Here is a 57,671-nt window from a genome sequence, read left to right as displayed (position 1 = left end):
CTGAGAACAGCACGCGCGCGATCTCGATCAGCTGTTGAACGCCGATCGGGAGATCGCCGAGCCGGCTCATCGGGTCGGCGTCGATGCCGAGCTTCTTGAGCTGCTCGGCCGCCTCGCGCGCCATGCGTCGCCACTGCACGATGCCGAGCGCATTGGTCGGCTGATTGCCGAGAAACACGTTCTCGGCCACGGTGAGATCAGGCGCGACGCTGAGCTCCTGATGCACCATGGCGATGCCGGCCGCGCGCGCGTCGCGGACGGAATTGAAATGGACCTCGCGACCGTCGAGCAGGAAGCGGCCGGAGAAACCGGTATGCACGCCGGCGATGATCTTCATCAGCGTGCTCTTGCCGGCGCCGTTCTCCCCGACGAGACCATGGATCTCGCCGGGTCGAAGGGTGAAGTCGACGCCGCGCAACGCGGTGACGCCGCCGAACGACTTGGTGATGTCCTGCAACTGCAGAAGTGGTGGGCGGCTGTCCAGCATGGGAAGAGACTTCAGATCAGGAAGTGATCCTCCATCCATTGCATGCCCGGCGCATTGGCCTTGGTCACGACCGGGCCGTCGGTGATCACATGTTTCGGAATGCCCTGGCCACTCTTCTCGCCCGCGGTCACCGCCGCGACGCCGGCCACGATCGCGCCGCCATGGATGCGGCAGGACGGATTGCGGACGGTTGCGAACATGCGGCCGTCGCTGACGGCCTGGATCGCGGGCGGCATGGCGTCGACGCCGCCGATCAGGATGTTGGTGCGGTTGCGCGCCTTCATGATGTTGTAGGCGGCGAGCGCCATGTCGTCATTGTGGAAGAAGGCCGCGTCGATCTGCGGATACTTCGTGAGATAGGTCTCCCACAGGCGCGCCGCTTTCGACACGTCCCAGTCGGCCGGCTGAGTGTCGAGCACCTCGATGTTCGGGAACTGCTTGATCACCGAGTTGAAGCCCTTGGCGCGGCCCTGCGAACCGGTGTGGCCGAGCGCGCCCTGGGTCATGATGATCTTGCCCTTGCCGCCCATCGCATTCGCGAGCGCCTGGGTGACGGATGCGCCCATGAACTCGTTGTCGGGTGCGAGGAAGGAGTGGACGTTGATCTGATCGAGCGGCGCGATCAGCGTGTCCATGTCGATGACGGGGATGCCGGCGTCGATCATCTTCTGCACCGGCTGCGTCAGCGTGCCGATGCCGAACGCCTGGATGGCGACGAAGTCCCACTTCTGCGAGGCCATGTTGTCGATCGCGGCGCGCTGCTTCACCGCATCGAGCTGGCCGTCGAACCAGGTCACCTCGACGTTGAGCAGCTTGCCCCACCATTCGGCGGCCTGCTTGCCTTGCGCGCACCACGTCGCCTGCAGACCTGCATTGGAGAACGCCGCCTTCAGCGGCTTCTCGGAGCGGCCCATCTCGGCGGCGAGCGCCGGGTTGATGCCGAAGCCGGCGAGCAATGCCGCCGCAGAGCCCGCGGCGGTCGCCGCCTGGAGAATATCGCGCCTGTTCTTGAATGACTTTTTGGACGTTTCGTCAGTGCCGGACATGCCGTGCTCCCTGTCCCATTGTTGTCTGGCGTCGTCATTGATCGCGCCGCCAAGAGCTGCACTGTTTCACAACCCCAGAGAACACGCTACAGCCGGATGTTGTGCGCTGCATCCAACTGATGTCGCGGCGCACGCGTTGTCAGAAAACGGTGATGCGTCCATGCTACGCGGCGCATGACATCGTCTTGCGCCATGCATTTGTTGGAGACGCGGTTTTGGCAACGACGCGCATTGCTGTGATCGGCGACATCCATCACGGACAGGACACACCAACGAAGCGCGGCGCGATGGCGCTGCCGCTGCTGGAGCGATTTGTCGCACAGGTCAACGACGCGCGCGTCGATGCGGTGATCGATCTCGGCGACCGAATCTCGGATGAGGATCCCGAACGAGACCGCCTGCTCCAGAGCGACGTCGCGATGGGCTTCGCGAGCCTTGCGGTGGCACACCATCACCTCAGCGGCAATCATGATGTCGCATGTCTCACGCTTGCCGACAATGAAGCGATTTTCGATCTCCCCAGCGGGTCGCGTTCACTCCCCATCGGCGACATCCGATGCGTGTTCTGGCAGCCCGATGTCCGTCTCACCCGCGCGCGCGGGCTGCATCTGTCCGACGGCGATCTCGACGGCCTCGAGGCCTTGCTCGGCGAGGATGAGCGGCCGACCTTGCTCGTGAGCCACGTGCCGCTGTCGGGGCACGCGCAGACCGGCAACTATTACTTCGAGGCCAATCCCGGGCATGCGACCTATGCCGACGTCGGCGAGATCCGGAAGGTCATCGCCGGCGCGCCCTGTCCGATCGTCGCGCTCGCCGGTCATGTACACTGGAATACGCTGACCACGGTCGACGGCACGCCGCACATCACGCTTCAATCATTGACCGAGACCTTCATCTCCGGCGAGCCGGCCGAGTCGTTCGGCGTGCTGGAGGTCGAGGCCGATGAACTGCGCTGGGTGGTGCGGGGCAGAGAGCCGGTGTCTCTCATGCTGCCATGGCGGAGAACCAAATCGCACTGGCGCGCGCCCTTGCCGTCATTCGCGACGAGCTGACGCAGAGCCGCGGCGGACCACGTTCAGGCAGCGTTCATGAGGAGAGGCATAGTCTCTGGACAGATGATCTGCCGGCTCAAAAAAATAGAGCAGGGCAGCGGGCCCTGCTCGGAAATTGTGTCGACCCTTTGATATCCCGCAAGTTCAGATTTGATCTTGTTAAGCGGGGTGACGCTGCTTTTTGCGCGCCAGGGCTCCTCCCGAGACTTGGACCACCAGACTTCCGCAAGCGTTAGCCTGAGGCCCGAATTCGTAGACGATCTTTTTGCGTTTGTCATCCTTTTCGGCAACGATTGTTCAAATTTCGCGCATTCCATGAAATGATCGATAAGTGCCTGCAATTGGCGGGTTTTATTTTCGTTTTTTCCCTCACTAGGTGCTAAAATACCTCGTAATCTGGCGGCCCGAAAGCGGACGCGGCGTTGTTCTTAATCAACGACCGCCGTCCGAATGTCCCGGACTGTGCCCATCCTGTCCTCGACTCGGGGGCAGGGCTGGGGCACAAGATCCCGGTTCAATTGGCGGGCATCCATGCGGCAGCGGCTGCAAGCGTTTTTTCCGATCGTGCTGATCGCACTGATGGTGCAGATCCTGGCGCCGATCGGGTTTGCCTGGGCCACGGCCGCGAACGCATCCGATCCGCTGCGCGGTGTCGAGATCTGCCACAGCCGAGCGGGTTCCCAGCCGGCCGACAATGAACCCTCCGGCAAGCTTGGCCATTCGGCGTGTGCGCTCTGCTGCACGGTGCAGCCGGTCGTGTTCGAGGGGCCGGCGCCCATCCGCGCCGATCTTCCCCAGCGTGAAGCGCGGGTCGTCGTGTGGCGGTCAATGGCTGCGGATATCCGGGCCGCCCTGGCGTCGTCCTCTGCGCGCGCAAGAGCGCCTCCTGCGGCATGACGGCCTGGCCGCTCCGCGGCCGAAGAGATTCCTCTCCACTCCGAATCGCAAAGACGCTGTCTCTCTGTTCGTCCGGCCCCGGTCCGTACGGATATGGGTCCATGTGTCGTACCAGCGTATTTGCGGCAACTTTCATCGAAGGATCACCGTCATGACTCTGCTTGGACGTTCCCTGTTTGCATTTGCTCTTCTCCTGATCGGCTCGCCCGCCAGCTTCGCCGCGGACATCAAGGCCGGTGACCTCGTCATCAGCCAGCCCTGGAGCCGGGCCACGCCGGGCGGGGCCAAGACCGGCGCGGGCTATCTGACGATCGCAAACAAGGGCACGGCGCCGGATCGCCTCGTCGCCGTGTCCGGCGAGGTCGCCGGCCGCATCGAGGTACACGAAATGGCCGTGAACAACGGCGTCATGACGATGCGTCCGCTCGAGAACGGGCTCACGATCGAGCCGGGCAAGACCGTGGCCCTGGCGCCGGGCGGCTATCATCTGATGCTGATGGATCTCAAGAGCCCGCTGAAGCAGGGCGACAAGCTGCCGGTGACGCTGGAGTTCGAGAAGGCCGGGAAGGTGGCGGTGACGATCGAGGTTCAGGCGGTCGGCGCGAAGGGGCCGGGCGGCGAGGGCGGCGGCAGCATGATGAAGCAGCACGATCATTCCGGGATGAAGATGTAGCGTCCTGGACCAGGGGCTTTTCATGGACCGACGGGTCTTCAACCAGGCGCTGCTGGCGGGATCGCTCAGCGGCCTGCTGCTGCCCGGCGCACATGCCGAACCGGGACAGCGATTGCCCGGCAGGCCGGTCATCGGCCTGCTGGTCTATCCGGGCATGATCCTGCTCGATCTCACCGGTCCTCTGACCGTCTTCAACATCATGCAGGCCGACATCAGGCTGATCGGCGCATCCATGGCGCCGGTCGCGACCGACGTCGGGATCGCCGTCAGCCCGAGTCACAGCTTCGAGACCGCGACAGCCGATCTCGACGTTCTGTTCGTGCCGGGCGGGCTGAAGGGCACCGTCGACGGCATGAACGATCCGCGGACCGTCGACTTCGTCGCGAAGCGCGGCGAGACCGCGCGCTTTGTCACCAGCGTCTGCACGGGGGCGCTGCTTCTGGGCGCGGCTGGCCTGCTCAAAGGCTACAAGGCAACCTCGCATTGGTACGTCCGCGACCTGCTGCCCTTGATGGGCGCAACCATGGTGGCCGACCGCGTCGTGTCGGATCGCAACCGCATCACGGCGGGCGGCGTCACCGCGGGCATCGATTTCGGGCTCGCGCTGGCTGCGCAACTCACCAGCGAGGAGAACGCCAAGCGCATTCAGCTTCTGATCGAATATGATCCGCAGCCGCCGTTTGCGGCCGGATCACCCGAGCGAGCCGGTGTGGAGGCGGCCAATGCCGTGCTGACGCAGCGCGGCCCGCTGATCCGGCAGGCCGAGCAGGCGGCGCGCGCGGCCGGATCGAGGCTCGGCGTCCGATGAGTCCAGGTCGCGCGATCCCTTCTTATCCTCGCACGCGCAATGGCCGTGACAATTGCGGTGCGCGGCGTGGCTGGATCGCGCGCCTGCTGCCAATCGCCTTGCTGGCGCTGATCATTCAAGTGCTGGCGCCGGTGGCAGCTTCGACCATCGCGGCTGCCGCGGCCTCAACCCTCGATCCGTTCGACGGCGCCGCGATCTGCCATGCCGAAGTGGACGCCGCCCCGTCCAATCGCGAGACCGACCGCACGGCCTGCGGCCTCGATTGCGTCATGTGCTGCGTGCTCCACGCCGCCGTCGCCCTCGATCTGCCGCCTGTTGCCGCCAACACGGCCCCGCTGCGCGGATGGGCGCGGATCGCCTGGATTGGGCGCGAACTCACCCTCATCCATCTTCCCTCTCGCTCACAAACGCAGCCGCGCGGACCTCCCGTCCTCTCCTGACCAAGCAAATCATCACCGTCGCGACAAGCGCTTGCGCCGGTCTGCAAACTGATCAGGAAGACCGGCCGTCGAGCCGGCATTGGGGAAGTCTCACATGTTTCGTCGTCATGCCCTCGGTGGCGTGAGCGTGGTCGCCTTGCAGCTCGTGCTGTTGCCGCCGGCCACCGTCGCGTCCGCCCAGTCCGTGAGGGAATTGCCATCCGTCACCGTCGATGCCCCGCGTCCTGCGGCGCCTCGCGCCGCGCGCAAGCCGGCGGCGCAGCCCATTTCGGTCAGCGCCCGCGCGCCGAAGCCGGTGGCGTCGGCCGCCAACATCTCCGGCCAGGGGCAGGCCGCGTCGGGCCGGCTCGCCGGAGCAAGCGCCGCCCGTGACCAGCTCAGCCAGTCGCCGTCCGGCCAGACGGCAACCACCATCGACCGCAGCCGCTTCGACGACCGGCCTGCCTTCTCGGTCGGCGACATCCTGCGCGAAAGCCCCGGCGTGTCGGTCAAGCAGGGCAACGGCCCGCGCGATCTCGGCATCTCCATCCGCGGCTCCAATGCGCGCAACGGCTTCGGCATCCGCAACATCGTGCTGTTCGAGGACGGCTTCCCGGTCACCCAGCCGGACGGCCTGTCGCGCAGCGATCTGATCGATCCGCACGCCTATGGCGCGGTCGACGTCATCAGAGGACCGTCCTCGGCGCTGTACGGCAACTACGCGACCGGCGGCGCGATCAATTTCCGCACCCGCCCCGGCGGCAGCATCGACGGCGCGGAGATCGGTAGCGAGGGCGGCAGCTTCGGCTATCTCAGCAACTATCTCGCCTTCGGCAAAAAGGTCGGCAATTTCGAGGGATCGCTGTTCACCAGCGATGTCCGCGGCGACGGCTATCTCGGCAACAGCTGGTTCAACACCCAGACGGTCAATTTCCTGGGCACGGTGAAGGTGACGCCGGACGATCGGTTCACGGTGAAGATCATCAACAACGATCTCACGACGCGGCTGCCGGTCCGATACACGCTGAGCAATTACTATCTCAATCCATATCAGCAGGGCTGCACCAACGGGAAGTCGTTTGCCGCCGGCTGCCAGACCGTCGGCCTCAACAAAAACGGATTCAATACGCTGGGTGGCGTCGACACGGAAACCGCGCTGCAGGCCGGCCTCGGCCGCAACGACCGCCGCACCATCGTCGGCGGTCGCTGGGAGCATGACTTCGACAATAATACGACATGGCGCAACCAATTCGTGTTCGACGATCGCAACATCAGCCAGCCCACGGGATCCACTAGCGCGATCGGCGACTATCCCTCCTATAACTACATGAGCGACATCACCAGGCGCGGTGAGATCTTCGGCCTGGAATCGACCGCCTTCTTCGGTGCCTTCTACAATACGCTCACGGCGTCGGGGGATACGCGCTTCGTGGTGCCCGGCGGCAACGCGGCGCTCGGACGTCTTTCGGGCAACACGTGGAGCGAAACCACCAATTATGGCTTCCGGGCGCGCGAAGAGCTCAAGCTGACGGCTGCCCTGACTGCGGTGGCCGGACTCGGCTGGGAGCGCACGCATCTGCGCGGGGTGAACACGGCGTATAGCTACAACGCGACGGGCATTGCGACGACATCAATCACCACCGCGGACCGCCAGTTCGACAATCTCGCTCCAGAGCTGGCGCTGCTCTACAAGGTGAACAGCGACTGGCTGCTGCGCGCGCGCGTCGCGACCGGCTATGGGACGCCGCAGGCGTCGAACCTGTTCGTTCTGCCGACCGGCGCCTTCGGCAACAACACCCAGCTGAAATCGCAGACCAATCTCGGCTACGATGTCGGCTTCGACTGGACGCCGAACCGGACGGTGACAGTCAGTGCGACCGGCTTCTACGAGTTCTTCCGCAACGAGATCGTCACCCAGGCCGTTACGGGTCCGCTCAACTCGTCCTACACGTTCAACGCGCCGCGTTCGGAGCATCGCGGCGTCGAGCTGGCGGCGGACTGGAGATTTCTGCCGGGCTGGCGGTTCACAGCCGCCTACACCTACCTCGATCAAGTCTACACCGACTACACGGAGAACCTCGCCAGCGGATCGACGCTTTTCAGCTTCAACCGCGCCGGCAACAAGATCCCTGGCATCTCGCCGAACGAGCTGACGGCGCGGCTGGGCTACGATCACGACAGCGGCAGACTGGCCGGGCTCGGTGGTTTCGTCGAGGTCCAATGGAAGGACTCTTTCTATATGGACAACGGCAACCTGCAGAAGGCGCCCGGCTACGAGCTCGTCAACCTGAACGTTCACTACAAGACGGAGCTGGCTTCGGAGACGTTCAAGTCGCTGAACGTCTTCTTCGAAGTCCGTAACGTGTTCGACCGCACCTACATCGCTTCAGCAAACAACCTGCAGAATGCGATGAAATCCGGCGTACAGGACGTGGCGACCACCGGGACGATCTACGCCGGCTCGCCCCGCGCGTTCCTGGCCGGCATGAAGGTGGCATTCCGATGAGGACCAGCATGACAGCAACGGTACGGCTCAAGAGTGCTCTGCTCGGAGTAGCGATAGGTCTGCTTTGCGCGCCGATCGCCCAAGCCCAGATGGCGCATCAGCACGGCTCGGACGCGGCCTGCGAAGGCACCGAGCTTCGTTGCGCCACCAAGGTCACGCCGTACTTCGCCGCTGACGGCAAGCTCTGGCTGGCCTGGATGGCCGGTGGGCGGGTGTCGGTCGCAAGCTCGAGTGATGAGGGCCGCACGCTGTCCGCGGCGGTGCCGGTCAACGACCAGCCGCTCAATCTCGACTGGGGACCGGATGCCCGCCCGAAGCTGGTGGTCGACGGCAAGGGCGGGATCGCGGTGGCGTTCTCGATCTTCCGCGACCAGGCGTTCAACGGCCAGGTGCTCACCACGCGCTCTGACGATGGCGGCCAGAGCTTCGCGGCCGTCCGTCCGGTCACGGCGAGCAATGAAAGCCAGCGTTTCGAGGCGCTGGCGCTCGACCAGGATGGGACCGTCTTCGTGGCCTGGCTCGACAAGCGCAACCGCGTGCCGGCGAAGGCTGCGGGGCGTGCTTACGAAGGGGCCGCGTTGTTCTTCGCCTCGTCGCGCGATGGCGGCGCCACCTATGCCGAGGCGACGATGGCCCAGGACAACACCTGCGAATGCTGCCGGCTGGGCCTCGCGTTCGCGGGGCCCGGACGTCCGGTCGTGATCTTCCGCAACATCTTCGAGGGCAGCGTCCGCGATCATGCGGTGGTGACCTTCAAGGACCTCGCCACGCCCGGCGACGTCTATCGGGTCAGTACCGACGATTGGCAGATCAAGGCCTGCCCGCATCAGGGGCCGACCCTGACGGTCGCGCCCAGCGGCGCCTACCATGTCGCCTGGTTCACCAGCGGCAAGGTCCGCAAGGGCCTGTTCTATGCGCATTCGCGCGACGGCGGCCGGACCTTCTCCGAGCCGATGCCGATCGGCCGCCCCGACCGCAACCCCACGCGGCCCTATCTGCTTGCGACTTCAGAGATGACAACTTTGGTGTGGAAGGAGTTCGACGGCGAGCGGACCACGGTCATGGTGATGCAGTCGCACGACGATGGCGAAACCTGGTCGAAGCCGCGCGCCCTCGCCAGCACCGACAATGCGTCGGACCATCCGCTGCTTGTGTCGAAAGGCGGCAAGGTGTTTCTGTCCTGGATGACCAAGGCGGATGGCTATCGGCTGCAGGCGATCGGAGACGAGTCATGAAGCGCGCCATGTTGGGCTTGGCCATTGCGGGACTTCTCGCCCTGACCGCGTCGAGCACCGCGGCGCCGCCGTCGCTCAAGCCGTTCGAGCGCGGCTCCTGGCGCGAGGTGCTGCGGTCCCATGCGGGACGGCCGACCTTGATCCATTTCTGGGGCGTGACCTGCGGCCCCTGCAAGATCGAGCTGCCGCAACTCGGCAAGTTCATGGCGGATCATCCTGAGATCGACGTCGTCACCGTGAGCGCCGACCTCGTGCCGAATCTTGATGCCGCGACCCAGGCCATGCTGGACAAGGCGGGTCTTGCCGGAGCCGAGAACTTCATCTTCAACGACGGCTATGCCGAGCGTCTCAGGTTCGAGATCGATCCGTCCTGGCAGGGCGAGATTCCCCGCACCATTCTGGTCTCCCGCGACGGCGCGATGTCGACGATCGAAGGCAGCGCCGAGATCAGTGATCTCGACAAATGGTGGTCGGAGCAGGGACGCCCGCGATAGGGTGGCGCCGCGTGGCGGCTCGGGCTGGCCGCGCGGGCGCGGCCGGTTCGCAACGAGGCGCCTGTGCTGGTTCATCCTCCACGTGAGCGAGGGCAGTAAAATGATCGGGAATACGGAGGCTTAGCCGCCTTTTTTCAATCCCAGTCTTGTGTTTTGCCGCCTGATCCGGTTTGACTGCGCCAGCCCGAACCGAATCTCGAAGGCCTCGCCCCATGCGTTTGTCGCGGTTTTTCCTGCCAATCTTGAAAGAAAATCCGAAGGAAGCCGAGATCGTCTCGCACCGGCTGATGCTGCGCGCCGGCATGCTGCGGCAGGAGGCCGCCGGCATCTACGCCTGGCTGCCGCTGGGCTTCAAGGTGCTGAAGAAGATCGAGCAGATCGTGCGCGAGGAGCAGAACCGGGCCGGCGCGCTCGAGTTGCTGATGCCGACCCTCCAGCTCGCCGATCTCTGGCGCGAGAGCGGCCGCTACGACGCCTATGGTCCGGAGATGCTGCGTATCAGCGACCGCCACAAGCGCGAGCTGCTGTACGGGCCGACCAACGAGGAAATGATCACGGAAATCTTCCGTGCCTATGTGAAGTCCTACCGTAACCTGCCGCTCAACCTCTATCATATTCAATGGAAATTCCGCGACGAGCAGCGTCCGCGCTTCGGCGTGATGCGTGGCCGCGAATTCCTGATGAAGGACGCCTATTCGTTCGACCTCGACGAGGCCGGCGCGCGGCGCGCCTACAACAAGATGTTCGTCGCTTATCTGCGCACATTCGCGCGGATGGGCCTGAAGGGCATCCCGATGCGCGCCGAGACCGGCCCGATCGGCGGCGATCTCAGCCACGAGTTTATCGTGCTGGCGGAGACCGGCGAGTCCGGCGTCTATTGCGATCGCAACGTTCTCGATCTTCCGATCCCGCCGGCCTCGGTCGATTACGACGGCGACCTCACGCCGATCATCAAGGAATGGACCTCGCTCTACGCGGCGACCGAGGACGTGCATGATCACGCCCGCTTCGAGAGCGAGGTGCCGGAAGAGCGCCGCGTTCACACCCGCGGCATCGAGGTTGGCCAGATCTTCTACTTCGGCACCAAATATTCCGAGCCGATGAAGGCCCTGGTTGCCGGTCCCGATGGCGCCGAGGTCACCATTCATGGCGGTTCCTATGGCGTCGGCGTGTCGCGTCTGGCTGGCGCGATCATCGAGGCCTGCCATGACGATGCCGGCATCAAATGGCCGGAAGAGGTTGCGCCGTTCCGCGCGGTCATCCTGAACCTGAAGCAGGGTGGCTCCGACACCGATGCGGCCTGCGAGCAGCTCTATCGCGATCTCCTCGCCAAGGGCGTGGACGTGCTCTACGACGACACGGAGCAGCGCGCCGGCGGCAAATTCGCCACCGCCGATCTCATCGGCATCCCCTGGCAGATCATGGTCGGACCCAAGAGCCTCGCCGAGGGCAAGGTCGAGGTGAAGACCCGCAGCGACGGCGCGCGCCAGATGATGTCGCCCGCCGACGTCGTGGCGCGTCTCGGCGGCGGAACTCAGCCGGCCTGAGGCGGGCGTTCGATCATCGGATTATCCACCGGGGGTAGCCCCTTCCTTCCGGCCAATCCGGCCACAATCGGCCCGAATCATGGGATGATCGCGCAATGGATAACGCCATGACCGAACCCGTGCAGACCGCGCCCTTCGCCCCCTTCGAGTGGATGCTGTCGGGACGCTATCTGCGTGCGCGGCGCCGGGAAGGGTTCATTTCGGTGATCGCGGGGTTCTCGTTCCTCGGCATCATGCTCGGCGTCGCGACGCTGATCATCGTGATGGCGGTCATGAACGGCTTCCGAAAGGAGCTGCTCGACAAGATCCTCGGCCTCAATGGCCATCTGCTGGTGCAACCGCTGGAATCGCCGCTGACGGACTGGAAGGACGTCTCCGAGCGCATCGCGCAGGTGCAGGGGATCCGGCTTGCCGCGCCGGTCGTCGACGGCCAGGGCCTCGGCTCCTCCCCGTTCAACGCCTCCGGCGTGTTCATCCGCGGCATCCGCTCGCAGGACCTAACGAACCTGACGTCGATCGCCAAAAACATCAAGCAGGGCTCCTTGGAAGGGTTTGACGAGGGGCAGGGGGTGGCGATCGGCCGGCGTCTCGCCGACCAGCTCTCGCTGCATGCCGGTGACAGCATCACGCTGGTCGCCCCGAAAGGCGCGGTGACGCCGATGGGCACCACGCCGCGGATCAAGCCCTACAAGGTCGCGGCCGTGTTCGAGATCGGTATGTCCGAATACGATTCGAGTTTCGTGTTCATGCCGCTGGCCGAAGCGCAGGCCTATTTCAACCGCAACAACGACGTCACAGCGATCGAGATCTTCACCAGCAATCCCGACAAGGTCGAGCAGTTCCGAAAGACGGTGACCGAGGCGGCCGGGCGTCCGATCTTCCTGGTCGACTGGCGCCAGCGCAACTCGACCTTCTTCAACGCGCTCCAGGTCGAGCGCAATGTGATGTTCCTGATCCTTACCTTGATCGTGCTGGTTGCCGCTCTCAACATCATCTCCGGGCTGATCATGCTGGTGAAGGACAAGGGCCAGGATATCGCGGTCCTCCGGACCATGGGCGCCTCGCAGGGCGCGATCATGCGCATATTCCTGATCACGGGCGCCGCGATCGGCGTGGTCGGCACGCTCACCGGGTTCGTCGTCGGATTGCTGATCTCCGCCAACATCGAGTCGATCAGGCAGTTCCTGTCCTGGCTCACGAGCACCGATCTTTTTCCTCAGGAACTCTATTTCCTTTCAAAGCTGCCGGCCGAGATCGATGCGGGTGAGACCGCGGCTGTTCTCATCATGGCCCTGACCCTGTCCTTTCTGGCGACGCTCTACCCAAGCTGGCGCGCGGCCCGATTAGACCCGGTCGAAGCGCTGCGCTACGAGTGAGGCGCTGATGGACGAGCAGGGGGCGGAGGATGTACCGGTCGTTTATCTCCATGAGATCAAACGACGGTACATGCAGGGCGAGCAGCAGCTGACCATTCTGGACGGCGCAAAGCTCGCCTTATGGGCGGGACAGTCGGTGGCGCTGGTGGCGCCGTCGGGTTCGGGTAAGTCGACATTGCTGCACATCGCGGGTCTCCTCGAGAGCCCGGACGAAGGCGAGGTCTATGTCGGCGGCGTGCCGACCTCACAACTGATCGACATCGAGCGCACCCAAATGCGCCGCACGGATATCGGCTTCGTCTATCAGTCGCATCGCCTGCTGCCGGAATTCACGGCACTGGAGAACGTGATGCTGCCGCAGATGATCCGCGGCCTGAAGCGTTCGGAGACGGTGAAGCGCGCCACCGAGATTTTGGCCTATCTTGGGCTCGGCGAGCGCATCAAGCATCGTCCAGCCGAGCTGTCGGGTGGCGAGCAGCAGCGCGTGGCGATCGCGCGCGCCGTCGCCAATGCGCCGCGTGCGCTGCTGGCGGACGAGCCGACCGGCAATCTTGATCCCGAGACCGCCGATCATGTCTTTCACGCGCTGATGCAGCTCGTGAAGGCGACGCGGGTCGCGATGCTGATCGCGACCCACAACATGGAGCTGGCCGGCCGCATGGACCGGCGCGTCTCCATCGTCGGCGGTAAGGTCGTCGAGCTCGATTGAGACTCGTCGCCGTCAGGGCGTGATCACCGTCATCTTGAACGGCTGGCTGTGCTTGGCGGCATGGGCGACCGCCTCGTTGGCGTGATCGAGAGCGAAGCAGGTCGGCTCGAATTGCGCGAGGTCGAGCAGGCCCGATCTGATCAGCCCCACCATCTTCACGGTTGCGCTCGGCGGGTACATCCAGACGCCGTGGATCGTGACGCAGTTGCGCATGATCCAGGGATAGGGCAGGTCGAGACCGGGACCGCCGAGCATCCCGACGCCGCCCATCAATGCGACGCGTCCATACGGCCGCACGGTCATGATGGCAGATCGCACGACGTCGGTCGTGACCGACGGCGGCATGATGTCGAGCACGCAGTCGATCGGGAACGGTGCGGCGCGCGTCATGCGGACGGTGTCCTCGTTCGCGTCGCCCGTGAGCTTCACCGGATGGACGCGCGGGCCGAACCGGCGCCGTAACTCCGCGAGCATCGCCTCGTTGCGGCCGGGCGTCACCACGGCAGCTGCGCCCATGGCGAGCGCCACCGCAACCGCGGCGCTGCCGAACCGTCCGGTGGCGCCGCTCACCAGCACGGTCTCGCCGGGCTGCAGATAGGCCGCGAGGAAGCCGCCATAGGGCACCAGCAGCGTGCCGAGCGCGCACCAGCGCGCGGCGTCGCCCGGGGCGATGCCGCCGATCGGCTTGGCGTTTTCCGTCGGGATGCGCATGCGCTCGGCGAACGAGCCGTGCCGGAAATGCTGCTGCAGCTTCAAGCCACCCGGTCCGCGCGCGCTCAGGCCCTGCAAGGTGATATCGGGCGCGACGGCGTCGTCGCGCGAGCGCACGGTCGGATCGCAGTAGACCCAGTCGCCGATCGCAAGATGCGTCGCGTCGGGACCAAGCGCGCGGACCCGCCCGATGCCGCCTGTTCCAGGGATGACGGGCAGCTCCAGCAGGTACTTCCGTTCGCCACTGAAAACTTCGTTCGCATAGGACAGCACGCTCGCTGCGGCGATGTCGACGATGACTTCGCCCGTGCCGAGCACGGGGTCTTCCACCTGCTCGATCGCGAGCGGTGATCCAAAACGGTTCAGCACGGCGGCTTTCATGATCGTCTCCATTGGCAGTGGCGGCGATGTACGGTGGCGCTCTATGCTGCGCGCGAGAAGGCCTGGTATTATCCTAGGATTGTCTGCACCCAGTGTGCACGACCGGCTCGCAGGAGAGACTACGATGACGGATCCGCGCCACGCCGAGCTCGGAAACTTCCTGCGCTCCCGGCGCGAGAAGCTCGCGCCCGAAGCGCTCGGGCTCGCGGCCGGACGACGGCGGCGCACGGCCGGGCTGCGCCGGGAGGAAGTGGCGGAGCTCGCCGGCATCGGGGTCGACTGGTACATCCGGCTCGAGCAGGGCCGCGCGGTGAAGCCGTCGTCGACGACCATCGATGCCCTGGCGCGCGCGCTGCGTCTCACCAAGGCGGAGCATGCCCATCTCAAGGCGCTGGTTCGGGAGACGGCGCGCAAGCCGTTCGTACGCGAGCAGGTGCCGGACAGATTGCGCGAGCTCGTGCAAAGCCTTAATCAGCCGGCCTACATCTCGGGACGGCGCTGGGACGTCCTGGCGTGGAATGACGCGGCAGACGAGATCTTCGGCTTCTCGCAACTTGCCGACGCCGACCGCAATACGTTGCTGCTGATGCTGTGCAGGCCTCGAGTCCGGCGGCTGTTCGGCGCGCAATGGAAGGAGCTGGCGCGCCGCATGGTCGCGCAGTTTCGCGCGACCTACGATCTCTGGGCCGGCGATCCGGCCTTCCTGGATCTGCTCGCGCGGCTGCGAGATGGCAGCCGTGACTTCGAGGAGTTGTGGGCGGCCCACGACATCAACGCGCTCGCGGCCGGCGAGAAGCTGCTCGATCATCCGAAGAAGGGCCGCGTGAAGCTGCGCTACGCGACCTTTCAAGCCAACGACGATCCCGCGCTGAAGCTCGCGATCTACTACACGTGAGCGTCGTCATTGGTGCGAATAGGCATCGGCCGCATATCGCGGGTTGAACCGCGGGCTCACCATACAATCGACCGCTTTGCGGTTGATGATGCCAAGCATTCGCAAACTCAGCCGTTCTGCCCAGAAGAGATCACGACTGAGACGCGTCGAGGGTTGTTCGGTGACGAGAGGGCTCTCGGTCACGATTTCGACGTCGCGTCGCATTGTGGCGAGCGGCGGACATCGGTCACGACTCCTCCATACATCTTATTAGTTGTTTGTTCATATAGCGGCCAAACCCTTTGAAAACAGGCATTTGCGCGCAATCCCATAATTGCCGGAAAGAACGGTTCTAATCTGACACATCGGTTGATACGGGCGAAGCGAGTGCGCTGGAGCATGAACGCTTCGTCACGCTGCGTGTTTTGAGCGGAACCAGAGGGCCTGGGGACTTTGGGACAGAAGCTACGGAGTTCGATGATGAAGACGCTTTTCGGCGCAACGGTGGGGCTCGGCGCGATCGCCGCGGCGACGTCTGCTTTCGCGGCTGACCTCCCGGTGAGGAAGGGGCCCTACACCAAGGCGCCGCCCGCCGTGGTCGCCACGGTCTACGATTGGAGTGGCTTCTACATCGGCGCCAACGCCGGTGGCGGCTCCAGCCGTGACTGCTGGAGCCTGGTGTCGGTCGGAGGCGTCGCGGTGAACCCGGCGGCGAACCGCGAAGGCTGCTCCGGCGGCGGCGGCGCCGCGGTCGGCGGCCAGGTCGGGTTCCGCTATCAGACGGCCAACTGGGTGTTCGGCGTCGAAGCGCAGGGCGACTGGGCGAACTTCAAGGGCACCAATCGCAACCTGATTCTGCCCAATGTCAGCGACCGTTCACGCACCAACGGCTTTGGCCTGTTCACCGGCCAGGTCGGCTACGCCTTCGACAACATCCTGGGCTACGTGAAGGGCGGTGCCGCCGTCGTCGGCGATCGCTATGACACCTTCACCACTGGCACCAACGTGATGCTCGACCGCGCCAACACGACGCGCTGGGGCGCCACCATCGGCGCCGGTCTCGAATACGGCTTCGCGCCGAACTGGTCCGTGGGCGTCGAATACGACCACATCTTCCTCGGCAACAAGAACCTGAACTTCGTCGCGGCCGCCGGGCAGCCGGCGATGACCCATCGCATCAAGCAGGATGTCGACATCGGCCTCGTGAGGCTGAACTACAAGTTCGGTCCCGGCTTCGGTATGATGCATTGAGGCAGGCGGGTCGCGACGGCTCGTCGAAGCCAAGGCTTCGACGAGCTTTCAAGCGCGAAACAGAGTCGCGAGACCGCGCTCAGTCCTCTTCGAACACGAACGGGTTGGGGAAGGGCGCGTAGGGATTCGGCGCTGGCGGACGCGGCTTGAGCCGCGGCCGGTTCGGATACGGATAGGGCGTGGCGCGCGGGTCGTTGCTGACGCCGGCGAAATAGGGATTGGCGATGCAGTTCAGCAGCCGTCCCGACGCCGTGGCCTGGCACTGCGCGTAGGTGTCGAACGTGCAGTTGCTCAGGCCGGGAAACTCGTCGCCTTGCAGACAGAATGCGTGCCTCACTCCGACGGCCTGCGCCGGAGCATGAGTTGCGACCACGAGGCCGGTCGCAGCCAAGGCCGCAAATAGAACGTCACGCATCGGCGATCTCCCCTTCATGATGACCGGAACACGCGCGCGAAATGGCGGAGCCAGGGCGCGGAAGCGGCGCCTTTTGTGTAACTGCTGGCGCCCCGAATGCAAGGCGGAAAGTTCCATCAACACACTGTGATTGCACATTAATTTCCAGACATGTCCCACGCGCTTTCGGACGCGAGCTGTGACCGTGACGCTACAGCAATTGTGGCTGAGATCGTTAAGAGGTGCGGCTGGCCTGGGGGCCAAATGAGACGAGACTGGACCTGTGATGAAGAAACTTCTGTTGACGACGACGGCGCTCGTGGTGCTGGCCTCGCCAGCGCTGGCCGCGGATCTCGCCGCGCGTCCCTACACGAAGGCACCGCCGCCGGTGATGGCCGCGATCTATGACTGGAGCGGCTTCTACATCGGTGTGAACGGCGGTGGCGGCTGGACTCACAACACCTGGGATGTGGTCGGTGGCGGCCGCGAGGGCTCGCACGATTCGTCGGGCGGCACCGTGGGCGGTCAGGTCGGCTATCGCTGGCAGATGGGCCAGTTCGTGTTCGGCCTGGAGGCGCAGGGCAATTGGGCTGACTTCTCCGGCGACAACCAGAGCGCCATCTTCGGCACCCGCAACCGCACCAAGACCGATGCGTTCGGCCTGTTCACCGGCCAGGTGGGCTATGCCTGGAACAACGTGCTGCTCTACGCCAAGGGCGGTGCGGCGATCACCAGCAACACCTACACGATCACCAACGCTGCGACGGGCGGGTTCCTCGCCTCCAACGACAGCACCCGCTGGGGTGGCGTGGTCGGTGCCGGCCTCGAATACGGCTTCGCACCGAACTGGTCGATGGGCGTCGAGTACAACCATCTGTTCATGGATCGCCAGACCGTCAGCTTCGGTGCGCTCGGCTCCGACAGCATCAAGCAGGACGCCGACATCTTCACGGCACGCCTGAACTATCGATTCGGCGGCCCGGTGGCGACGCGCTACTGATCCGCGGATCGAACCCGATCAAATCGACCAGCCCCGGCGTCTCGCCGGGGCTTTTTTTCGTTCGATCGCTCCTCCCGCAGAGACCAGTTAACCACGCAAGGACGGTGTCGGAGGGCCAGCTGAGGAAGGTGCTTGACCCGAGAACAAAAAAGGAACACTGTTCTTCATATGTTCTGACCGACGGAGGTTCCGATGCTGAAGGTTTTCGTTCAAGAAGCCGCCGCACTGGCGTCCATCACGCTGTTCGTGGGCATGATCGCGCTCTGGGCGCAAATCATTCCACAGCTTTAGTGCAGGGTCGCAGCGACTGGGGACATCAGGGCGAGCGTGCCGGACTCGCTCATGGCCGTCCGGTATGATGCGAGCGAGTCGGTTGGAAGGCGGGTCATCGACGCAGTCGATGAGGCTCCAGGCCCTTCGAAGCTGACGTCGCACCGTGATCCCGGAAAGCGATCACGGAAACCCCTCCAGGGAAGCTGCAGTCAAGCATGTCCGGCGCCGGATTCGTCCATCTCCACGTCCACTCCGCCTATTCGTTGCTGAAGGGCTCGATCAAGATCGCCAAGCTCGGCGAACTGGCCAAGGCCGACCGGCAGCCCGCGCTGGCGCTCACCGACACCGACAACATGTTCGGTGCGCTCGAATTCTCCGACAAGATGGCTGGCTACGGCATCCAGCCGATCGCCGGCTGTGAGCTCGCGATCGATTTCGGCGACATGGACCCCAACGCCCGCAATGCCGGCGCGGTCGCGCAGCCCTCGCGAATCGTCCTGCTGGCGGCGAAGGAGGAGGGCTACCGCCACCTGATGCGGCTTAACTCGCGCGCGTTCCTGGACACCCCGACGCACCAGGCGCCGCACATCAAGTTCGACTGGCTGAACGAGGGGGTCGACGGCCTGATCGCGCTGACGGGCGGGCCGGACGGCCCGATCTCGCTCGCGCTCCAGCACGACATGGCGGCCTTGGCGACGCAGCGTTGCGAGCGGCTCGCGAGCCTGTTCGGCGACCGGCTGTATATCGAACTGCAGCGCCACGGCACCGACCGCGAGCGCCGCGTCGAGGGCGGGTTGATCGACATCGCCTATGGCAAGGGCCTGCCGCTGGTCGCGACCAACGAGCCGTATTTTGCGACCGCCGACGACTATGAGGCGCATGACGCGCTGCTGTGCATCGCCGGCGGCCATCTCATCGCCGACACCGAGCGCGTGCAGCTCACGCCCGACCACCGCTTCAAGACCCGCGCCGAGATGGCGGTGCTGTTCGCCGATATCCCCGAGGCGCTCGCCTCGACGGTCGAGATCGCCGAGCGCTGCTCTTACCGGCCGCGCACCCGCAAGCCGATCCTGCCGTTCTTCACCGTCGGCGCCGGCAATAGCGCCGAGGCCGGGGACGCGGCCAGCGCCGAGGCGGCCGAGCTGAAGCGGCAGGCGGAGGAGGGCCTCGCGCGACGGCTCAAGGTGCACGGCATGGCGCCGGGCATGACGGAGGAGGACTATCAGAAGCGCCTGGCCTTCGAGCTCGACGTCATCATGCGCATGAAGTACGCGGGCTACTTCCTGATCGTGTCGGACTTCATCAAATGGGCCAAGGCGCACGGCATTCCCGTGGGTCCGGGCCGCGGCTCGGGCGCAGGGTCGCTGGTCGCCTGGGTGCTGACCATCACCGACCTCGATCCGATGCGGTTCGCGCTGCTGTTCGAGCGCTTCCTCAATCCCGAGCGCGTGTCGATGCCGGACTTCGACATCGACTTCTGCCAGGACCGCCGCGGCGAGGTGATCTCCTACGTCCAGCAGCGCTACGGCCGCGACCAGGTCGCGCAGATCATCACCTTCGGTACCTTGCAGGCGCGCGGCGTGCTGCGCGACGTCGGCCGCGTGCTGCAGATGCCCTACGGCCAGGTCGACAAGCTGACCAAGCTGGTGCCACAGAACCCGGCCGCGCCGGTGACGCTCGCCGCCGCCATCGAAGGCGAGCCGAAGCTGCAGGCGTTCCGCGACGAGGATCCGGTCGTGGCGCGCGCCTTCGACATCGCCATGCGCCTCGAGGGCCTGACTCGCCACGCCTCGACCCACGCCGCGGGCATCGTGATCGGCGACCGGCCGCTCAGCGAACTCGTGCCGATGTATCGCGATCCGAAATCGGACATGCCGGTCACCCAGTTCAACATGAAATGGGTCGAGCCGGCCGGTCTGGTGAAGTTCGACTTCCTCGGCCTGAAGACGCTGACCGTGCTCGACGTCGCGGTGAAGCTGTTGAAGCAGCGCGACATCCATGTCGATCTCGCGACCCTGCCGATCGACGATGCGCCGAGCTATCAGATGCTGGCGCGCGGCGACGTGGTCGGCGTGTTCCAGGTTGAAAGTCAGGGCATGCGGCGGGCGCTGATCGACATGCGCCCGGACCGGTTCGAGGACATCATCGCGCTGGTCGCGCTTTATCGCCCGGGCCCGATGGCCAACATCCCGACCTATTGCGCTCGCAAGCACGGCGAGGAGGAGGCGGAGTATCTGCACCCGATCCTGGAGCCGATCCTGAAGGAGACCTTCGGCGTCATCATCTACCAGGAGCAGGTGATGCAGGTCGCGCAGCAGATGTCGGGCTACTCGCTCGGCGAAGCCGACCTGCTGCGCCGCGCCATGGGCAAGAAAATCCGTGCCGAGATGGACAAGCAGCGTGTCCGCTTCGTCGAGGGCGCCGTCAAGAACGGCGTGCCGAAGGACCAGGCCGACACCATCTTCGACCTCTTGGCGAAGTTCGCCGACTACGGCTTCAACAAGTCGCACGCGGCCGCCTACGCGCTGGTGTCTTACCACACCGCCTACATGAAGGCGCATTATCCGGTCGAGTTCATCGCGGCGTCGATGACGCTCGATCTCAACAACACCGACAAGCTGTCGGAATTCCGCGCCGAGGCGCAGCGCCTCGGCATCAAGGTCGAGCCGCCGTCGATCAATCGCTCGGGGCCGACCTTCGAGGTCAGCGGCAACACTATCTTCTACGCGCTCGCGGCTCTGAAGGGCGTCGGCCCGCAGGCGATCGAGATGATCGTCGAGGCCCGCAACAAGGGCGGCCCGTTCACCTCGCTCGCCGACTTCGCATCCCGCGTCAATCCGCGCGCCATCAACAAGCGTATCATCGAGACGCTGGCCGCGGCCGGCGCCTTCGATTGTCTCGACAAGAACCGCGCTCGTGTGTTCGCCGGCGCGGACGCGATCGTCGCCGCCTGCCAGCGTGCCAACGAGGCTGCGACCTCCGGCCAGAACGACATGTTCGGCAACGCCGCCGACGCGCCGGCGATCATCCTGCCGAACATCGAGAACTGGCTGCCGGCCGAGCGCCTGCGCCGCGAATACGATGCGATCGGCTTCTTCCTGTCCGGCCATCCGCTCGACGACTACGCGGCAGCGCTGAAGCGACTGCGGGTGCAGAGCTGGGCGGAATTCTCCCGCGCGGTGAAGACCGGCGCCACCGCCGGCAAGGTCGCGGCGACCGTGGTGTCGCGCATGGAACGCCGCACCAAGACCGGCAACAAGATGGGCATCATGGGCCTGTCCGACCCGACCGGCCATTTTGAAGCCGTGCTGTTCTCGGAAGGACTGGCGCAGTATCGCGACGTGCTGGAGCCGGGTGCCGCCGTGCTGCTGCAGCTCGGCGCCGAGCTGCAGGGCGAGGACGTCCGCGCCCGCGTGCTCCATGCCGAGCCGCTCGACGATGCCGCCGCCAAGACCCAGCGCGGCCTGCGCATCTTCCTGCGCGACACCAAGCCGCTCGATTCCATCGTGAAGCGATTGCAGGGACCGGAGGGGGCTGCGGCCAATGGCAATGGCGCTGCCGCCAAGGCCGCGGCGCCGCCGATCGCTCCTCGCGCCGCTGCGGGCGAGGGCGAGGTCTCGCTGGTGATGATCCTGGACCTCGAGACCGAGGTGGAGATGAAGCTGCCCGGCCGCTTCAAGGTTTCGCCACAAATCGCGGGTGCCATCAAGGCCGTCACCGGGGTGGTGGACGTCCACCAGCTCTAATCGCTCGCCGTTCGGCCCTGCCGGGGCGGCGAGATGGAACAAAAAAGCCGCATGAGGGCTGTACCGAGTTGTATGGACATGTCTCCGTTCAACCGCGGTTCAGCCATCGACGCGCTGAATCCGGGGCGGGGTTGCCTCGAAAGGGCGGGAACAGTGATGCGCGCGGCCATGATCCACTCACGATTCGTCTATTCTGTCTCCCTGTGCCTCGTGGCGATTGCCGCCTGGCTCGGCTCCGCCGCGGCGCAGGAGCCCGCGGCCGAGAAGCGCATTGCTCTGGTGATCGGCAACGGCGCCTATGCGAAGGGGCAGCTGGCGACCGCGGCCAACGATGCCGGTCTGATCGCACAGACCTTGCAGGCGGCCGGCTTCGACGTCGTCGGTGCGCGCGATCTCGATGCCGACACGCTGCGCAAGAGCTTCCGCGACTTCATTCACAAGGCCCAGTCGGCCGACAGCAACACGGTCGCGATGGTCTATCTCGCCGGCTACGGCATGCAGCTCGCGGGCGAGAACTACTTTATTCCGGTCGATGCCAATATCGGCAGCGATGTCGATATTCCGACCGAAGGCCTGCGCCTGAGCGACTATGTCCGCCAGCTCGCGGCGACTCCGGTCAAGGCCAGCATCGTCGTGCTCGACGCCGCGCGGCAGCAGCCGTTCATCACCAGCGGTGCGACGATCGCCGGTGGTCTGGCGCTGGTCGAGCCCGACAACAACATGCTGATCGCGTTCAATGCGGCGCCGGGCACGATCGCGCCGAACGAGACCGGCTCCTACGGCATCTATGCGCAATCCCTTGCGGAGATGATCCGCACCGGCGGGTTGTCGCTGCCGGAGGTGTTCGATCGTCTGCGGCTGCGGGTCAACGAGGCGACCAAGGGCGCCCAGGTGCCGTGGAATGCGCAGAAGATCCAGGCCCCCTTCACCTTCTTCGACCGCGCGCCGGACGCGCCGGCGCCGCAGGCCTCCGCCGAGCAGACCGCCGCGCTGCGCGCGCGGCCGATCCGCGATTTCCCGGTGCAGGAGGCCTACACGGCCGCACTCGAGCGCGATACCCTGCAGGGCTATGAGGACTTCATCGCCGCCTATCCGGACGATCCGCTCGCACGGCGCGTGCGCGCCATCGTCGCGGCGCGCCGCGAGGCCATCACCTGGCGGCGGACCTACCGCGCCGACAGCCCCGAGGCCTATTGGTCGTATCTGCGCCGCTATCCGAATGGCGCGCACGCCGCGGATGCACGCCGGCGCCTGGCGATCTTGTCGTCGCCGCCGGAGCCGCCGGCGACCTTCGCCATGATCGACTACGACGTGCCGCCGCCGCCGCCGGACGAGGTGGTCTATGTCGATCGGCCGGTGCTGCTGTTCTCGGATCCGGAATTCGGCTTCGCGCCGCCGCCGCCGCCGCCGGTCTACATCCTGCCGCCGCCGCCGCCGGAGTTCGTTGATCTCCCTCCGCCTTACGCGCCGGTCGGCGTGTTCATCCTGCCGCGACCGGTGTTCGTGCCGATCCCGGTCTACGTCCGGCCGCCGGCGATCGTCGCGCCGCCGCCGAACAACATCATCTATCAGAACATCCACAACACCACGGTCATCAACACGGTCATCAATCGTCCCGTGGTGGCGCCGACGGTGCCGGCCGGTCCGGGTGGTGGACCGGGAGGAGCACAGCAGGCTGCGACCCCGGTTGTCGCGCCCGCCCTGCCGGCTGCGGCGATGCAGCGCGCTTCGCTGATCCAGCAGGGCAAGGCACCGATTCCCGGCGCGCCGATGGGGCCGGGTGCGCGCGGACCGGGCAACGTGCCTGCCATGGGAGTGATGGGGACGACGCCCGCTGCGGTCCCGGGCCGAGCCGGCCCGGACGCGCCCCGTCCAGCAGCCGTTTCACCCAACGCGCTTCCGATTCCTGGGCGCGGCGGTCCTCCGGCGCCGCCATCGGTTCAGGCGCCCAATCCGCGTTTGCCTGCACCTGGATCTGCATCTGCTCCTCAACCGGTGTCGCCGTCTCCAGCGCAGCCATTGCCAGAGCGGCCTGACCTGCGCGCAAATCGGACGCCGCCGGGTGCGCAGGTTGCGCCGCCCGCACGGCCGGGTGGTCCGCCGCCCGGCCAGGTCGTGCCGTCGACCGCTGCGCGCGGCCCCGACCCGCGTTCGCGCATTCAGCAGGCCGCGCCGCCGCCGAGCGAACGCCGTGCGCCGCCGCCGGCCACTGCGCGCCTGAGCCCGCCGCCGGCGACGGCTCGGCCGCAGCCTGCGCCGATGGTCCATGCGGCCCCGCCGCGGCCGATGCCGCCGCCGCAAGCGATGCGTCCGTCGGCTCCGCCGCCGATGGCCCGTCCGGCGCCACCTCCGCAAATGGCGCGTCCTGCGCCGCCGCCGCAGATGGCTCGGCCCGCACCGCCTCCGCCGCAAATGGCCCGCCCCGCGCCGCCGCCACAGATGGCGCGGCCGGCGCCGCCTCCGCCGCAGATGGCGCGTCCGAGCCCGCCGCCGATGGCGATGGCGCGGCCGGCACCTCCACCGCAGATGGCAAGGCCCGCGGCGCCGCCGCCGCAGGCAGGCAAGCGGTGTCCGCCGAACGTGCCGCATTGCTGAGCGACCGCCGCGCATCGGCGCGGCGGCGTCGCGGTTGCAACGCAGGCCTGTTTTCGATATTGGCCGGTCCGCCGGACACATCGATCATGGGCGCAGGATGTCGGCAGTCGACGTCCTGTTGCGGGGGCATCAGTGATTTCAGCGTTGTTTGTTGGACCCGTGCGCGGGCTGCTGCGGCGGAGTGTGATCCTCGCTGCGGCCTGCATCGCTGCTGCCGGGGTCTTTAGTTCGCAGGCCGAAGCGCAGGCACTGCCCGGCGCCGAAACCGTGTACGCATCGGCGCCGCCGCGACTGCTGCAAATTCGCACCTTGCTGGCCGATGCCGGCCGCCAGACCTCGACCGGCTCGGGCTTTCTCGTCTCCGCCGACGGCCTTGCCATCACCAACTATCACGTCGTCTCCGACGCCGCGCTCGAGCCGAAGACCTACCGGCTCGAATATACGGGCGCCGATGGCAGCCAGGGCGCGGTGTCGCTGCTCGCCGTCGATCTGCCGAATGATCTCGCGCTGGTGCGCGTCGACAAGCAGAATGCGCCGTTCTTCTCCTTCGACAAGGCCGCCCTCGACGGCACGCTGCCGAAGGGCGAGCGGCTTTATTCGCTCGGCAACCCGCTCGATCTCGGCTTCACCATCATCGAGGGCACCTACAACGGCCTGGTCGAGCACAGCTACAATGATCACATCCACTTCACCGGCGCGCTCAATCCGGGCATGAGCGGCGGGCCGGCCGTCAATTCGCAAGGGCAGGTGGTCGGCATCAACGTCGCGACCCGCCGCGGCGGCCAGCTGATCAGCTTCCTGGTGCCGGCGCGCTTCGCGGCAGCGCTGCTGGCGCGCGGGCAGGATGCCAAGCCGGCACCGGCCGACCTGCGCAAGGACGTGATCGCGCAACTCGCGAGCTGGCGTGGCGCGCTCTACAAATCGCTGAGCGAGGAGGGCTTTCGCGACCGCGTGCTCGGCTCCTATCAGGCGCCGGAAACGCGAGCGGCGTGGTTCGACTGCTGGGCCAGCACCAATGCCAGCGCGTCGCCGAAGCCGCGCGCCAGCATCAATTCCACCAGTTGCAAGGCTGACGCGAGCGTCTATGTCGCCTCCGATCTCAACACCGGCACGGTCGAGGTCACCCATTCCTACGCGAAATCGATCGATCTCAATTCGTTTCAATTCGCGACCGTGCTGACCAGCCTGGCGCAGCCGCGGCTCACGCTCGGGGGCGGTTTCCGCAAATGGTACACGCCGCAGCATTGCCATCAGGATTTCGTCGGCGTCGCGCCGGCGGCGGCGCATCCGCCGCTGCGTGTGCTGTGGTGCGCGCAAGGCTACCGCGAATTCGACGGGCTCTATGACGTCGTCCTGGTTGCCGTCACCCAGGACCATGCCGACGAGGCGCTGGTGTCGCGGCTGAACCTGCAGGCCATCGCCTATGACGATGCCTTGCGGCTCGGCAAGAGCTTTCTCGACCGGGTGCAGGTGGTCCGATGATCTGGGTCGAGATTCTCTCCAAGCACCGCGAGGTGGCCGGCCGCTTCCGCGTCGACGCCGCCGAGGTCAGGATCGGTCGCGGCTACGACAACCATGTCATCCTCGACGATCCCTATGTCGCCGCGCGCCACCTGCGCATCTTCCGTGACGATGAGGGACGCCTCGTCGCCGAGGATCTCGGCAGCGCCAACGGGCTCTATCTCGACCGCAGCAAGAGCCGGAAGCCGCAGCTTATCCTCGATGGCAGCCAGCCGATCCGGATCGGACAGACCTGGCTGCGGGTCCGCGACGCCGGTCATGACGTGGAGCCGGAGCGGCTGGCGGGTCGCGAACGCGGCGTGCTGCCGATCGCGGCCGCGATCGTGCTCGGCCTCGCTTTGCTGGTGATCGACGCGGTCAAGATCTGGCTTGGCCAGACATCCGAGTCGCACCTGTCCGATTATCTCGTGCCGAGCCTCGTCCTGGTCGGGGCCGTGGTGGCCTGGGTCGGCGTCTGGGCGCTGCTGTCGCGCCTGTTCGCGGGGCGCTCGCACTTCCTGCGTCATCTCCTGATCGCGGAGGCGGGCCTTTTCGCGTTCTGGATCTACAGCGAGGCCGGACAATTCGCGTCCTTCGCGCTGACCTGGTCAGCCATCTCGACCTATGGCTACGTCATCGCCTGGATTGTGCTGGCGGCGATCGTCTTCCTGCATGTGCGCGAGGTCGGACGCACGCATCAACTCATCAAGGGGGCGGTCGTCGGCCTGCTGCTCATCGTCGCGATCGCGGTCCAGACGGTGCAGCGCTCGGAGGCCTTCGCCAATTCCGGTCGTGCCGATGTCAGCCAGGTGCTGATGCCGCCGGCCCTGCGCCTGGCACCCGTTCGCGACGATCAGGCCTTCTTCGCTGATATCGCCCGACTGAAGGCGAGGCTGGACGCCGACCGGGCCGAGCTGAAGCCGGCCGGTGTGGAGCGCTGAGCACAGCTGGACTCTCTTCGCTTCCGGAGGTTGAAAACGGCCGAGTTCCCGTCATAGCCTTGGCTCCCGGGGAACTACGGGGGTTTGCAATGAACAGGCGGGCATTTCTGGGATTGGGGTTGGCGCTTCTGGTATCAGGGTGCCTGACGGGCAAAGAGGGCACCGAATTCGCGGTGGTATCGCAGAAGATCGGGGCGCCGCGCCCGGGCCACTCCCGCATCGTCATCATGAGCCTGAAGGACTCCTGGCTCGACCGGACCAATTGCGACGCCAAGGTCGATGGCGTGGCGCTTCCCCGGCTGCTGCCCGGGACGTACGCCTATGTCGACCGTCCGGCGGGTCCGCACCACGTGGTGGCCACGCAGCTGCTGTTTCCGGGCGAATCCTACCTCGATTTCAGCACCGAGCCTGGAAAGACCTATTTCTACTCGATCCGGCCCAGTGAGCGCTCCCGCGCCATGCAGGGCGGCGGCATGGCGTTCGGCCTGCTGGGGGTGGGCGTCATGGCCGCGGCGTCGTCAGGGGCTGACAACAAGGGGCCGGTCGACTTCGTTCCGCTGCAGGAGGGGCAGGCCAAGGCGGCGTTGGCGGAGCTTCTTCAGGCCGAATAGGCCCATTTTCCTTGCGTTGCGCCAAAATCCGGCTATATAGCGCGCCATCTCACACGGAAACTTGGCTCTCCTAGAGGGCGTCCGGTGGCAAGCCGGGCCAAACGGCCCGTTTTTGCTCACGCGTTTCCGGAGGAATCAACCGGAGAATATCCAAATGGCGCTGCCCGACTTCACGATGCGCCAGCTGCTCGAAGCTGGCGTTCACTTTGGTCACCAGTCTCACCGCTGGAATCCGAAAATGGCCGATTTCATTTTCGGGACCCGTAACAACATCCACATCATCGACCTGGCCCAGACCGTGCCGCTCATGCACACGGCGCTGCAGGCCGTCAGCGACACCGTCGCCAAGGGCGGCCGTATCCTGTTCGTCGGCACCAAGCGCCAGGCGCAGGACAACGTCGCCGATGCGGCCAAGCGCTGCGCGCAGTATTTCGTCAATTCGCGCTGGCTCGGCGGCACGCTGACCAACTGGAAGACGATCTCGGCGTCGATCAAGCGCCTGCGTCACCTCGACGAGGTGCTGTCCTCTGGCGAGGCGAACTCCTACACCAAGAAGGAGCGCCTGACCCTGCAGCGCGAGCGCGACAAGCTCGATCGCTCGCTCGGCGGCATCAAGGACATGGGCGGTCTGCCCGACATGATCTTCGTGATCGACACCAACAAGGAAGACATCGCGATCCAGGAGGCCCAGCGCCTCAACATTCCGGTCGCCGCGATCGTCGACACCAACTGCGATCCGAAGGGCATCACCTATGTGGTCCCGGGCAATGACGACGCCGGCCGCGCCATCTCGCTGTATTGCGACCTGATCGCGCGCGCCGCCATCGACGGCATCTCGCGCGCCCAGGGCGAGCTCGGCATCGACGTCGGCGCCTCCGCGGCGCCGCTCGAAGAGGATCTTCCGGCTGCGTCCGCGTCGACCTTCCAGGGTCTGCCCGGTCCGCGCGGCACGGCCGACGACCTCAAGAAGCTCACCGGCGTGTCGGGTGCGATCGAGAAGAAGCTGAACGACCTCGGCATCTTCCACTTCTGGCAGCTCGCCGAGCTCAACCACGACACGGCCCACCAGATCGGCGAAGAAGTCGGTCTGCCGAGCCGGGCCGACGCCTGGGTCGCCCAGGCCAAGTCGCTCGCCGACGCCTAAGACGACACGACAAGAATCTGGCCGGCGTCGCACGCCGGCCATCGCGACTGAGATAGGTATTTTTCCTGGCAGCGGACGGCGATGGGCCTTCCGCTGCGTCGCGCTTTGGACAGGCAAAAGGACGTTCAACAATGGCGAATATCACCGCAGCGATGGTGAAGGACCTGCGCGAGTCGACCGGCGCGGGCATGATGGATTGCAAGGCCGCGCTCACCGAGAACGGCGGCGACATGCAGGCCGCGCAGGATTGGCTGCGCAAGAAGGGCCTGTCGAAGGCCGCCAAGAAGGCCGGCCGCGTCGCGGCTGAGGGCCTGATCGGCGCGCTGACTTCGGGCAAGAAGGGCGTGGTCGTCGAGGTCAACTCGGAGACCGACTTCGTCGCGCGCAACGAGCACTTCCAGGGCCTGGTCAAGATGATCGCCCAGGTCGCGCTCGACGTCGGTGCCGACGTGGAGAAGATCAAGGCCGCCAAGGTCGGCAGCATCACGGTCGAGGCCGCGATCGCCGATTCGATCGCGACCATCGGTGAGAACCAGACGCTGCGCCGCGCGGCCGCGCTCGAAGTGAGCGAAGGCGTCGTGTCGAGCTACGTCCATGGTGCCGTGGTTGAGGGCGCCGGCAAGCTCGGCGTGATCGTTGCGCTGGAGTCGCCGGGCAAGACCGACGAGCTCGCGGTGCTCGGTCGTCAGCTCGCGATGCATGTCGCCGCCGCCAACCCGCAGGCGATCGATGCCGCCGGTCTCGATCCGGAACTCGTCAAGCGCGAGAAGGACGTGCTCGCCGACAAGTATCGTCAGCAGGGCAAGCCGGAAAACGTGATCGAGAAGATCGTCGAGTCCGGCCTGAAGACCTACTACAAGGAAGTCACCCTGCTCGAGCAGGCCTTCATCCATGACAGCGGCAAGTCGGTCGCGCAGGCGCTGAAGGAAGCCGAAGGCAAGGTCGGCGGTCCGATCAAGGTGGCCGGTTTCGTCCGCTATGCTCTCGGTGAGGGCATCGAGAAGGAAGAGACCGACTTCGCCGCCGAAGTTGCCGCCGCCAGCGGCAAGAAGTAACGACGAAGACAGTTACGATCCGGCGCGGTCTTCGCGCCGGATCTCAACGCGCGGGATAGGGACATATTGGCACATGGCTGAGCCGGTCTATCGTCGCGTCGTGGTCAAGCTGTCGGGCGAATATCTCGCCGGCCCGCATTCTTTCGGCATCGACCAGCCGACCGTCGATCGCATCGCCGACGACATCATCGCCGCCTCGAGGCTCGGAATCGAGATCGCCGTCGTCGTCGGCGGCGGCAACATGGTGCGCGGGGTCGAAGTGTCGTCGCAAGGCGTCTCGCGCGCGACCGGCGACACCATGGGCATGCTCGCCACCGTGATGAACTGCCTCGCCTTGGAGGCCGCGATCCAACGCAAGGGCAGCCCGGCGCTGGCACTGTCCGCCTTCGTGATGCCGGAGGTCTGCGAGCTGTTCACGCGCGCTGCGGCGCACAAGGCGCTCGCCGACGGGCGAATCGTCGTGCTCGGCGGCGGCACCGGCAACCCCTATTTCACCACCGACACCACCGCCGTGCTGCGGGCCGCCGAGATCGGGGCTCAGGCCGTCCTCAAGGCCACCAATGTCGATGGCGTCTATAGCGCCGATCCGAAGAAGGATCCGGCCGCCAAGCGCTTCGACCGGCTGACCCATTCCCAGGCCATCGAAGGCGGCTACAAGGTCATGGATGCGACGGCATTCGCGCTTGCCCGCGAAACGTCGCTGCCTATCATTGTGTTCTCCATTGCCGAACCCGGCGCGATCGGCGCGATGCTGCAGGGCAAAGGGCGCGGTACCATCGTCGCGGGGTGATCCGCTGCACCGTCGGCGGCCGGTGTTGGACCGGCTCCGTGCCTGCGGTAGAAGCGTAAGCGACACAGGAATTCGTCCGGGAGCAGTCGAGTCCAGCCGATGGCCTTTCAAGGCGCGGCCGAACCGGCTGAAGGGCCCGGGGTTGCAGGAAAGGAAAGCGTGATGACCACGGGCAATTTCGATCTCAACGACCTGAAGCGCCGCATGCAGGGCGCAACCCAGGCGCTGAAGCACGAGCTCGGCGGCCTGCGCACCGGCCGCGCGTCGGCATCAATGGTCGAGCCGGTCCAGGTCGAGGCCTATGGCTCGCACATGCCGCTCAACCAGCTCGCCACCGTCTCGGTGCCCGAGCCGCGCCTGCTGTCGGTGCAGGTCTGGGACCGCTCCATGGTCAAGGCGGTCGAGAAGGCGATCGTCGATTCCAATCTCGGCCTGTCGCCGGCCACCGAAGGCCAGGTGATCCGGCTGCGCATTCCCGAGCTCAACCAGGAGCGCCGCAAGGAACTGGTCAAGGTCGCGCACAAATATGCGGAAGCTGCGCGCGTCGCCGTCCGCCATGTCCGCCGCGACGGGCTCGACACGGTGAAGAAGCTCGAGAAGAATCACGAGATCTCCGAGGATGACCAGGAGCGCATCGCCAACGACATTCAGAAGGCGACCGATAGCGTGATTTCGGAGATCGACCAGCTGCTGGCGGCGAAGGAAAAGGAAATCCTCACCGTCTAAGGAAACGTTCGATGTCCAATGCCGCGGCCCCGGTGACGGAGACGCCGGATCGCTCCGACGGTCCGGCCCATGTTGCCATCATCATGGATGGCAACGGCCGCTGGGCTGCGGCACGCGGCCTGCCGCGCGCCGAAGGGCATCGCCGCGGCGTCGAGGCGTTGCGCCGCGTCGTGCGCGCCTGCGATGAGCTCGGCATCCGCTATCTCACGATCTTCTCGTTCTCCTCCGAGAACTGGTCGCGGCCCGCGAGCGAGATTGGCGACCTGTTCGGCCTGCTGCGCCGCTTCATCCGCAACGATCTCGCCACCCTGCATCGCGACGGCGTGCGCGTGCGGGTGATCGGCGAGCGCGGCGGTCTCGAGCCGGACATCTGCGCGCTGCTCGGCGAGGCCGAGGAGCTGACGCGCGCCAATACCAAGCTCACGCTGGTGGTGGCGTTCAACTACGGCTCCCGCCAGGAAATCGCGCGCGCCGCCCAGCGGCTGGCGCGCGAGGTGGCCGAGGGCCGGCGAGATCCGGCCTCGATCGATGCCGATGCGATCGGCGCCCATCTCGACGCCCCCGACATTCCCGATCCAGACCTGATCATCCGCACCAGCGGCGAGCAGCGCCTGTCCAACTTCCTGATGTGGCAGGCGGCCTATAGCGAGCTGGTGTTCGTGCCCATCCATTGGCCGGATTTCGACAAGGCCGCGCTCGAAGGCGCGATTGCCGAATTCGGCCGGCGTGAACGCCGCTTCGGCGGCCTCGTGGCGAAAACCGCCTCGTGAGCAAACCCGACACCGCAGCCGTGGGTGATGCCGCCGCGCCGCCGAAGAAGGCTGCGCCGAGCAACCTTATGCTGCGCATCGCCGCCGCCCTGGTGCTGGTGCCTCTCGCGCTCGGCGCGGCCTATGCCGGCGGGATGTTCTGGACCGCCTTGGTCACGGTCGTCGCGGTCGGGCTGTATCTCGAATGGCTGATGGTGGTCGGCGAAGTCCGCACCGCAAGCGTCGGCACCTCGGGCGCCCTCGCGATCGCGATCGCAGGAATCTTCTGCGCATTCGGGCTGATCGACTTTGCCGTGGGCGTACTGGCGCTCGGCCTCGTTGCGGTGGCCGTTCTCGCCGCCGGCCGCCGGCTCTGGGCAGCGGCCGGCTTCGTCTATGCCGCCGGCGCCGAACTCGCCTCCGTGCTGGTGCGGTTCGATCAGCAGCAGGGCTGGCACGCGCTGGTGCTGGTGTTTCTCGTCGTCTGGGCCAGCGACATCGGCGGCTATGTCGCCGGCCGCGGCATCGGCGGACCCAAGCTTGCGCCGCGCATCAGCCCTAACAAGACCTGGGCGGGCGCGATCGGCGGCTTCGGCGCCAGTCTCGTCGCCGCTGCGGGCTGGTCCCTGGCGGGTGGCAGCCTGCTCGCGATGCTGGCGATGGCCGCGGTGCTGTCGGTGGTGTCGCAACTCGGCGACCTCGCCGAGTCCGCGGTCAAGCGGCACTTCGGCGTCAAGGACTCCAGTCACATCATTCCCGGCCATGGCGGCCTACTGGACCGCCTGGATGGCTATGTCGCGGCGATCGTCTTTGCGGCGCTGCTCGGTTTGCTGCGCGGCGGCCTCGACGGGGTCGGCCGCGGTGTTTTGGTTTGGTGACGGGCAGCAACGCTGCCGGTCGAGATGTTTGGTGAGATCATGAGCGCAGTGCCATTGCGGAACAACAAGGCTGAAACGGCGGAGGTGCGCAGCATCACCGTGCTCGGCGCCACCGGCTCGATCGGCGATTCGACCATGGACCTGCTGCGCGGCGCGCCCGAGCGCTACCGGGTCGAGGCACTGACCGGCAACAGCAACATCGAGGGTCTTGCCAAGCTCGCCCGCGAGTTCAACCCGAGCTTCGTTGCCGTCGCCGATCCCGCCCGGCTCGGAGAGCTGCGCGAGGCGCTGGCCGGCACCGGCATCGCCTGCGGGGCAGGGGAGAGCGCGATCATCGAGGCCGGCGCGCGGCCGGCCGACTGGGTCATGGCCGCCGTGTCCGGCGCGGCCGGCCTGAAGCCGGCGCTGGCGGCGGTCGACCGCGGCGCCACCGTTGCGCTCGCCAACAAGGAATGCCTCGTCTGCGCCGGCGATTTCTTCATGCAGCGGGCTGCCCAGGCAGGCGCCTGCATCCTGCCGGCCGATTCCGAGCACAACGCGCTGTTCCAGGCGCTGTCATCCGGAAACCGGGAAGAGCTGCTGCGCGTGATCATCACCGCCTCCGGCGGTCCGTTCCGCACCTGGGCCGCCGCCGACATCGAGCAGGCGACCCTGGCGCAGGCGCTCAAGCATCCGAACTGGAGCATGGGCCAGAAGATCACGATCGATTCGGCCTCGATGATGAACAAGGGCCTCGAGGTGATCGAGGCGTCCTATCTGTTCGCGCTCGCGCCGGACGAGATCGATGTGCTGGTGCATCCGCAATCGATCGTCCACGGCATGGTCGAGTTTTCCGACCGCTCGGTCGTGGCCCAGCTCGGCGCCCCCGACATGCGCATCCCGATCGCCCATTGCCTGGGCTGGCCGGAGCGCATCAAGGGCCCCTCGGCGCGGCTCGACCTCGCCAAGATCGGGACCCTGACCTTCGAGGCGCCGGACTTCGAGCGGTTCCCCGGCCTGCGGCTGGCCTACGATTCGCTCCGCGCCGGTCACGGCGCGACCACCGTGTTCAATGCGGCGAACGAGGTGGCCGTCGCGGCCTTCATCGCCGGCCAGATCCGCTTCGGCGCGATCGCCCGCCTGGTCGAGGCGACGCTCGAGAGCTGGACTCGCTCGGGTAATTTGGCACCGCTGACGTCGGCGGATGATGCCATCGCCATTGACCATGATGCGCGAAAAAGGGCGGCTAGCCTCTTGCCTCAAATCGCCGCAAAAGCATCTTAAAGGGTTGGACGGGCCCTCGGCCCATCGGGAAGGTCATCGATGTCCGAATTTTTCCACCATATTTTCAATACGTTGAGCAACGGCCTTCTCGGCTACATCGTCCCCTTCCTGTTCGTGCTGACGATCGTCGTGTTCTTCCACGAGCTCGGCCACTTTCTGATCGCCCGCTGGGCCGGCGTGAAGGTCTTAACGTTTTCGCTCGGATTTGGTCCTGAACTGATCGGCTTCAACGATCGCCACAACACCCGCTGGAAGATCTCCGCGATCCCGCTCGGCGGCTACGTGAAGTTCTTCGGCGACGAATCCGAGGCCTCGACGCCCTCGGCCGAGGCGCTGGCCAAGATGACGGCCGCCGAGCGCGCCGACAGCTTCCATCACAAGACGGTCGGCCAGCGCGCCGCCATCGTCGCGGCCGGCCCGATCGCCAATTTCATTCTCGCCGTGATCATCTTCGCCGGCATGGCACTGTATTTCGGCAAGCCGAACACGACCCCCCGGGTCGATGCGGTCCAGCCGGACAGCGTTGCGGCTCAGGCCGGCTTCAAGGATGGCGACGTGATCGCGGCCATCGATGGCCGGCCGATCGAGACCTTCGCCGATATGCAGCGGGTCGTCTCGGTGAGTGCCGGCACGGAACTCAACTTCCTGATCAAGCGGGGCGGGACGGAACTGACCCTGAAGGCGACGCCTGCGCTGAAGGAGGTCAAGGACCTGTTCGGCAATGCCCACCGAATCGGCGTCCTCGGCATCCAGTACAACGCCAAGCCGGACGAATCGCGCTCGATCCCGGTCGGGTTCCTCGAATCGATCAAGATCGGTTTCGAGCAGGTCTGGTTCATCATCGCCACAACCTTCAAGTTCATCGCCTCGCTGTTCGCGGGAGCGGGGAGTGCCGGCGATGTCGGCGGCCCGATCCGAATCGCGCAGCTCTCGGGGCAGGCGGCGAGCCTCGGCTTTCAGTTCGTCGTTCAGCTCTGCGCCACGCTCTCGGTGTCCATCGGGCTCCTGAACCTGTTCCCGGTTCCTCTGCTCGATGGCGGACACCTGTTGTTTTACGGGGTCGAGGCGGTCCGCGGACGGCCGCTGTCGGAGCGGGCCCAGGAGATGGGGTTCCGAATCGGCCTGGGGCTGGTTCTCATGCTGATGGTCTTCGCAACCTATAACGACATCCTGCATCTCGCCGGCTCCTGAAGGCGGCTTTTTTACGACGTGGCGGATAGGCAACGTTTTGAAACGAATTTGAAAATTCAGAGAGATCCGGCGTTTGCCGTCGGGTCCAAATTGGCTACAAGCGAACGACAAATGGGAATCTGTCGGTTTGGTAGGGGTACCGAACCGGCCACGGAATATAAGGGCGCGTAGCGCATGAAGTTCGGATTGCGGGTGCGGGGGGGCTTGGCGGCCGCCTTTATCATGTTCGCCGTTCCGGTGGCTTTGCCGCTGGCGAGCGTGGTCGGGTCGTCGCCAGCTGCGGCTCAGACGGTCAACTCGATCGAAGTGGTGGGCAACCGCCGCGTCGAGCTGGAGACCATCCGCTCCTACTTCAAGCCAGGTCCCGGTGGCACGCTCGATGCCGGCCGGGTCGACGACGGCCTCAAGGCGCTGATCGAGACCGGCCTGTTCTCCGACGTGAGGATCAACCGCCAGGGTGGGCGGCTGATCGTCAGCGTCGTCGAGAATCCGGTCATCGGCCGCGTCGCCTTCGAGGGCAACAAGAAGGTCAAGGACGAGCAGCTCCAGGCCGAGGTGCAGTCGAAGCCGCGCGGCACGCTGTCGAAGCCGATGGTGCAGTCCGATGCGCAGCGCATCGCCGAGATCTATCGCCGCTCCGGCCGTTATGACGTGCGTGTCACGCCGGAATTCATCGAGCAGCCGAACAACCGCGTCGACCTGATCTTCACGATCGAGGAAGGCGCGAAGACCGGCGTGAAGTCGATCGAGTTCGTCGGCAATACTGCCTTCTCGTCGTACCGCCTGAAGGACGTCATCAAGACCCGCGAAACCAACCTGCTCAGCTTCCTGGGTTCGGGCGACGTCTACGATCCGGACCGCGTCGAGGCCGATCGCGACCTGATTCGCCGCTTCTATCTGAAGAACGGCTATGCCGACGTGCAGGTGGTCGCCGCGCTCAGCGAGTACGATCCCGAACGCAAGGGCTTCATGGTCACCTTCAAGATCGAGGAAGGCCAGCAGTACCGGGTGGGTTCGGTCGACTTCCAGTCGTCGATCGCGAATTTCGACGCCAATACCCTGCGCGGCTATTCCCGCGTCGGCGTCGGCTCGCTCTACAACGTCGAGAACGTCGAGAAGTCGGTCGAGGAGATGCAGATCGAGGCCTCGCGGCGCGGCTATGCGTTCGCGGTGGTCCGGCCGCGCGGCGACCGCAACTTCGAGGCGCATACCGTGTCGGTGGTGTTCGCCGTCGACGAGGGCCCGCGCACCTACATCGAGCGGATCAACATCCGCGGCAACACCCGCACCCGTGACTACGTCATTCGCCGCGAGTTCGACATCTCCGAGGGCGACGCCTACAACCGCGCCCTGGTCGACCGTGCCGAGCGCCGCCTGAAGAACCTCGACTTCTTCAAGGACGTGAAGATCACCACCGAGCCGGGCTCGTCGAGCGACCGCGTGGTCCTGAACGTCCTGCTGGAAGAAAAGTCGACCGGCGACTTCTCGATCTCGGGCGGCTACTCGACCACCGACGGCGCGCTGGCCGAGGTCTCGATCTCCGAGCGCAACTTCCTCGGCCGCGGCCTGTTCGCCAAGGCGTCGGTGACCTACGGCCAGTTCGCCCGCGGCTACTCGCTGTCCTTCGTCGAGCCATATCTGCTCGACTACCGCGTCGCGCTGGGCCTCGACCTCTATCAGCGCCAGCAGCTCGCCAACAACTTCATCTCCTACGGCACCAAGACGCTCGGCTTCAGCCCGCGCCTCGGCTTCCAGCTGCGTGAAGACCTGTCGCTGCAGCTGCGCTACTCGATCTACCGCCAGGAGATCTCGCTGCCGACGACGCTGTCCGACTGTAACAACATCGCGGCCGGCACCATGATCGGTAATCGCTTCGTGCCGTTCAACCCGACCCCGGCCTTCATCAACGCCAATGGCGGCGTCGATCCGACCGGCAACAACGGTCTGGGCTGCTTCGCCAATGGCGAGGCCTCGCTCCCGGTCCGCCAGGAGCTGGCGAACGGCAAGACGCTGACCTCGGCGCTTGGCTACACGCTGAACTACAATACGCTCGACAACAACAAGAACCCCACCGACGGCCTGCTGGTCGACTTCAAGCAGGACTTCGCGGGTGTTGGCGGCGACGTGTCCTACCTGAAGACCGCGTTCGATGCGAAGTACTTCACCCCGCTGGTGTCGGACATCGTCAGCATCGTCCACCTCCAGGGCGGCATCCTGAACAAGATCGGCAACACGCAGCTGCGCATGCTCGATCACTTCCAGATGGGTCCGAACCTGGTTCGCGGCTTCGCTCCGAACGGCATTGGTCCGCGTGACATCAATCCCTTCGGCACGCAGGATGCACTGGGCGGCACCAAGTACTGGGGCGCTTCGCTCGAACTGCAGATGCCGTTCTGGTTCCTGCCCAAGGAGACTGGTCTGAAGGGTGCGGTTTACGCTGATGCCGGCGGCCTGTGGGGCTATCAGGGCCCGACGTCCTGGGCTCAGACCGGCGAGGTCAACGTGGCTGGCTGTCAGGCGCCGACTCGCAACCCGAACAACGCCGGCACCTGCCTTGGCCTGCAGTTCAACGACCAGAACACGGTCCGGACCTCGGTCGGTGTCGGTCTGGTGTGGGCGTCGCCGTTCGGTCCGCTGCGCTTCGACTACGCGATCCCGCTCACCAAGGGCCAGTTCGACCGCACGCAGGAATTCCGCTTCGGTGGTGGCACGAGCTTCTAAGCCAGCCGTTCCGGCCAATTCCGGGTTGGCTTGAGCCACCCCGGACGGTGTAAGAGATGGGAGCTCGGTTCCGGGAGGCCGGAGCCGGGCTCTGACTTTTTGTCCTGAGAGTGCGACCGAATGGGCCAGCCGACCTTCTTCCAATCCCCGCCGCGGACCACCCTGGCGGCGATCGCCACTGCGGCCAAGGCCACCCTGGTCGATCCGTCGCGTGGGGAGCAGGTGATCAAGGGGCTGGCGTCGCTCGACGAAGCCGGTCCGATGCACCTGGCGTTCTTCGACAATCTCAAATACGCCGACCAGCTCGCCGCGACGAAGGCGGGGGCCTGCCTGGTCAGCCCACGGTTCGAGGCACGCGTGCCGCCGCATGTCGCCGTGCTCCGCGCCAATCAACCCTTCCGCGCCTTCGTGCAACTCGCCCGCGAGATGCACGCCGATGCGCTGCGTCCGCAATCCTGGTTCGGCTGCGAGGGCATCTCGCCCCAGGCGATCATCGATCCCACCGCGCGGCTGGAGGACGATGTCATCGTCGAGCCGCTCGCCGTGATCGGCGCCCATGTCGAGATCGGCTCCGGCACCATCGTCGGCGCCGGCGCCGTGATCGGGCCGCACGTCAAGATCGGCCGCGACTGCAATGTCGGCGCCCGGACCGTGATCCAATGCGCCCTGATCGGCAATGACGTGCTGATCCATCCCGGCTGCAGCATCGGCCAGGACGGCTACGGCTTCATCTTCTTCGGAGCGGACGGGCACACCAAGGTGCCGCAGACCGGGCGGGTGCTGATCCAGAATCATGTCGAGGTCGGCGCCGGGACCACGATCGACCGCGGCAGCCTGCGCGACACGGTGATCGGCGAGGGCACCAAAATCGACAACCAGGTTCAGATCGGCCACAATGTCACGATCGGCCGGCATTGCCTGCTGGCGGCCCAGATCGGGCTGGCAGGAAGCCTCACGATCGGCGACAACGTCGCGCTCGGGGCAAAGGTGGGCATCAACAATCACCTGACGATCGGCGATGGCGCCCAGGTGACCGCGATGAGCGGCGTCAAGGACGACATTCCGCCGAACGGCCGGTGGGGCGGCTTCTTTGCCAAGCCGACCAAGCAGTGGTTCCGCGAGATCGTCGCCGTGGAACGGCTGGTGCGTGATCAGACCGCGACGAAAAAGGACGAAGGACAGGAGTGATGGAGGAGTCACCCATCAGGTTTGCGGACATCGACATCAACGAAATCTTGAAGACGCTGCCGCACCGTAACCCGTTTCTCCTGATCGACCGCGTGAAGAACATCCGCGCCGACTACAGCGGCATCGGCGTCAAGAACGTCTCGTTCAACGAGCCGTGCTTCCAGGGCCATTTCCCGGAGCGGCCGGTCTATCCGGGCGTGCTGATGATCGAAGGCATGGCGCAGACGGCCGGTGTCATCGGCATCAAGTCGGTCGAGGGCACGGAAAAGCCGCGCGCGGTGTATTTCCTCACCATCGACAAGTGCAAGTTCCGCAAGCCGGTGCTGCCGGGCCAGACCATCGAGTACCACATGCGCTCGATCGGACGGCGCAAGACGATGTGGTGGTTCCATGGCGACGCCAAGGTCGACGGCGTGGTCGTCGCGGAAGCCGACGTCGGCGCGATGCTGACCGACTGACGTTGCGGGTTGCAGGTAGAGAGTTGATTGCGTCGAGATGAGCAAGATTGATCCCACCGCGCGCGTCGAGGACGGCGCCGTCATCGGCGAAGGCACGGTCATCGGCCCATACTGCATCGTCGGTCCAAACGTCGTGATCGGAGCGAACTGCAAGCTGATCAGCCACGTCCAGATCATGGGCCACACCACGCTCGGCGACGACAACGTCATTTCGCCGTTCGTCGTGCTCGGCGGCGCGCCGCAGGATCTGAGCTATCGCGGCGAGCCGCACCGGCTCGAGATCGGCTCCGGCTGCACCTTCCGCGAGGGCGTGACGATGAACATCGGCACCACCAAGGGCGGCGGCCTGACCAAGGTCGGCAATGGCGGCTTCTTCATGAACAACGCGCATGTCGCCCATGACTGCGTGGTCGGCAACAACGTGATCTTCGCGACGTCGGCGACGCTCGGCGGCCATGTCGAGGTCGGCGATGCCGTCTACATCGGCGGTCTCTCCGCGGTGCATCAGTTCACCCGCATCGGCCATGGCGTGATGGTCGGCGGCGTCTGCGGCGTGCGCGGCGACATCATTCCTTATGGCCTCGTCAACGGCCAGTATGCCGCGCTCGAAGGCCTCAACGTCATCGGCATGAAGCGCCGCAAGTTCACCCGCGAGCGCCTGGCCGCCGTCCGCGCCTTCTATCAGAAGCTGTTCCACGGCCCCGGCGTGTTCGCCGATCGCCTGGCGGGCGTGCGTCCGCTCGCCGGAGAGGACCCTGCGATCGCCGAGATCCTGGCCTTCATCGATGGCAGCCGTCACCGCGCGCTGTGCCTGCCCGAGAGCGGCAGGCCTGCCGCCGAGCACTGAGCCATGGGCGCGCCGGCCGCAGACACCGCCCCTCCGATCGGCCTGATCGCTGCGGGCGGCGTGCTGCCGTTCGCCGTGGCCGACGCGGTCGTCGCGCGCGGTCAGACGCCGGTGCTGTTCGCGCTGAAGGGCATCTGCGATCCCAAGCCGCTGGCGCGCTTCCGCCATCACTGGATCGGCCTCGGCCAGCTCGGCAACGCGCTGAAGCTCCTGAAGACCGAAGGCGTCCGCGACCTGATGTTCATCGGCAACTTGGTACGCCCGGCGGTGTCGGAGATCCGCTTCGACTGGGGCACCTTGCGCGAGCTGCCCTACATCTGGTCGGCCTTCCGCGGCGGCGATGATCATCTGCTGTCGGGGGTGGGGCGCATCTTCGAGCGCCACGGCTTCCACATGGTCGGCGTCAAGGATATCGCGCCGAATCTCCTGGTCCCCGAGGGCCGGCTGACGCGCAACGCGCCGAACGATCTGGTCCGCGACGATATCGCCAAGGGGCTTGCCGTGCTCAAGGCGATGGCGCCGTTCGATGTCGGGCAGGCGGTGGTGGTGATCGACGGCCACGTCGTGGCGCTCGAGGACATCGAGGGCACCGACGGGCTGCTGGCCCGCGTGGCCCGGCTGCGTGCCAACAGGCGCATCCGCGCCGCCGCCGGGCGCGGCGTGCTGGTGAAGGCGCCCAAAGCCGGCCAGGACCTGCGTTACGATCTGCCGACCATTGGTCCGCGCACGGTGGAAGGACTGTCCGCCGCCGGCCTTGCCGGTGTCGCCGTCGCAGCGGCCTACACGCTATTGGCCGATCCGCAGGAGACCGTGGAAGCCGCCGACCGCGCCGGTGTGTTCATCACGGGCGTCACCGCGTGACGCCGCCGTCGGCAGGCCGGGCCGTCCGCAGGATCTGCCTGGTCGCGACCGAAGAGTCCGGTGACCGGCTCGGCACCAGCCTGATGAAGGTGCTGCGCCAGCGGCTCGGCGACAGCGTCGAATTCTCCGGCGTCGGCGGCCGCGGCATGATCGGCGAGGGGCTGTCCTCGCTGTTTCCGATCGAGGAGCTCTCGATCGTCGGCTTCACGGCCGTCATCAAGCAGCTGCCGAAGATCCTGCGCCTGCTCCGGCAGACGGTGGACGCCGTCGTGGCGAGCCAGCCCGATGTCCTTGTCATCATCGACAGCCCGGATTTCACCCAACGCGTGGCGAAGCGCGTCCACGCCCGCGATCCCGCCATTCCGATCGTGAACTACGTGGCGCCGACCGTGTGGGCCTGGCGTCCCGGCCGTGCGCGCGCCATGCACGGCTATATCGACCACGTGCTCGGCCTGCTGCCGTTCGAGCCCGAGGCGTTTCAGAGGTTGGGCGGTCCGCCCTGCAGCTATGTCGGCCATCCCTTGATCGAGCAATTGTCGAGCTTGCGTCCGAACGCCGAGGAGCAGGCGCGGCGCGATGGCAAGCCGCCGCTGCTGCTGGTGCTGCCCGGCAGCCGTCGCAGCGAGGTCGCGCGCCACATGGCGGTGTTCGGCGAGACGCTGTCGCGCCTGCAGGCGCAAGGCATTGCGTTCGAAGCAGTGCTGCCGACGACGCAGCATCTGGAGGCCGCCGTCAGGGCAGGGGTTGCAAGCTGGCCGGTGACGCCGACCATCGTGACTGGCGAAGCCGAGAAACGCGCCGCCTTCAGAAGCGCCCATGCGGCGCTCGCGAAGTCGGGAACGGTGACGCTGGAGCTCGCGCTGTCAGGTGTTCCGATGGTCACGGCCTATCGCGTGGGCGAGGTCGAAGCCTTCATTCTCAGACGAGTCGTCAACGTGCAGTCCGTGATCCTTGCCAACCTGGTGATCGGCGAGAATGTGATCCCGGAATATCTGCAGGAGGCCTGCACGGCCGACAACCTCGCGCCGGTGCTGGTGGATCTTTTGAACGGCGGGCCGATCCGCACGCGCCAGGTCGAGGCCTTCAATCGCCTCGACGGCATCATGGCGACAGGCGCGGCCTCGCCGAGCGAACGCGCGGCGGACATCGTGCTGGCGACGATGCGCGGGGGACGGCAGGTGACGTCCTAATTAGTAATGAAAGCGTAGGGTGGGCAAAGGCGCCGCCGTGCTCTCTCGACATGTGAGATCTTAGTGGCGCCGTGCCCACCGTCTTGCGGCAGAATCCGCTGCACGACGGTGGGCACGCTGCCGCCTTGCGGCGGCCGCTTTGTCCACCGCTACGGCAGGACACCAGGATCGTTCACTTCAATCGCTCCAGTAAAAAGCTGGTCGCTCGCGCGAGGGCATCCGCTGCCTCGGGGCGGGTTGCGTCGAAATCGAAGCTGTGACCAAGGCTCGGATAAACGACGAGTTCGGCCTCTCCACCGAGCGCCTTGGCGCGGTCGACCAACGCCCGTCCGGATGCAAGGGGGATGACGCGATCTGCGTCGCCATGGATCGCGAGGAGCGGCGGCAACTTGACGGATTCTTGCGTGCCAGCGATGCCAGCGTAGAAAACGACGAGCGCGCTGATTGTCGGATCCTGAGCCGCGGATGCGACCGCCAGGAAGCCACCATTGGAAAAACCTAACAGGCCGACCTTTCCCGTGCAGTCCTGTCGTCTGGACAAATATCTTGTAACCTCATGCACCCGTTCTGACCAAACAGAGAGGTGCTCTGAAAAGTAGTTTTGCCGAATGCTCCGATCGGACGACGCCATCATCCGCAAGTCGGCTTCGTCGTAATAGGACAGAAGCGCAGCGTCGATGCCCTGCGCAGCCAATGCCTCGGCGTAACGAGTATAGGTCGGGAGAAACTTGTCGAGCCCCTGTCTACCATGAAGAATGATCACTGCCGGCCGCTTGCCTGCGCGCTGACCGGCAAACAGCTTGATCGCGAGTGACGCGTCGGCGACCGAGACGGTCAGCTCTTGCGGCGCTGTTTCGATCGCGCGGGCCGGCGTCGTGTGGGTGAAGACGAGGGCGAGTGCCGCGATGCAAGCCCATAGCGACAATGGAAACCGCTTCGCCATCGTGCTTACCGTTCTCACAAGTCGTAGAATTCGTCTCCCGGATGAGCGCAGCATCTCCGGTGTCTCCCGCGACGGCAGTGATGAACCCGGATGCCGCCGCGTCATCCGGGCTACTCGAACGGCGTTAGCGGCGCGCGGATTTCAGCGCAAAGAAAAAGGCCCGTCCAGCGTGCCGGACGGGCCTTTTCATCGTTCATCTGTTGCTGACTGCGATCAGCCGCGCTTGTCGAGGTCGACGTAGTTGCGCGTCGCGACGCCGGTGTAGAGCTGGCGCGGACGGCCGATCTTCTGCTGCGGGTCCTCGATCATCTCGCTCCACTGGCTGATCCAGCCGACGGTGCGGGCGACGGCGAACAGCACGGTGAACATCGACACCGGGAAGCCCATCGCCTTCAGCGTGATGCCCGAATAGAAGTCGACGTTCGGGTAGAGCTTGCGGTCGATGAAGTACTGATCGCTGAGCGCGATCTTCTCGAGCTCCATCGCGACCTTCAGCATCTGGTCGTCGGCGTGGCCCGTCTCCTTGAGCACCGCGTGACACATCTTCTGCATGATCTTGGCGCGCGGGTCGTAGTTCTTGTAGACGCGATGGCCGAAGCCCATCAGGCGCACGTCGCTGTTCTTGTCCTTCACCTTGGCGATGAAGTCCGGAATCTTGTCGACGGTGCCGATCTCGGCCAGCATGTTCAGCGCCGCCTCGTTGGCGCCGCCATGCGCCGGACCCCACAGGCAGGCGATGCCGGCGGCGATGCAGGCGAACGGGTTGGCGCCCGAGGAGCCGGCGATGCGCACCGTCGATGTCGAGGCGTTCTGCTCGTGGTCGGCGTGCAGGATGAAGATCTTGTCGAGCGCGTCGGCGAGGACCGGGTTCGGCTTGTACTCCTCGCAGGGCACCGCGAAGCACATGTGCAGGAAGTTCTCGGCGAAGGACAGCGAGTTCTTCGGATACACGAAAGGCTGGCCGATCGTGTATTTGTAGGCCATCGCCGCCAGCGTCGGGATCTTCGCGATCATCCGCATCGACGCGATCATGCGCTGCTTCGGATCGTTGATGTCGGTCGAGTCGTGGTAGAACGCGGCGAGCGCGCCCACCGAGGCGACCATGACGGCCATCGGATGCGCGTCGCGGCGGAAGCCGTGGAAGAAGCGCGACATCTGCTCGTGCACCATCGTGTGATGGGTCACGCGATAGTCGAAGTCCTTCTTCTGCGCGGCGGTCGGGAGCTCCCCGTAGAGCAGGAGATAGCAGGTCTCCAGGAAGTCGCCCTTCTCGGCGAGCTGCTCGATCGGGTAGCCGCGGTATTCCAGCACGCCGGCGTCGCCGTCGATATAGGTGATCTTCGACTGGCAGCTGCCGGTGGAGGTGAAGCCGGGGTCATAGGTGAACATCCCGGTCTGGGCGTAGAGCTTGCCGATGTCGATGACGTCGGGGCCCACCGTGCCGCTCAGGATCGGAAGATCGAAATTCTTGTTGCCGACGGTGAGGGTCGCGGTCTTGCTAGCGGATTTTGCGTCCATCGTTTGTCCCCGATGAGATCGTTAGGCTGATCGTTAGTCTTGGCCCTTGTTCTTTGTGAGAGATGGCAGGGCGGGTGGACTTTATCCAGTGCGGTGGTTCTGGCATTCGCTTCAGGTCGCGGCGAGTCTTGCGCGAAGTGCTTAAGCGAAGGTCAAATCCGAAACCACACTGGAATCTTATACTTACTAGTGTCCTTCGGCCTTCACATCCGTCAACGAGCCCGCCGCAACGTGTCGTGAATGTCAAAGTCGGGGACACCAGATGGTGCCGCGCAAATGCGTACCGTATTGCCCTGTGCGCTGCAAGATGGGGTCCCTCAGACCTTATGAGGTGGCCTGGTCCTGCAGACGGCCCAAGGATTCATCACGTCCCAGGATCGCCAGGACGTCGAAGATGCCGGGCGACGTGGTCCGCCCCGTCAGCGCGGCCCGCAGCGGCTGGGCCACCGCGCCCAGCTTGAGATTGTTGGCTTCCGCAAACGCACGCAGCGCGGCCTCCGTGGCTTGTCCGCTCCACGGCTCGACCGCGGACAGCGCCTCCTGCAGCCGGCCGATCAAGGCGCGGCTGTCCGGTGTCAGCAGCGCGGCAGCCTTGGCGTCGATGGCGAGCGGCCGGTCGGCGAAGATGAAGGCGGCGCCGTCGATCAGCTCCAGCAGCGTCTTGGCGCGCTCCTTGAGGCTCGGCATCGCCTGGGTGAGCTGTGCGCGCGTCGTATCGTTGAGCTTGGCTTTCAGCGCCGCGCCGTTCGGCACGTAGTTGAGGACGTCCTCGAACTGCCGCACCAGGGCGGCGTCGTCGCTGTGGCGGATATAGTGGCCGTTGAGGTTTTCGAGCTTGGCGAAATCGAACCGCGCGGCCGAGCGGCCGATCGCCGGCAAATCGAACGCCTTGATCATCTCGTCGGTCGAGAAGATCTCCTGGTCGCCATGGCTCCAGCCGAGCCGCACCAGGTAATTGCGCAGCGCGGACGGCAGATATCCCATCGCGCGGTAGGCATCGACGCCGAGCGCGCCATGGCGCTTCGACAGCTTCGAGCCGTCGGGCCCGTGAATCAACGGGATGTGGGACATCGACGGCACCGTCCAGCCCAGCGCATCGTAGATCTGCTTCTGGCGCGCGGCATTGATCAAATGATCGTCACCGCGGATGACGTGGGTGACGCCCATGTCGTGATCGTCGACCACCACGGCCAGCATGTAGGTCGGATTGCCATCGCCTCGCAGCAGCACGAGGTCGTCGAGGTTCTCGTTCTGCCAGACCACGCGGCCCTGCACCTGGTCCTCGATCACGGTCTCGCCGGTCAGCGGCGCGCGCAGCCGGATGGTCGGCTTGACGCCCTCGGGCGCCTCCTTCGGATCGCGGTCGCGCCACATGCCGTCGTAGAGCCGAGTGCGGCCTTCCGCGCGCGCCTTCTCGCGCATGGCTGCCAGCTCGTCGGCGGTGGCATAGCAGCGATACGCCATGCCGCTGGCGAGCAACTGCTCGGCGACCTCGCGATGCCGGGCGGCGCGGCTATATTGGTAGATGACCTCGCCGTCCCAATCGAGCTCGAGCCATTTCAGCCCGTCGAGGATGGCCGTGATGGCCGCGTCGGTCGAGCGCTCGCGGTCGGTGTCCTCGATTCTGAGCAGCATCTTGCCGCCGCGGCCGCGCGCATAAAGCCAGTTGAACAGGGCCGTCCGGGCGCCTCCGATATGGAGAAAGCCGGTCGGGGAGGGGGCAAAGCGCGTGACGATCGGGGTGGTCATGGGCGGCAGCACGAAATCCAGGCAGGGGCTCAAGCGGGCGGGGGGTGTATAGCAGGCCTATCGCATAACTAAAGCCTTCCTTGGGGGAGGCGGATTTGGCACATAGACTGCCAAATTCCGGAGCAGGATATTTCTTGATGACCACGAACGACACGGCAGCGACGGCAGAGGCAGGGCGCGACTTCATCCGCGACATCGTCCAGGCCGATCTCGACAGCGGCAAGCACAAGACGGTCGTCACCCGGTTCCCACCGGAGCCGAACGGCTACCTGCATATCGGCCATGCCAAGTCGATCGGTCTCAATTTCGGCATCGCCAAGGAATTCGGCGGCCGCTGCAATCTGCGCTTCGACGACACCAATCCGACCAAGGAAGAGCAGGAATACATCGATTCCATCCAGGCCGACGTGCGCTGGCTCGGCTACGACTGGGACGACAACCTGTTCTATGCCTCGGATTATTTCGAGCGGCTTTACGAGTGGGCCGAAGGCCTGATCAAGGCCGGCCTCGCCTATGTCGACGACCAGACCCAGGAGGAGATCCGGCTGGCGCGCGGGACACTGACCGAGCCCGGCAAGAACAGCCCGTTCCGCGACCGCACCGTCGAGGAGAATCTCGACCTGTTCCGGCGCATGAAAGCGGGTGAATTCCCCAACGGCGCGCGCGTGCTGCGCGCCAAGATCGACATGGCCGCCGGCAACATCAATCTGCGCGACCCCGTGCTGTACCGGATCCTGCACGCCCACCACCCGCGCACCGGCGATACCTGGAAGATCTATCCGAGCTACGACTACGCCCACGGCCAGTCGGACGCGATCGAAGGCGTGACGCATTCGATCTGCACGCTCGAATTCGAGGATCACCGGCCGCTCTACGAATGGCTGCTCGACAAGCTGCCGGTGCCGTCGCATCCGCGGCAGTACGAGTTCGCGCGCCTCAACCTCACCTACACGCTGCTGTCCAAGCGCGTGCTGACGCGGCTGGTGCAGGACGGCCATGTCTCCGGCTGGAACGATCCGCGCATGCCGACCATCGCGGGGTTGAAGCGGCGCGGCGTGCCGCCGGCGGCGGTGCGCGAGTTCATCAAGCGCATCGGCATCGCCAAAGCCAACAGCATCGTCGATGTCGGCATGCTCGAATTCTGCATCCGCGAGGAGCTCAACCGCACGGCGCAGCGCCGCATGGCGGTGCTGCGTCCCTTGAAGGTGGTGATCGAGAACTATCCGGAAGGCCAGGTCGAGGAGCTCGAGGCGATCAATCATCCCGACGATCCCTCGGCCGGCACGCGCAGAATCGCGTTCGGCCGCGAGCTCTATATCGAGCAGGACGACTTCATGGAGAACCCGCCGAAGAAGTTCTTCCGCCTGTCGCCAGGCAACGAGGTGCGGCTGCGCTACGCCTATTTCATCAAGTGCCGCGAGGTCATCAAGAACGACGCCGGCGAGATCGTCGAGCTGCGCTGCACCTATGATCCGGCGACCAAGGGCGGCAACGCGCCCGACGGACGCAAGGTCAAGGCGACGATGCACTGGCTGCCGGCCGCGCAGTCGCGTGTCGCGGAGATTCGCATCTACAACCAGCTGTTCGCCAATCCGAGCCCGAACGCGGCGGACTTCACCGCTGACCTCAATCCGAACTCGCTGGAGGTCTTGACCGACGCGCGCATCGAGCCGGCGATCGCCGAAAGCAATTCGGCCGAGCCGATGCAGTTCGAGCGCCAGGGCTACTTCGTGCGCGACCCCGACTCGACGCCCGACAGGCTGGTGTTCAACCGCACCATCGGCCTGCGCGACACCTTCGCGAAGGAGGTCGCGAAGGGCTGAGGCGCGCGCGGCTCAGCCGATCGCATCCTGGCCGGCATCGGTCAGCGTCGGCACGCCGTCGCTGACTTCGACGAGACCGCGCTCGGTGAGCAGCGACAGGTCCTCGTTGCTGACGGGAGAAAGGGTGAGCCGGTTGGCCTTGATGTCGCGCAGGGTCCAGCGCAGGTGGATCGCCTTGTCGAGTTCGAGGTCGGCGAAGGGGTCGTCGATCGCGTGGTCGTCCATTCCCGTATAAGTCCGGGGACGGACGAAAGTTCCAGTGCATCGGGGGATGCATCGACCGATATTCCCGTTCCGTTCTGCTAGGCGCGCTCGTACAGCTTCCGGTAGCCTGACGCCAGTCCGGTATCGGGTGGTGTGGGCATGGCGGGGCCGGTGCGGCCGCCAGGAGGGCGGCGCGGGTTCGCGGGCGTGATGGCCGATGTCTGGCCGCCGCGCGGCGCGCTCGCCGGCGGCTGGCCCGCCATCGGCGCCGGTGCATGGCCGTCGCTTGCCGGCAAGCTCGGGAGCTGGGCCCGGGAGGAGGCCGGCGCAGGGCGGCTGTTGCCCTGGGTGCCCGTCGCGTTCGGCGCCGGCATCGCGCTGTATTTTTCCGCCGACCACGAGCCCGTGCTGTGGATCACGGCTTTAACCGCCACTCTGCTCTGCGTCGCGGCCGGGCTGATGCGCCGGCATCGGCTGTTTCCGGCGGCCGTGATGATCGCAGCGGCGGCGGCCGGCTTTGCCGTCGCGACCGCCAAGACCGCCCGCGTCGCCCATCCCGTGCTGGCCCGGCCGCTGTACTCGGTCGCGCTCACGGGCTTCGTCGAAGCGCGCGACATCCGCGACCGCAGCGATCGCATCGTGCTGCGGGTGACGTCGATGGAGAGCCCGCGCAGCAGCGTCACGCTGGCGCGCGTGCGGCTCGCGGTGCGCAAGGGCACGGCGCCGGAGGTCGGCAGCTTCGTGCAGCTCAAGGCACGGCTGCTGCCGCCGCTCGCGCCGGTGCGTCCCGGCAGCTACGATTTTGCGCGCGACATGTTCTTCCAGGGCATCGGCGCCTCCGGCTTCGTGATGGGTGCGATCACCGTGCAGCCCCCGGCGCAGGAGCGCGGATTGGCGTTGCGCTATGCCGCGACCATGCAGGGCCTGCGCGATGCGATCGATGCGCGCATCCGCGCCCGTCTCAGCGGCGACGAGCGTGCCATCGCCACCGCGCTGCTGACCGGGCGCCGCGACGCCATCACGCCCGACGTCAACGACGCGATGTTCATCTCCGGCCTCGGCCATGTCTTGTCGATCTCGGGCTATCACATGGCGGTCGTTGCCGGCGTCGTGTTCTTCGCTATGCGCGCGCTGCTCGCGTTGATCCCCGGCCTGACCATCAGCCATCCGATCAAGAAATGGGCCGCCGCCGCGGCGCTGCTTGCGGCCGCGTTCTATCTGCTGCTGTCCGGCGCCGAGGTCGCGACGCAAAGATCATTTTTCATGACGGCGGTGGTGCTGATCGCCGTGATGGTCGACCGCCGAGCCGTCACCTTCCGCACGCTCGCGGTGGCCGCGATGGTCGTGCTGATCGCGGCTCCCGAAGCGCTGGTGCATCCGAGCTTCCAAATGTCGTTCGCGGCGACGCTCGGCCTCGTCGCGCTGGTGCAGTTCGGGCTGCCGAAACTGTTTGCCACGCCGGACAGTTCGACGACGCAGCGCATCGCGCTGTGGGGCGGCCGCGAGTTGTCGATGCTGCTGCTGGCCTCGCTGCTCGCGGGGCTTGCGACGACGCCCTATGCCGCCTTTCACTTCCATCGCATCACGCCCTACGGCGTGCTCGCCAATCTCGCGGCGATGCCGGTGGTGTCGGTACTGGTGATGCCGGCCGGCCTGCTAGGCCTGCTGGCGGCGCCGTTCGGCCTCGACGGCGTCTGCTGGACGGTGATGGGCTGGGGCATCGACTGGATGATCGCGGTGACCCGATGGGTCGCCGCATTACCCGGCGCCGTCGGGCGCATCCAGGCGTTCGGCATCGGGCCGCTGATCGCAGCCAGCCTGGGACTCGTGCTGATCGGCCTCTTGCGCACGCCGCTGCGCTGGTCGGGCGCGGTGCTGCTGGCGGCGGCCGCGGCCTGGGCCGTCGTGACGCCGCAGCCGGACATTCTCGTCTCCGGCGATGGGCGTGCCGTGGCCGTCCGCGGCCGCGATGGACGCCTGCATGTGATGCGCAGCGGCAAGGACGTGTTCGTCACCAAGGAATGGCTCGCGGCCGACGCCGACGCGCGGCTGCCTGCCGAGTCGTCACTCAGTGACGGCGTGTCCTGTGACGAACAAGGCTGCGTGGTCGCCATGGCCGACGGCCGCATCGTCGCGCTGACCTTGCGCGCGGACGCCCTCGCCGACGATTGCGCCCGCGCTGCGCTGGTGGTGACGGCGCGCTCCGCCCCAAAATCCTGCCAGGCCGCTGTGATCGACCGTCCGCGCCTGCAGCAGCAGGGCGCCTTGATGCTCGTGCAGAGCGGCAAGGGGTTCGCCGTTACGCCGGCGCGTGCCGACGGCACCGGCCGGCCGTGGTGGCCGGCGCCGGCCGAGGCCAGCGAGTTCGAGGCTAGACTGACGCCGCGCGCGTCACCGTCGCGCGCGCAGGACGCGACGCCGCCGGAGATGGAGCAGGGTGGTGAGGATTAGGCTGGCGCCCACGCCACCGCTGCAGCGGCCCAATCCCTGTCCTGGAGGCGAGCACCAGGACAGCCAGAGCATGAAGTCGATCGAGCCCATCATGCTCTCATTGACGATTGGGACAAAGTTTCGCCGGCTGCTCTGCGCGACAGTCGTCGACTGCCTATGATGACGCTGGCAAGGCACCGCGACATCGGTCTCAACCTCCCCTGCAGGGGGAGGGTCGATCGCGCGCGAAGCGGGCGAGCGGGGTGGGGTGAAGCCGCGGGCGCTGGTGCAAGTGGAGAGATCACCCCACCCCGGCTCATACGCGCTATGCGCCTATGAGCCGACCCTCCCCCTCCAGGGGAGGGTGAACGAGCGCAGGGCCGCCAGATGCGATTCTGTAGAAGCACATCATGGCCAGTGCGGTCTTTAGGATAGGCCATTCCACGATTCACAGACGCCAACGCCACCGCAATCGTCAGAGCTGGCTGAGAGCCGTCCGACGGTTGCAGTGTCGCGTGCGATCCGGAACGACGAATGCGGATGCGATCCGCTCGTCGCGTGACCTAGCTGATGCCGGCCGGTCAGGTGATGCTGATGCGGCGGATGGGCGTCGGCTGCTGTGCCGGCGCGTCTTCCGCGATGTCACGACGCTCGCCGGGCTGCTTGCTGACCGGCAATTGCAGCACGGTGACGCGCTGGCCTTCGCAGAGCTGAGTCACCAGCACGTGGCGTCCATCCGCGAACTCGATCGCGTCGTGATGGCGGTCGGGAATGTGCTTCTCGATGGTGTTGAACTTGGCGACCCGCTCGCGGATCGTGCGGGTCCACAGCCAGCGGCTGTCGTAGCGGACGTCCTCGGCAAAGGCGAGCTCGGTGCCGGGCAGCATGCAGACCGCGACGGTCGGCTCGCTTTCCAAGGCGAAGCCGCGGGTCGCGGTGCCGCGGAACGTCGTCGAGATCAGCGTCTCGCCGACTTTGGCGGGACGGGAGGCAACGGCATGGAGGCTGTAGTCACACATCGGATCGCTCCTCGTTCAGAGATAGCTGACCCACGCTCCCCCCGGACAGGCGCAGGCCTCTATCAGAGTGGACATCGGGAGCAATGTTAGCGCGCGCTTCGCGGCAATTCTGCGCTGATCTGCAGTGCGCGCGGGCGCTGCCGATCACAAGCGTTTGAGTGTGCCGCGCTGCACATCATGATGTGCATTCTCAACTGACTCATAAATAGGCGACCGCGAGTCCGGGCGGCTCACACCGCCGATCTGCTGGGCAGATCCGGCGGCCTCGCAGAAGCCGGGACTCAGTACTTCCGGTACAGCCCGACCAGCTTGCCCTGGATCTTCACCCGGTTGGGCGGCAGGATGCGCACCTCATACGCCGTGTTGGCCGGCTCCAGGGCGATCGACGCGCCGCGGCGGCGGAAGCGCTTCAACGTCGCTTCCTCGTCGTCGATCAGCGCCACGACGATGTCGCCGGTGTCAGCGGACTCGTTGCGCTGGATCAGCGCCATGTCGCCGTCGAGGATGCCGGCGTCGACCATCGAATCGCCGCGGACTTCGAGCGCGTAGTGCTCGCCATTGCCGAGCATGTCGGCCGGCACGCTGATGGTGTGGCTGCGCGTCTGCAGCGCCTCGATCGGCGTACCCGCGGCAATCCGGCCCATCACCGGCACCGCGACGGGACGCTCGCCATCGTCGAGCGCCGGCGTCGAGGTGCGCACCTTGCCGAGATTGCCCTCGATCACCGACGGCGTGAATCCGCCGCGCCGGTTGTTGGCGGCCTGCGAGAGCTCGGGCAGCTTGATCACCTCGATCGCGCGGGCGCGATTGGGCAGCCGGCGGATGAAGCCGCGCTCTTCGAGAGCTGTAATCAGCCGATGGATGCCGGACTTGGAGCGCAGGTCGAGCGCATCCTTCATCTCGTCGAAGGACGGCGGCACGCCGGCTTCCTTGAGCCGTTCGTTGATGAACCGCAGAAGTTCGTACTGTTTGCGCGTCAGCATCTCGACCTGGTCCCCGGTTGGTTGTCGTCCGAAGTTCTCAAGAGCTCTTGCGTCCCAGAGCCCAACTGGACGACTGTCATTCACGTCACCCGCAACATACTAAAAACAAATCATGAACGGACACTATCTGTTCGATGTGTGTTCTGCAATCCTAAAAATATGATGAATGGACCGAGCTTTACCGGAGGAAGCCCACCCACCGACGCCTCACCTGGGCAGGCGCAGGATCTCGCAAGGGCTGCCTGCGGGAGCCTTCGGCGCGAAGGCCGGACGGATCACCAGCGCCTGCGAAAGCGCGAGATTCCCGAGCAGAGACGAATCCTGCTGGTTCACCGGCGTGGCGATCAGCGTGCCGTCGGGGCGCTCTTCCAACTGCGCGCGCAGATAGTCCTCGCGTGAGTCGTTCGGCCCGAGTTCGCGGCCGAGCAGGGCGGTCTCGCGCGGCGGCGCGACCTCCTCGCGCCCGAGCAGGGCACGAATCAGCGGCACCAGGAACAGGATGGCGCAGACATAGGACGACACCGGGTTGCCCGGCAGGCCGATCACCCTCATGCCGCCGAGCCGGCCGTGCATCATCGGCTTGCCCGGCCGCATCGCGATCTTCCAGAACGCCATCTCGACGCCCTCGGCCTCCAGGGCCTGCTTGACCAGATCATGGTCGCCGACCGAGGCGCCGCCGGTGGTGATCAAGATATTTGCGCCGGACTCGCGTGCCCGGCGGATGCCGGCCACGGTGGCCTCCATCGTGTCGACGGCGATGCCGAGATCAATCGGCTCGGCACCCTCGCTACGCACCAGCGCCCGCAGCGCATAGCCGTTGGAGTAGACGATCTGGCCGGGACCGGGCTCGGAGCCCGGCATCACCAGTTCGTCGCCGGTCGCGAGCAGCGCCACCTTGGGCCGCCGCCGCACCGGCAGCGCCGGATGATTCATGCTGGCCGCCAGCGACAGGTCGCGGTCGCTGAGCCGGCGTCCGGCCTTCAGCAGCACCATGCCCTGGTGGAAGTCGACGCCCGCGGGGCGGATGTGCCGGCCCTTGATGGCCGCCTCGTTGAGGACGACATGGCCGCCCTCCGCGGTCGTATCCTCCTGGATGACGACCGCATCGGCGCCCTCCGGCACGACGCCGCCGGTGAAGATGCGCGCCGCCTCGCCAGGGCCGACCACGCGATCGAACGGCCGCCCGGCCGCGACCTCGCCGATCACCTTGAGCTTGGCGCCCGGCCTGTCGGCATCGGCCGCCCGCAGCGCGTAGCCGTCCATCGCCGACATCGCCTCCGGCGGCTGCGTCCGCAGTGCCGCCAGGTCGCGCGCCAGGATGCGGTGGAATGCCTCGTCCAGCCCGACCATCTCCTCAGTCAGCGGCTCGGCGCCGGCAAGCACCGCGGACAACGCATCGGACACCGGCATCAAGGCCATCAGAGTTCCTTTGGAAGGCGGACGAGTCGAGGGAGTCGCGTTCTAACCGAACGCGCAGGGCGGGGCCAAGGGGCCAATCCGACCGGTGCCTTGGGGAGCAGCCTCGCGCGGGGCGCTCTCACAATGTGGCGAGAAACCTCGTGATCAGTCCGGTGACCTCCGCGGGCTGTTCGAGGCTCGGCAGATGCGCAACACCGGTGATCCCGTGACCGGCCGCGTTCGGCATCGTCGCAGCAAGCAATCGGCTTCGCTCCTTGATATGAGGAAAGTCGAGGTCGCCCCAGATCACGAGCGCCGGCGCGGTGATCTCGCCGAGGCGCGGGAAGGCAGGTGTCACGTCGAGACTTGCGCCCACCGGCGCTGCGCGCAGCGCGGCGGCGTTCTTCTGCAGAAACATGTCGCGCAACTCGCCCGATACGCGCCCATCAGGTGCGAGCGGACCGTCGAGCCAGAGATGCGCCTTGAGCATGCTGACGCGGTCCCAATCGCGTGCCGCCTCTGCTGCGGCGACATCGCGCAGCAGCGCCGTGATGGCCGGTGGGTAGACCGGCTCTGGCGCTCCGCTGATCGATGGCGCGATCAGAACGAGGGCACGTGTCCGCGACGGCTGCGCCAGCGCGAAGTCGAGCGCGATCTTTCCGCCTTGCGAACAGGCGACAAGCGTCGCCTGCCGGCCCGGCGCGAGCGCATCGATCACCGCGAGCAAGTCGGCAACCGGTGAATGGTCTTCGATCTCTGCCACCGTCTCTCCGAAGCCGCGGCGATCGTAGGCGATCGCCGTGTGGGTGGCTGCGATGTCGTCGATCTGCGCAAGCCACATGGTGTGGTCGAACACCGCTGCATGCAGGAAGACGACGGGCTCGCCTCGGCCGGCAACCAACGTCGCGAGTTTTGCACGGCCGGAAATAATTCGACGAAGTGAGTTCATATCACACCGGATGCCTGATCCACACGTTGGGTTCGACGTAGACGGCGTAATCTTGCTCGACCGATGTGAGCACGGGCACCAGCGCGCCGGGGATCTCGACCTCGCCTGAATGATCGAATGGCACGCCCGTCCATTGTGACCACTCTGCAAGCGTGCCGACAATAGTCATCGAGCACGGCGCAATCTTGACGATCTCGCCACCGATCGCGAGGTGCGTGCGCAGCCAGGAATCGGCGAGCTGGCCGTCGGCGCGGCGCTCATCGAGATACGCGTGCATCGGGATTCGCGGTTGCAAATGCTTCTGGTTCGGCCGCACCGGCGCGTAGAGCTCGGAGAAGCCCTTCGCTCGCGCGCATTGCTTGAACGCATCGAGCATGGCGCGCGAGCTGCCCGGCACGCGCGCCTTCGGCAGCAGGGCGATCTCCAATGCGCTCATGGTCGTCGGCTGCCGTCCCAGCATGCGGTCCTCGTGACCCCAGCGGATCACCTCGTCCCAGCCGGCATTGGGCAGTTCGTCGCGGCCCTCGATGCCGAAGGCGAAGGGCACCGCGAAGGCGCGCCCGACAACCTCGTCGCCGGCGAGAGCTGCGAAAGCGCAGTCGGCGTAATGAGCGAACGCGGGCTCATCATAATACAGCATCGCCGTCCGATCCTGCCGCATGAACTCGGGCCAGACGGCGTCGAGCTCGGGCGAGAACACGCAGGGGATCAAGTCCGGGCGGTCGCGCAAGGAGATGATGTCGATGTTCATTGAACCTCCCGTCGAGCGCGCCTGGACCAAACCTTCACGGACGTCGATCGGCGCAGGCTAGGCTCATCCACCGTGGCGACCGCTGCCGCAAACGCTGGCAAGCTCGCTATACCTTGGCAAGACTGAGTTCAATTTACGTTCCGCGTCAGGTCGAGCAAAATCAGTCAGCCGCTCGTTGCTGAACTCTGCCATGGATTGATGATGCGGAGTCCGCATCCGTTGAAGTCAGCAACATTTCGCGTTGCCAGGGCAGCACCTGCGACCTGCGCGATGGCTGCAATCTGGCAATCGGCATCCATGATCGGACGACCGAGAGCGCGACGGACTGCAGCGATGGCCGCATAAGCCTTTGCCGCGGAACTGTCGAATGGCAAGATTCGACCGGCGAAGTCCTGATCAATCATAGCATCAATTGTTGCCATTAGGGCCTCGCGACGCTTGCCGCTCGGCATGACGGCTACTCCGACCCGCAGCTCAGCCTCACTTACCGCGCTCAAATAAAGCTCGCTTGCATCTTGAGCGGCGAACCAGCCCAACACTGCCGACGCCGGCACAGGCCTCATAACTTCGGAAATCACGTTGGTATCGATGATGATCAAAAATGCCTCACGTCGGCCCCGACGGGTCGCGCATCGGCTTGCGCTCTGGAAGCTCAAGCTCGACGCCACCGAGCGCAGCAAAGCGTTCGTGAATCCGCTGGCCGAGGTTTGCTACCGGCACCCCGTCGCCGATCGCCTGCTGCAGTATTTCGCGTGCCTCCTCCTCGAGTGATCGGCCGTGCCGAGCTGCGCGGACCTCGAGGCGGAGCCTCAGCCTATCGTCCACATCGCTGATGGTGATACTCGCCATGATCGCCTCTTATACCTCCGTCTGAGACTAAGCGCTGATTGCATTGCAATCAAGCTACGGCTCCTTGCCGACCGGGATATTCGGAGCTTGGCTCGGCCTGCTGTGTGCGCCGCACCGGCTCCCAAATGCCGAGCAAAGAAATGTCTTCTATATTTCCGAATACTCTGCTATGCTGATTTGGTCCCGTGCTCGACAGGAGGGGCGCTTCGCGATCGTCACGAGACGTGGAGCGCGGGATGCGGTGGCCGCGACGTGTCGCAGCGTGCTTTGATGGCGCGCGGACGAACGGCATGACGTGGACCTGAAATCGCGTGGTCCTGGCATCCCGATGCTGATGCCAAGCCGGTGGGTCCTGATGATCCCAGCTGGCGACGGTGGCCAACAAGCCGGGCACCGGGGAGATCGCGTATAAGGTGCGCCGTGGAAAGGCGCGGTTCTTGAGAGGGTGAAAGTCCCTTCCGGCAAAGG

Annotated in this window: 50 protein-coding genes (1 of these 50 running past the window's edge); 35 read left to right on the top strand and 15 right to left on the bottom strand. The window is 65.9% G+C overall.

Annotation, left to right across the window (positions count from 1 at the left end):
• Together ACQR1Y_RS34230 and ACQR1Y_RS34225 are read right to left on the bottom strand one after the other, a co-directional pair.
• Positions 1 to 487, bottom strand: partial view of a sugar ABC transporter ATP-binding protein gene (locus ACQR1Y_RS34230; RefSeq protein WP_434879963.1) — the 5' portion only. Its footprint begins 1,019 nt before the window's first position; 487 of the gene's 1,506 nt are visible here — the first part of the coding sequence; the start codon lies at positions 485 to 487; its stop codon lies off the left edge, out of view.
• A gap of 11 nt (positions 488 to 498) precedes the next feature.
• Positions 499 to 1,533, bottom strand: a complete 1,035-nt coding sequence (locus ACQR1Y_RS34225) for a sugar ABC transporter substrate-binding protein (protein ID WP_434879964.1) — start codon at positions 1,531 to 1,533, stop codon at positions 499 to 501.
• Positions 1,534 to 1,652: 119 nt separating this feature from the next.
• Between ACQR1Y_RS34225 and ACQR1Y_RS34220 the strand changes: the two genes are divergently transcribed.
• From ACQR1Y_RS34220 to ACQR1Y_RS34170, 11 genes are all read left to right on the top strand, one after another.
• Entirely contained in the window at positions 1,653 to 2,585 is a 933-nt protein-coding gene (locus ACQR1Y_RS34220; RefSeq protein WP_434894334.1) for a metallophosphoesterase family protein, read from the top strand.
• Positions 2,586 to 3,116: 531 nt separating this feature from the next.
• Positions 3,117 to 3,482 (top strand): DUF2946 family protein, encoded by a 366-nt coding sequence (locus ACQR1Y_RS34215; protein WP_434879965.1) that lies wholly within the window; start codon positions 3,117 to 3,119, stop codon positions 3,480 to 3,482.
• 151 nt (positions 3,483 to 3,633) lie between these two features.
• Positions 3,634 to 4,155, top strand: a complete 522-nt coding sequence (locus ACQR1Y_RS34210) for a copper chaperone PCu(A)C (protein ID WP_434879966.1) — start codon at positions 3,634 to 3,636, stop codon at positions 4,153 to 4,155.
• Between the two features lie 22 nt (positions 4,156 to 4,177).
• A complete protein-coding gene (locus ACQR1Y_RS34205) occupies positions 4,178 to 4,963 on the top strand; it encodes a DJ-1/PfpI family protein (protein WP_434879967.1) in 786 nt (261 codons plus the stop codon).
• 98 nt (positions 4,964 to 5,061) lie between these two features.
• Positions 5,062 to 5,403 (top strand): DUF2946 family protein, encoded by a 342-nt coding sequence (locus ACQR1Y_RS34200; RefSeq protein WP_434879968.1) that lies wholly within the window; start codon positions 5,062 to 5,064, stop codon positions 5,401 to 5,403.
• Between the two features lie 94 nt (positions 5,404 to 5,497).
• Entirely contained in the window at positions 5,498 to 7,888 is a 2,391-nt protein-coding gene (locus ACQR1Y_RS34195) for a TonB-dependent receptor family protein (protein ID WP_434879969.1), read from the top strand.
• A gap of 8 nt (positions 7,889 to 7,896) precedes the next feature.
• The gene (locus tag ACQR1Y_RS34190) at positions 7,897 to 9,123 is read left to right on the top strand and encodes a sialidase family protein (RefSeq protein WP_434879970.1); all 1,227 of its coding nucleotides are present in this window, start codon (positions 7,897 to 7,899) and stop codon (positions 9,121 to 9,123) included.
• Positions 9,120 to 9,617: a TlpA family protein disulfide reductase gene (locus tag ACQR1Y_RS34185; protein ID WP_434879971.1), complete on the top strand. Its 498-nt coding sequence runs from the start codon at positions 9,120 to 9,122 to the stop codon at positions 9,615 to 9,617. Before ACQR1Y_RS34190 ends, ACQR1Y_RS34185 begins: the two co-directional genes overlap by 4 nt.
• A gap of 212 nt (positions 9,618 to 9,829) precedes the next feature.
• On the top strand, positions 9,830 to 11,164 hold the full coding sequence (gene proS, locus ACQR1Y_RS34180; protein ID WP_434859142.1) for a proline--tRNA ligase: 1,335 nt from the start codon (positions 9,830 to 9,832) through the stop codon (positions 11,162 to 11,164).
• A 95-nt stretch (positions 11,165 to 11,259) separates the two neighbouring features.
• On the top strand, positions 11,260 to 12,540 hold the full coding sequence (locus tag ACQR1Y_RS34175) for a lipoprotein-releasing ABC transporter permease subunit (protein WP_434879972.1): 1,281 nt from the start codon (positions 11,260 to 11,262) through the stop codon (positions 12,538 to 12,540).
• A 7-nt stretch (positions 12,541 to 12,547) separates the two neighbouring features.
• On the top strand, positions 12,548 to 13,249 hold the full coding sequence (locus tag ACQR1Y_RS34170) for an ABC transporter ATP-binding protein (protein WP_434879973.1): 702 nt from the start codon (positions 12,548 to 12,550) through the stop codon (positions 13,247 to 13,249).
• A 12-nt stretch (positions 13,250 to 13,261) separates the two neighbouring features.
• Here ACQR1Y_RS34170 and ACQR1Y_RS34165 read toward each other — a convergent pair whose 3' ends face one another.
• Entirely contained in the window at positions 13,262 to 14,341 is a 1,080-nt protein-coding gene (locus tag ACQR1Y_RS34165; protein WP_434879974.1) for an alcohol dehydrogenase catalytic domain-containing protein, read from the bottom strand.
• A gap of 124 nt (positions 14,342 to 14,465) precedes the next feature.
• Here ACQR1Y_RS34165 and ACQR1Y_RS34160 point away from each other — a divergent pair, with 124 nt between their 5' ends.
• Together ACQR1Y_RS34160 and ACQR1Y_RS34155 are read left to right on the top strand one after the other, a co-directional pair.
• Positions 14,466 to 15,236 (top strand): helix-turn-helix transcriptional regulator, encoded by a 771-nt coding sequence (locus tag ACQR1Y_RS34160; protein ID WP_434879975.1) that lies wholly within the window; start codon positions 14,466 to 14,468, stop codon positions 15,234 to 15,236.
• Positions 15,237 to 15,692: 456 nt separating this feature from the next.
• A complete protein-coding gene (locus tag ACQR1Y_RS34155; protein WP_434879976.1) occupies positions 15,693 to 16,466 on the top strand; it encodes an outer membrane protein in 774 nt (257 codons plus the stop codon).
• A 79-nt stretch (positions 16,467 to 16,545) separates the two neighbouring features.
• Here the strand turns inward: ACQR1Y_RS34155 and ACQR1Y_RS34150 are convergent, their stop codons facing one another.
• The gene (locus ACQR1Y_RS34150; RefSeq protein WP_434879977.1) at positions 16,546 to 16,881 is read right to left on the bottom strand and encodes a DUF3551 domain-containing protein; all 336 of its coding nucleotides are present in this window, start codon (positions 16,879 to 16,881) and stop codon (positions 16,546 to 16,548) included.
• A 265-nt stretch (positions 16,882 to 17,146) separates the two neighbouring features.
• Here ACQR1Y_RS34150 and ACQR1Y_RS34145 point away from each other — a divergent pair, with 265 nt between their 5' ends.
• The 20 genes from ACQR1Y_RS34145 to lpxB all read left to right on the top strand — a co-directional run bounded on the left by ACQR1Y_RS34145 (position 17,147) and on the right by lpxB (position 42,587).
• Positions 17,147 to 17,860: an outer membrane protein gene (locus tag ACQR1Y_RS34145; protein ID WP_434859135.1), complete on the top strand. Its 714-nt coding sequence runs from the start codon at positions 17,147 to 17,149 to the stop codon at positions 17,858 to 17,860.
• 488 nt (positions 17,861 to 18,348) lie between these two features.
• Positions 18,349 to 21,879 (top strand): DNA polymerase III subunit alpha, encoded by a 3,531-nt coding sequence (gene dnaE, locus ACQR1Y_RS34140; RefSeq protein WP_434879978.1) that lies wholly within the window; start codon positions 18,349 to 18,351, stop codon positions 21,877 to 21,879.
• Between the two features lie 168 nt (positions 21,880 to 22,047).
• Positions 22,048 to 24,474 carry a caspase family protein gene (locus ACQR1Y_RS34135; protein ID WP_434879979.1) on the top strand — a complete coding sequence of 809 codons (2,427 nt, stop codon included), beginning with the start codon at positions 22,048 to 22,050 and terminating at the stop codon, positions 24,472 to 24,474.
• A gap of 132 nt (positions 24,475 to 24,606) precedes the next feature.
• The gene (locus tag ACQR1Y_RS34130; protein WP_434879980.1) at positions 24,607 to 25,956 is read left to right on the top strand and encodes a S1C family serine protease; all 1,350 of its coding nucleotides are present in this window, start codon (positions 24,607 to 24,609) and stop codon (positions 25,954 to 25,956) included.
• A complete protein-coding gene (locus ACQR1Y_RS34125; protein WP_434879981.1) occupies positions 25,953 to 26,915 on the top strand; it encodes an FHA domain-containing protein in 963 nt (320 codons plus the stop codon). Before ACQR1Y_RS34130 ends, ACQR1Y_RS34125 begins: the two co-directional genes overlap by 4 nt.
• Before the next feature lie 119 nt (positions 26,916 to 27,034).
• A complete protein-coding gene (locus tag ACQR1Y_RS34120) occupies positions 27,035 to 27,526 on the top strand; it encodes a DUF2846 domain-containing protein (protein WP_434859130.1) in 492 nt (163 codons plus the stop codon).
• A gap of 154 nt (positions 27,527 to 27,680) precedes the next feature.
• The gene (locus ACQR1Y_RS34115; protein ID WP_434859129.1) at positions 27,681 to 28,670 is read left to right on the top strand and encodes a 30S ribosomal protein S2; all 990 of its coding nucleotides are present in this window, start codon (positions 27,681 to 27,683) and stop codon (positions 28,668 to 28,670) included.
• Between the two features lie 131 nt (positions 28,671 to 28,801).
• Positions 28,802 to 29,725, top strand: coding sequence for a translation elongation factor Ts (gene tsf / locus ACQR1Y_RS34110; RefSeq protein WP_006611109.1), 924 nt, complete (start codon positions 28,802 to 28,804; stop codon positions 29,723 to 29,725).
• 73 nt (positions 29,726 to 29,798) lie between these two features.
• Positions 29,799 to 30,515, top strand: a complete 717-nt coding sequence (gene pyrH, locus ACQR1Y_RS34105; protein ID WP_434879982.1) for a UMP kinase — start codon at positions 29,799 to 29,801, stop codon at positions 30,513 to 30,515.
• Between the two features lie 162 nt (positions 30,516 to 30,677).
• Complete coding sequence (frr, locus tag ACQR1Y_RS34100; RefSeq protein ID WP_434859127.1) at positions 30,678 to 31,241, top strand: ribosome recycling factor; 564 nt, start codon at positions 30,678 to 30,680, stop codon at positions 31,239 to 31,241.
• An 11-nt stretch (positions 31,242 to 31,252) separates the two neighbouring features.
• On the top strand, positions 31,253 to 32,011 hold the full coding sequence (locus ACQR1Y_RS34095) for an isoprenyl transferase (RefSeq protein WP_434859126.1): 759 nt from the start codon (positions 31,253 to 31,255) through the stop codon (positions 32,009 to 32,011).
• Complete coding sequence (locus ACQR1Y_RS34090) at positions 32,008 to 32,868, top strand: phosphatidate cytidylyltransferase (protein ID WP_434879983.1); 861 nt, start codon at positions 32,008 to 32,010, stop codon at positions 32,866 to 32,868. Before ACQR1Y_RS34095 ends, ACQR1Y_RS34090 begins: the two co-directional genes overlap by 4 nt.
• A gap of 39 nt (positions 32,869 to 32,907) precedes the next feature.
• Complete coding sequence (gene dxr, locus ACQR1Y_RS34085; protein WP_434879984.1) at positions 32,908 to 34,131, top strand: 1-deoxy-D-xylulose-5-phosphate reductoisomerase; 1,224 nt, start codon at positions 32,908 to 32,910, stop codon at positions 34,129 to 34,131.
• A gap of 39 nt (positions 34,132 to 34,170) precedes the next feature.
• Positions 34,171 to 35,322, top strand: a complete 1,152-nt coding sequence (gene rseP / locus ACQR1Y_RS34080; RefSeq protein WP_434879985.1) for an RIP metalloprotease RseP — start codon at positions 34,171 to 34,173, stop codon at positions 35,320 to 35,322.
• Between the two features lie 174 nt (positions 35,323 to 35,496).
• Entirely contained in the window at positions 35,497 to 38,043 is a 2,547-nt protein-coding gene (gene bamA, locus ACQR1Y_RS34075; protein WP_434879986.1) for an outer membrane protein assembly factor BamA, read from the top strand.
• A 120-nt stretch (positions 38,044 to 38,163) separates the two neighbouring features.
• Complete coding sequence (gene lpxD, locus ACQR1Y_RS34070; protein WP_434879987.1) at positions 38,164 to 39,231, top strand: UDP-3-O-(3-hydroxymyristoyl)glucosamine N-acyltransferase; 1,068 nt, start codon at positions 38,164 to 38,166, stop codon at positions 39,229 to 39,231.
• Positions 39,231 to 39,689 (top strand): 3-hydroxyacyl-ACP dehydratase FabZ, encoded by a 459-nt coding sequence (gene fabZ, locus ACQR1Y_RS34065; RefSeq protein ID WP_172109555.1) that lies wholly within the window; start codon positions 39,231 to 39,233, stop codon positions 39,687 to 39,689. The genes lpxD and fabZ overlap by 1 nt, the downstream gene beginning before the upstream one ends.
• Before the next feature lie 37 nt (positions 39,690 to 39,726).
• On the top strand, positions 39,727 to 40,536 hold the full coding sequence (gene lpxA, locus ACQR1Y_RS34060; protein ID WP_434879988.1) for an acyl-ACP--UDP-N-acetylglucosamine O-acyltransferase: 810 nt from the start codon (positions 39,727 to 39,729) through the stop codon (positions 40,534 to 40,536).
• 3 nt (positions 40,537 to 40,539) lie between these two features.
• The gene (locus ACQR1Y_RS34055) at positions 40,540 to 41,397 is read left to right on the top strand and encodes an LpxI family protein (RefSeq protein ID WP_434859118.1); all 858 of its coding nucleotides are present in this window, start codon (positions 40,540 to 40,542) and stop codon (positions 41,395 to 41,397) included.
• Entirely contained in the window at positions 41,394 to 42,587 is a 1,194-nt protein-coding gene (gene lpxB, locus ACQR1Y_RS34050) for a lipid-A-disaccharide synthase (RefSeq protein WP_434859117.1), read from the top strand. Before ACQR1Y_RS34055 ends, lpxB begins: the two co-directional genes overlap by 4 nt.
• A gap of 172 nt (positions 42,588 to 42,759) precedes the next feature.
• Here the strand turns inward: lpxB and ACQR1Y_RS34045 are convergent, their stop codons facing one another.
• From ACQR1Y_RS34045 to gltX, 3 genes are all read right to left on the bottom strand, one after another.
• Positions 42,760 to 43,530, bottom strand: a complete 771-nt coding sequence (locus ACQR1Y_RS34045) for a dienelactone hydrolase family protein (RefSeq protein WP_434879989.1) — start codon at positions 43,528 to 43,530, stop codon at positions 42,760 to 42,762.
• A gap of 213 nt (positions 43,531 to 43,743) precedes the next feature.
• Complete coding sequence (gltA, locus tag ACQR1Y_RS34040; protein ID WP_434879990.1) at positions 43,744 to 45,048, bottom strand: citrate synthase; 1,305 nt, start codon at positions 45,046 to 45,048, stop codon at positions 43,744 to 43,746.
• Positions 45,049 to 45,372: 324 nt separating this feature from the next.
• A complete protein-coding gene (gene gltX / locus ACQR1Y_RS34035; protein ID WP_434879991.1) occupies positions 45,373 to 46,797 on the bottom strand; it encodes a glutamate--tRNA ligase in 1,425 nt (474 codons plus the stop codon).
• Between the two features lie 137 nt (positions 46,798 to 46,934).
• Here gltX and ACQR1Y_RS34030 point away from each other — a divergent pair, with 137 nt between their 5' ends.
• On the top strand, positions 46,935 to 48,620 hold the full coding sequence (locus ACQR1Y_RS34030) for a glutamine--tRNA ligase/YqeY domain fusion protein (protein WP_434879992.1): 1,686 nt from the start codon (positions 46,935 to 46,937) through the stop codon (positions 48,618 to 48,620).
• A gap of 12 nt (positions 48,621 to 48,632) precedes the next feature.
• Here the strand turns inward: ACQR1Y_RS34030 and ACQR1Y_RS34025 are convergent, their stop codons facing one another.
• A complete protein-coding gene (locus ACQR1Y_RS34025; RefSeq protein WP_434879993.1) occupies positions 48,633 to 48,845 on the bottom strand; it encodes a hypothetical protein in 213 nt (70 codons plus the stop codon).
• A 138-nt stretch (positions 48,846 to 48,983) separates the two neighbouring features.
• Here ACQR1Y_RS34025 and ACQR1Y_RS34020 point away from each other — a divergent pair, with 138 nt between their 5' ends.
• On the top strand, positions 48,984 to 51,275 hold the full coding sequence (locus tag ACQR1Y_RS34020) for a ComEC/Rec2 family competence protein (protein ID WP_434879994.1): 2,292 nt from the start codon (positions 48,984 to 48,986) through the stop codon (positions 51,273 to 51,275).
• Positions 51,276 to 51,835: 560 nt separating this feature from the next.
• Here ACQR1Y_RS34020 and ACQR1Y_RS34015 read toward each other — a convergent pair.
• The 7 genes from ACQR1Y_RS34015 to ACQR1Y_RS33985 all read right to left on the bottom strand — a co-directional run bounded on the left by ACQR1Y_RS34015 (position 51,836) and on the right by ACQR1Y_RS33985 (position 57,203).
• Entirely contained in the window at positions 51,836 to 52,273 is a 438-nt protein-coding gene (locus ACQR1Y_RS34015; RefSeq protein ID WP_434879995.1) for a hypothetical protein, read from the bottom strand.
• Positions 52,274 to 52,554: 281 nt separating this feature from the next.
• Positions 52,555 to 53,256, bottom strand: coding sequence for a transcriptional repressor LexA (lexA, locus tag ACQR1Y_RS34010; protein WP_434859110.1), 702 nt, complete (start codon positions 53,254 to 53,256; stop codon positions 52,555 to 52,557).
• A gap of 207 nt (positions 53,257 to 53,463) precedes the next feature.
• Entirely contained in the window at positions 53,464 to 54,675 is a 1,212-nt protein-coding gene (locus tag ACQR1Y_RS34005) for a molybdopterin molybdotransferase MoeA (protein WP_434879996.1), read from the bottom strand.
• A gap of 118 nt (positions 54,676 to 54,793) precedes the next feature.
• Entirely contained in the window at positions 54,794 to 55,603 is an 810-nt protein-coding gene (locus tag ACQR1Y_RS34000) for an alpha/beta fold hydrolase (protein WP_434879997.1), read from the bottom strand.
• Between the two features lies 1 nt (position 55,604).
• Positions 55,605 to 56,264 (bottom strand): hypothetical protein, encoded by a 660-nt coding sequence (locus ACQR1Y_RS33995; RefSeq protein WP_434879999.1) that lies wholly within the window; start codon positions 56,262 to 56,264, stop codon positions 55,605 to 55,607.
• Positions 56,265 to 56,518: 254 nt separating this feature from the next.
• Complete coding sequence (locus tag ACQR1Y_RS33990) at positions 56,519 to 56,953, bottom strand: type II toxin-antitoxin system VapC family toxin (protein ID WP_434859107.1); 435 nt, start codon at positions 56,951 to 56,953, stop codon at positions 56,519 to 56,521.
• A 7-nt stretch (positions 56,954 to 56,960) separates the two neighbouring features.
• Positions 56,961 to 57,203 carry a FitA-like ribbon-helix-helix domain-containing protein gene (locus ACQR1Y_RS33985; protein ID WP_434859106.1) on the bottom strand — a complete coding sequence of 81 codons (243 nt, stop codon included), beginning with the start codon at positions 57,201 to 57,203 and terminating at the stop codon, positions 56,961 to 56,963.
• Positions 57,204 to 57,671 lie beyond the last annotated feature (468 nt).

This window comes from Bradyrhizobium sp. HKCCYLRH3099 (genome assembly GCF_051167855.1).
Classification (GTDB): domain Bacteria; phylum Pseudomonadota; class Alphaproteobacteria; order Rhizobiales; family Xanthobacteraceae; genus Bradyrhizobium.
The sequence above is the reverse complement of the archived record's forward strand: the minus strand, read 5'-3'. Positions and strand labels throughout refer to the sequence as shown.

Coding starts and splice junctions, on each gene's coding strand:
- ACQR1Y_RS34225 (WP_434879964.1), bottom strand. CDS start 1,533: ATGTCCGGCACTGACGAAACGTCCAAAAAGTCATTCAAGAACAGGCGC.
- ACQR1Y_RS34220 (WP_434894334.1), top strand. CDS start 1,653: ATGTCGCGGCGCACGCGTTGTCAGAAAACGGTGATGCGTCCATGCTAC.
- ACQR1Y_RS34215 (WP_434879965.1), top strand. CDS start 3,117: ATGCGGCAGCGGCTGCAAGCGTTTTTTCCGATCGTGCTGATCGCACTG.
- ACQR1Y_RS34210 (WP_434879966.1), top strand. CDS start 3,634: ATGACTCTGCTTGGACGTTCCCTGTTTGCATTTGCTCTTCTCCTGATC.
- ACQR1Y_RS34205 (WP_434879967.1), top strand. CDS start 4,178: ATGGACCGACGGGTCTTCAACCAGGCGCTGCTGGCGGGATCGCTCAGC.
- ACQR1Y_RS34195 (WP_434879969.1), top strand. CDS start 5,498: ATGTTTCGTCGTCATGCCCTCGGTGGCGTGAGCGTGGTCGCCTTGCAG.
- ACQR1Y_RS34190 (WP_434879970.1), top strand. CDS start 7,897: ATGACAGCAACGGTACGGCTCAAGAGTGCTCTGCTCGGAGTAGCGATA.
- ACQR1Y_RS34185 (WP_434879971.1), top strand. CDS start 9,120: ATGAAGCGCGCCATGTTGGGCTTGGCCATTGCGGGACTTCTCGCCCTG.
- proS (WP_434859142.1), top strand. CDS start 9,830: ATGCGTTTGTCGCGGTTTTTCCTGCCAATCTTGAAAGAAAATCCGAAG.
- ACQR1Y_RS34175 (WP_434879972.1), top strand. CDS start 11,260: ATGGATAACGCCATGACCGAACCCGTGCAGACCGCGCCCTTCGCCCCC.
- ACQR1Y_RS34170 (WP_434879973.1), top strand. CDS start 12,548: ATGGACGAGCAGGGGGCGGAGGATGTACCGGTCGTTTATCTCCATGAG.
- ACQR1Y_RS34165 (WP_434879974.1), bottom strand. CDS start 14,341: ATGAAAGCCGCCGTGCTGAACCGTTTTGGATCACCGCTCGCGATCGAG.
- ACQR1Y_RS34160 (WP_434879975.1), top strand. CDS start 14,466: ATGACGGATCCGCGCCACGCCGAGCTCGGAAACTTCCTGCGCTCCCGG.
- ACQR1Y_RS34155 (WP_434879976.1), top strand. CDS start 15,693: ATGATGAAGACGCTTTTCGGCGCAACGGTGGGGCTCGGCGCGATCGCC.
- ACQR1Y_RS34150 (WP_434879977.1), bottom strand. CDS start 16,881: ATGCGTGACGTTCTATTTGCGGCCTTGGCTGCGACCGGCCTCGTGGTC.
- ACQR1Y_RS34145 (WP_434859135.1), top strand. CDS start 17,147: ATGAAGAAACTTCTGTTGACGACGACGGCGCTCGTGGTGCTGGCCTCG.
- dnaE (WP_434879978.1), top strand. CDS start 18,349: ATGTCCGGCGCCGGATTCGTCCATCTCCACGTCCACTCCGCCTATTCG.
- ACQR1Y_RS34135 (WP_434879979.1), top strand. CDS start 22,048: ATGATCCACTCACGATTCGTCTATTCTGTCTCCCTGTGCCTCGTGGCG.
- ACQR1Y_RS34125 (WP_434879981.1), top strand. CDS start 25,953: ATGATCTGGGTCGAGATTCTCTCCAAGCACCGCGAGGTGGCCGGCCGC.
- ACQR1Y_RS34115 (WP_434859129.1), top strand. CDS start 27,681: ATGGCGCTGCCCGACTTCACGATGCGCCAGCTGCTCGAAGCTGGCGTT.
- tsf (WP_006611109.1), top strand. CDS start 28,802: ATGGCGAATATCACCGCAGCGATGGTGAAGGACCTGCGCGAGTCGACC.
- pyrH (WP_434879982.1), top strand. CDS start 29,799: ATGGCTGAGCCGGTCTATCGTCGCGTCGTGGTCAAGCTGTCGGGCGAA.
- frr (WP_434859127.1), top strand. CDS start 30,678: ATGACCACGGGCAATTTCGATCTCAACGACCTGAAGCGCCGCATGCAG.
- ACQR1Y_RS34095 (WP_434859126.1), top strand. CDS start 31,253: ATGTCCAATGCCGCGGCCCCGGTGACGGAGACGCCGGATCGCTCCGAC.
- dxr (WP_434879984.1), top strand. CDS start 32,908: ATGAGCGCAGTGCCATTGCGGAACAACAAGGCTGAAACGGCGGAGGTG.
- rseP (WP_434879985.1), top strand. CDS start 34,171: ATGTCCGAATTTTTCCACCATATTTTCAATACGTTGAGCAACGGCCTT.
- bamA (WP_434879986.1), top strand. CDS start 35,497: ATGAAGTTCGGATTGCGGGTGCGGGGGGGCTTGGCGGCCGCCTTTATC.
- lpxD (WP_434879987.1), top strand. CDS start 38,164: ATGGGCCAGCCGACCTTCTTCCAATCCCCGCCGCGGACCACCCTGGCG.
- fabZ (WP_172109555.1), top strand. CDS start 39,231: ATGGAGGAGTCACCCATCAGGTTTGCGGACATCGACATCAACGAAATC.
- lpxA (WP_434879988.1), top strand. CDS start 39,727: ATGAGCAAGATTGATCCCACCGCGCGCGTCGAGGACGGCGCCGTCATC.
- ACQR1Y_RS34055 (WP_434859118.1), top strand. CDS start 40,540: ATGGGCGCGCCGGCCGCAGACACCGCCCCTCCGATCGGCCTGATCGCT.
- ACQR1Y_RS34045 (WP_434879989.1), bottom strand. CDS start 43,530: ATGGCGAAGCGGTTTCCATTGTCGCTATGGGCTTGCATCGCGGCACTC.
- gltA (WP_434879990.1), bottom strand. CDS start 45,048: ATGGACGCAAAATCCGCTAGCAAGACCGCGACCCTCACCGTCGGCAAC.
- gltX (WP_434879991.1), bottom strand. CDS start 46,797: ATGACCACCCCGATCGTCACGCGCTTTGCCCCCTCCCCGACCGGCTTT.
- ACQR1Y_RS34030 (WP_434879992.1), top strand. CDS start 46,935: ATGACCACGAACGACACGGCAGCGACGGCAGAGGCAGGGCGCGACTTC.
- ACQR1Y_RS34025 (WP_434879993.1), bottom strand. CDS start 48,845: ATGGACGACCACGCGATCGACGACCCCTTCGCCGACCTCGAACTCGAC.
- ACQR1Y_RS34020 (WP_434879994.1), top strand. CDS start 48,984: ATGGCGGGGCCGGTGCGGCCGCCAGGAGGGCGGCGCGGGTTCGCGGGC.
- ACQR1Y_RS34015 (WP_434879995.1), bottom strand. CDS start 52,273: ATGTGTGACTACAGCCTCCATGCCGTTGCCTCCCGTCCCGCCAAAGTC.
- lexA (WP_434859110.1), bottom strand. CDS start 53,256: ATGCTGACGCGCAAACAGTACGAACTTCTGCGGTTCATCAACGAACGG.
- ACQR1Y_RS34005 (WP_434879996.1), bottom strand. CDS start 54,675: ATGGCCTTGATGCCGGTGTCCGATGCGTTGTCCGCGGTGCTTGCCGGC.
- ACQR1Y_RS34000 (WP_434879997.1), bottom strand. CDS start 55,603: ATGAACTCACTTCGTCGAATTATTTCCGGCCGTGCAAAACTCGCGACG.
- ACQR1Y_RS33995 (WP_434879999.1), bottom strand. CDS start 56,264: ATGCGGCAGGATCGGACGGCGATGCTGTATTATGATGAGCCCGCGTTC.
- ACQR1Y_RS33985 (WP_434859106.1), bottom strand. CDS start 57,203: ATGGCGAGTATCACCATCAGCGATGTGGACGATAGGCTGAGGCTCCGC.